Annotated in this window: 57 protein-coding genes and 2 tRNA genes (1 of these 59 only partly in view); 40 read left to right on the forward strand and 19 right to left on the reverse strand. The window is 52.9% G+C overall.

Features of this window, described 5'->3' with window-relative positions:
• A partial coding sequence (locus OEW58_02025) for a hypothetical protein (protein ID MDH5300124.1) occupies window positions 1-1439 on the forward strand: 1439 nt, incomplete at its 5' end.
• A 51-nt stretch (window positions 1440-1490) separates the two neighbouring features.
• Window positions 1491-1564 (forward strand) — tRNA-Gly (locus OEW58_02030).
• Window positions 1565-1747: 183 nt separating this feature from the next.
• Here the strand turns inward: OEW58_02030 and OEW58_02035 are convergent.
• On the reverse strand, window positions 1748-2125 hold the full coding sequence (locus OEW58_02035; protein ID MDH5300125.1) for a hypothetical protein: 378 nt from the start codon (window positions 2123-2125) through the stop codon (window positions 1748-1750).
• A gap of 68 nt (window positions 2126-2193) precedes the next feature.
• Here OEW58_02035 and mutY point away from each other — a divergent pair, with 68 nt between their 5' ends.
• The 8 genes from mutY to OEW58_02075 all read left to right on the forward strand — a co-directional run bounded on the left by mutY (window position 2194) and on the right by OEW58_02075 (window position 8649).
• Window positions 2194-3261: an A/G-specific adenine glycosylase gene (mutY, locus tag OEW58_02040; protein MDH5300126.1), complete on the forward strand. Its 1068-nt coding sequence runs from the start codon at window positions 2194-2196 to the stop codon at window positions 3259-3261.
• The gene (locus tag OEW58_02045) at window positions 3258-3533 is read left to right on the forward strand and encodes an oxidative damage protection protein (protein MDH5300127.1); all 276 of its coding nucleotides are present in this window, start codon (window positions 3258-3260) and stop codon (window positions 3531-3533) included. The genes mutY and OEW58_02045 overlap by 4 nt, the downstream gene beginning before the upstream one ends.
• Window positions 3534-3600: 67 nt before the next feature.
• Window positions 3601-3676, forward strand: a tRNA-Phe gene (locus OEW58_02050).
• 302 nt (window positions 3677-3978) lie between these two features.
• The gene (locus OEW58_02055; protein MDH5300128.1) at window positions 3979-4851 is read left to right on the forward strand and encodes a TIGR04255 family protein; all 873 of its coding nucleotides are present in this window, start codon (window positions 3979-3981) and stop codon (window positions 4849-4851) included.
• A gap of 12 nt (window positions 4852-4863) precedes the next feature.
• Window positions 4864-5517 carry a hypothetical protein gene (locus OEW58_02060; protein ID MDH5300129.1) on the forward strand — a complete coding sequence of 218 codons (654 nt, stop codon included), beginning with the start codon at window positions 4864-4866 and terminating at the stop codon, window positions 5515-5517.
• Between the two features lie 5 nt (window positions 5518-5522).
• Window positions 5523-6413: a hypothetical protein gene (locus tag OEW58_02065; GenBank protein MDH5300130.1), complete on the forward strand. Its 891-nt coding sequence runs from the start codon at window positions 5523-5525 to the stop codon at window positions 6411-6413.
• A 534-nt stretch (window positions 6414-6947) separates the two neighbouring features.
• Entirely contained in the window at window positions 6948-7472 is a 525-nt protein-coding gene (locus tag OEW58_02070; GenBank protein ID MDH5300131.1) for a hypothetical protein, read from the forward strand.
• Between the two features lie 337 nt (window positions 7473-7809).
• On the forward strand, window positions 7810-8649 hold the full coding sequence (locus tag OEW58_02075; GenBank protein ID MDH5300132.1) for a hypothetical protein: 840 nt from the start codon (window positions 7810-7812) through the stop codon (window positions 8647-8649).
• A 66-nt stretch (window positions 8650-8715) separates the two neighbouring features.
• On the opposite strand, the gene OEW58_02080 is transcribed toward OEW58_02075, so the two are convergent.
• The 6 genes from OEW58_02080 to OEW58_02105 all read right to left on the reverse strand — a co-directional run bounded on the left by OEW58_02080 (window position 8716) and on the right by OEW58_02105 (window position 15039).
• Complete coding sequence (locus OEW58_02080; GenBank protein ID MDH5300133.1) at window positions 8716-9198, reverse strand: tRNA (cytidine(34)-2'-O)-methyltransferase; 483 nt, start codon at window positions 9196-9198, stop codon at window positions 8716-8718.
• A 31-nt stretch (window positions 9199-9229) separates the two neighbouring features.
• Window positions 9230-10648 (reverse strand): nitrogen regulation protein NR(I), encoded by a 1419-nt coding sequence (ntrC, locus tag OEW58_02085; protein MDH5300134.1) that lies wholly within the window; start codon window positions 10646-10648, stop codon window positions 9230-9232.
• Between the two features lie 11 nt (window positions 10649-10659).
• The gene (glnL, locus tag OEW58_02090) at window positions 10660-11721 is read right to left on the reverse strand and encodes a nitrogen regulation protein NR(II) (protein MDH5300135.1); all 1062 of its coding nucleotides are present in this window, start codon (window positions 11719-11721) and stop codon (window positions 10660-10662) included.
• Window positions 11722-12002: 281 nt separating this feature from the next.
• Entirely contained in the window at window positions 12003-13406 is a 1404-nt protein-coding gene (glnA, locus tag OEW58_02095) for a glutamate--ammonia ligase (protein ID MDH5300136.1), read from the reverse strand.
• Between the two features lie 368 nt (window positions 13407-13774).
• Window positions 13775-14005 carry a sulfurtransferase TusA family protein gene (locus tag OEW58_02100; GenBank protein MDH5300137.1) on the reverse strand — a complete coding sequence of 77 codons (231 nt, stop codon included), beginning with the start codon at window positions 14003-14005 and terminating at the stop codon, window positions 13775-13777.
• Window positions 14002-15039, reverse strand: coding sequence for a tRNA (5-methylaminomethyl-2-thiouridylate)-methyltransferase (locus tag OEW58_02105; GenBank protein ID MDH5300138.1), 1038 nt, complete (start codon window positions 15037-15039; stop codon window positions 14002-14004). Before OEW58_02105 ends, OEW58_02100 begins: the two co-directional genes overlap by 4 nt.
• A gap of 116 nt (window positions 15040-15155) precedes the next feature.
• On the opposite strand from OEW58_02105, the gene OEW58_02110 reads away from it, so the two are divergent.
• Entirely contained in the window at window positions 15156-16871 is a 1716-nt protein-coding gene (locus OEW58_02110) for a serine protease (protein ID MDH5300139.1), read from the forward strand.
• Here the strand turns inward: OEW58_02110 and OEW58_02115 are convergent.
• Window positions 16868-17134 (reverse strand): hypothetical protein, encoded by a 267-nt coding sequence (locus tag OEW58_02115; protein MDH5300140.1) that lies wholly within the window; start codon window positions 17132-17134, stop codon window positions 16868-16870. The two genes, OEW58_02110 and OEW58_02115, sit on opposite strands and share 4 nt — an antisense overlap.
• Before the next feature lie 361 nt (window positions 17135-17495).
• Between OEW58_02115 and OEW58_02120 the strand changes: the two genes are divergently transcribed.
• A complete protein-coding gene (locus OEW58_02120; GenBank protein ID MDH5300141.1) occupies window positions 17496-17891 on the forward strand; it encodes a hypothetical protein in 396 nt (131 codons plus the stop codon).
• Here the strand turns inward: OEW58_02120 and OEW58_02125 are convergent.
• Complete coding sequence (locus OEW58_02125; protein ID MDH5300142.1) at window positions 17888-18457, reverse strand: hypothetical protein; 570 nt, start codon at window positions 18455-18457, stop codon at window positions 17888-17890. The genes OEW58_02120 and OEW58_02125 overlap by 4 nt on opposite strands.
• Window positions 18458-18658: 201 nt before the next feature.
• On the opposite strand from OEW58_02125, the gene glyQ reads away from it, so the two are divergent.
• The 7 genes from glyQ to OEW58_02160 all read left to right on the forward strand — a co-directional run bounded on the left by glyQ (window position 18659) and on the right by OEW58_02160 (window position 26691).
• Entirely contained in the window at window positions 18659-19573 is a 915-nt protein-coding gene (glyQ, locus tag OEW58_02130; GenBank protein MDH5300143.1) for a glycine--tRNA ligase subunit alpha, read from the forward strand.
• Entirely contained in the window at window positions 19573-21663 is a 2091-nt protein-coding gene (gene glyS, locus OEW58_02135) for a glycine--tRNA ligase subunit beta (GenBank protein ID MDH5300144.1), read from the forward strand. The genes glyQ and glyS overlap by 1 nt, the downstream gene beginning before the upstream one ends.
• A 114-nt stretch (window positions 21664-21777) precedes the next feature.
• Window positions 21778-23409, forward strand: a complete 1632-nt coding sequence (locus OEW58_02140; protein ID MDH5300145.1) for a hypothetical protein — start codon at window positions 21778-21780, stop codon at window positions 23407-23409.
• Window positions 23410-23470: 61 nt separating this feature from the next.
• A complete protein-coding gene (gmhB, locus tag OEW58_02145; GenBank protein ID MDH5300146.1) occupies window positions 23471-24022 on the forward strand; it encodes a D-glycero-beta-D-manno-heptose 1,7-bisphosphate 7-phosphatase in 552 nt (183 codons plus the stop codon).
• 2 nt (window positions 24023-24024) lie between these two features.
• Window positions 24025-24783: a 1-acyl-sn-glycerol-3-phosphate acyltransferase gene (locus OEW58_02150; GenBank protein ID MDH5300147.1), complete on the forward strand. Its 759-nt coding sequence runs from the start codon at window positions 24025-24027 to the stop codon at window positions 24781-24783.
• A 109-nt stretch (window positions 24784-24892) separates the two neighbouring features.
• Entirely contained in the window at window positions 24893-25897 is a 1005-nt protein-coding gene (locus tag OEW58_02155; protein MDH5300148.1) for a class 1 fructose-bisphosphatase, read from the forward strand.
• Between the two features lie 161 nt (window positions 25898-26058).
• On the forward strand, window positions 26059-26691 hold the full coding sequence (locus tag OEW58_02160) for a hypothetical protein (GenBank protein MDH5300149.1): 633 nt from the start codon (window positions 26059-26061) through the stop codon (window positions 26689-26691).
• Window positions 26692-26706: 15 nt separating this feature from the next.
• Here the strand turns inward: OEW58_02160 and OEW58_02165 are convergent, their stop codons facing one another.
• From OEW58_02165 to OEW58_02180, 4 genes are all read right to left on the reverse strand, one after another.
• Window positions 26707-27336, reverse strand: a complete 630-nt coding sequence (locus tag OEW58_02165) for a hypothetical protein (protein MDH5300150.1) — start codon at window positions 27334-27336, stop codon at window positions 26707-26709.
• Window positions 27337-27869: 533 nt separating this feature from the next.
• Window positions 27870-29513, reverse strand: a complete 1644-nt coding sequence (groL, locus tag OEW58_02170; protein ID MDH5300151.1) for a chaperonin GroEL — start codon at window positions 29511-29513, stop codon at window positions 27870-27872.
• A 33-nt stretch (window positions 29514-29546) separates the two neighbouring features.
• Window positions 29547-29834, reverse strand: a complete 288-nt coding sequence (groES, locus tag OEW58_02175; GenBank protein MDH5300152.1) for a co-chaperone GroES — start codon at window positions 29832-29834, stop codon at window positions 29547-29549.
• Between the two features lie 165 nt (window positions 29835-29999).
• The gene (locus tag OEW58_02180) at window positions 30000-30449 is read right to left on the reverse strand and encodes an FxsA family protein (GenBank protein ID MDH5300153.1); all 450 of its coding nucleotides are present in this window, start codon (window positions 30447-30449) and stop codon (window positions 30000-30002) included.
• Window positions 30450-30559: 110 nt separating this feature from the next.
• On the opposite strand from OEW58_02180, the gene OEW58_02185 reads away from it, so the two are divergent.
• The 11 genes from OEW58_02185 (at window position 30560) to purH (ending at window position 41378) form a co-directional block, all read left to right on the forward strand.
• Window positions 30560-30892: a divalent-cation tolerance protein CutA gene (locus OEW58_02185; GenBank protein MDH5300154.1), complete on the forward strand. Its 333-nt coding sequence runs from the start codon at window positions 30560-30562 to the stop codon at window positions 30890-30892.
• Entirely contained in the window at window positions 30889-33117 is a 2229-nt protein-coding gene (locus tag OEW58_02190; protein ID MDH5300155.1) for a protein-disulfide reductase DsbD, read from the forward strand. Before OEW58_02185 ends, OEW58_02190 begins: the two co-directional genes overlap by 4 nt.
• Window positions 33118-33130: 13 nt before the next feature.
• Window positions 33131-33679 carry a TlpA family protein disulfide reductase gene (locus OEW58_02195; protein MDH5300156.1) on the forward strand — a complete coding sequence of 183 codons (549 nt, stop codon included), beginning with the start codon at window positions 33131-33133 and terminating at the stop codon, window positions 33677-33679.
• A 150-nt stretch (window positions 33680-33829) separates the two neighbouring features.
• Window positions 33830-34267, forward strand: a complete 438-nt coding sequence (gene aroQ, locus OEW58_02200) for a type II 3-dehydroquinate dehydratase (protein ID MDH5300157.1) — start codon at window positions 33830-33832, stop codon at window positions 34265-34267.
• 20 nt (window positions 34268-34287) lie between these two features.
• Window positions 34288-34740 (forward strand): acetyl-CoA carboxylase biotin carboxyl carrier protein, encoded by a 453-nt coding sequence (accB, locus tag OEW58_02205; protein ID MDH5300158.1) that lies wholly within the window; start codon window positions 34288-34290, stop codon window positions 34738-34740.
• A 35-nt stretch (window positions 34741-34775) separates the two neighbouring features.
• Window positions 34776-36125 carry an acetyl-CoA carboxylase biotin carboxylase subunit gene (gene accC / locus OEW58_02210; protein MDH5300159.1) on the forward strand — a complete coding sequence of 450 codons (1350 nt, stop codon included), beginning with the start codon at window positions 34776-34778 and terminating at the stop codon, window positions 36123-36125.
• An 87-nt stretch (window positions 36126-36212) separates the two neighbouring features.
• Window positions 36213-37094 (forward strand): 50S ribosomal protein L11 methyltransferase, encoded by an 882-nt coding sequence (gene prmA, locus OEW58_02215; protein MDH5300160.1) that lies wholly within the window; start codon window positions 36213-36215, stop codon window positions 37092-37094.
• A gap of 29 nt (window positions 37095-37123) precedes the next feature.
• On the forward strand, window positions 37124-38365 hold the full coding sequence (locus OEW58_02220; protein ID MDH5300161.1) for a DUF3426 domain-containing protein: 1242 nt from the start codon (window positions 37124-37126) through the stop codon (window positions 38363-38365).
• Window positions 38366-38505: 140 nt separating this feature from the next.
• Window positions 38506-39492 carry a tRNA dihydrouridine synthase DusB gene (gene dusB / locus OEW58_02225; protein ID MDH5300162.1) on the forward strand — a complete coding sequence of 329 codons (987 nt, stop codon included), beginning with the start codon at window positions 38506-38508 and terminating at the stop codon, window positions 39490-39492.
• Between the two features lie 2 nt (window positions 39493-39494).
• Entirely contained in the window at window positions 39495-39782 is a 288-nt protein-coding gene (gene fis, locus OEW58_02230; GenBank protein ID MDH5300163.1) for a DNA-binding transcriptional regulator Fis, read from the forward strand.
• A gap of 39 nt (window positions 39783-39821) precedes the next feature.
• Window positions 39822-41378 (forward strand): bifunctional phosphoribosylaminoimidazolecarboxamide formyltransferase/IMP cyclohydrolase, encoded by a 1557-nt coding sequence (gene purH / locus OEW58_02235; GenBank protein ID MDH5300164.1) that lies wholly within the window; start codon window positions 39822-39824, stop codon window positions 41376-41378.
• A gap of 53 nt (window positions 41379-41431) precedes the next feature.
• Here the strand turns inward: purH and OEW58_02240 are convergent, their stop codons facing one another.
• Window positions 41432-41878, reverse strand: coding sequence for a HEAT repeat domain-containing protein (locus OEW58_02240; protein MDH5300165.1), 447 nt, complete (start codon window positions 41876-41878; stop codon window positions 41432-41434).
• Window positions 41879-42091: 213 nt separating this feature from the next.
• Between OEW58_02240 and OEW58_02245 the strand changes: the two genes are divergently transcribed.
• The 3 genes from OEW58_02245 to OEW58_02255 all read left to right on the forward strand — a co-directional run bounded on the left by OEW58_02245 (window position 42092) and on the right by OEW58_02255 (window position 45444).
• Entirely contained in the window at window positions 42092-43282 is a 1191-nt protein-coding gene (locus tag OEW58_02245; protein ID MDH5300166.1) for a GGDEF domain-containing protein, read from the forward strand.
• Window positions 43283-43316: 34 nt separating this feature from the next.
• Window positions 43317-43880 carry an elongation factor P-like protein YeiP gene (yeiP, locus tag OEW58_02250; protein ID MDH5300167.1) on the forward strand — a complete coding sequence of 188 codons (564 nt, stop codon included), beginning with the start codon at window positions 43317-43319 and terminating at the stop codon, window positions 43878-43880.
• Between the two features lie 145 nt (window positions 43881-44025).
• Entirely contained in the window at window positions 44026-45444 is a 1419-nt protein-coding gene (locus OEW58_02255; GenBank protein ID MDH5300168.1) for an NAD(P)/FAD-dependent oxidoreductase, read from the forward strand.
• Between the two features lie 23 nt (window positions 45445-45467).
• On the opposite strand, the gene OEW58_02260 is transcribed toward OEW58_02255, so the two are convergent.
• From OEW58_02260 to OEW58_02280, 5 genes are all read right to left on the reverse strand, one after another.
• On the reverse strand, window positions 45468-46118 hold the full coding sequence (locus tag OEW58_02260; GenBank protein MDH5300169.1) for a cytochrome c1: 651 nt from the start codon (window positions 46116-46118) through the stop codon (window positions 45468-45470).
• Window positions 46115-47350, reverse strand: coding sequence for a cytochrome b N-terminal domain-containing protein (locus OEW58_02265; GenBank protein MDH5300170.1), 1236 nt, complete (start codon window positions 47348-47350; stop codon window positions 46115-46117). The genes OEW58_02260 and OEW58_02265 overlap by 4 nt, the downstream gene beginning before the upstream one ends.
• 12 nt (window positions 47351-47362) lie before the next feature.
• A complete protein-coding gene (gene petA, locus OEW58_02270) occupies window positions 47363-47896 on the reverse strand; it encodes a ubiquinol-cytochrome c reductase iron-sulfur subunit (GenBank protein MDH5300171.1) in 534 nt (177 codons plus the stop codon).
• Window positions 47897-47920: 24 nt separating this feature from the next.
• Entirely contained in the window at window positions 47921-48220 is a 300-nt protein-coding gene (locus OEW58_02275) for a cytochrome c (GenBank protein MDH5300172.1), read from the reverse strand.
• Between the two features lie 106 nt (window positions 48221-48326).
• A complete protein-coding gene (locus OEW58_02280; protein MDH5300173.1) occupies window positions 48327-48500 on the reverse strand; it encodes a hypothetical protein in 174 nt (57 codons plus the stop codon).
• Between the two features lie 225 nt (window positions 48501-48725).
• On the opposite strand from OEW58_02280, the gene OEW58_02285 reads away from it, so the two are divergent.
• The 7 genes from OEW58_02285 to OEW58_02315 form a co-directional block, all read left to right on the forward strand.
• On the forward strand, window positions 48726-50198 hold the full coding sequence (locus OEW58_02285; protein ID MDH5300174.1) for an SPOR domain-containing protein: 1473 nt from the start codon (window positions 48726-48728) through the stop codon (window positions 50196-50198).
• Between the two features lie 49 nt (window positions 50199-50247).
• Window positions 50248-51042, forward strand: coding sequence for a MotA/TolQ/ExbB proton channel family protein (locus OEW58_02290; protein ID MDH5300175.1), 795 nt, complete (start codon window positions 50248-50250; stop codon window positions 51040-51042).
• 6 nt (window positions 51043-51048) lie between these two features.
• Entirely contained in the window at window positions 51049-51765 is a 717-nt protein-coding gene (locus OEW58_02295) for an OmpA family protein (GenBank protein ID MDH5300176.1), read from the forward strand.
• On the forward strand, window positions 51762-52880 hold the full coding sequence (locus tag OEW58_02300) for a hypothetical protein (GenBank protein ID MDH5300177.1): 1119 nt from the start codon (window positions 51762-51764) through the stop codon (window positions 52878-52880). Before OEW58_02295 ends, OEW58_02300 begins: the two co-directional genes overlap by 4 nt.
• A gap of 50 nt (window positions 52881-52930) precedes the next feature.
• A complete protein-coding gene (locus OEW58_02305; GenBank protein ID MDH5300178.1) occupies window positions 52931-53488 on the forward strand; it encodes a tetratricopeptide repeat protein in 558 nt (185 codons plus the stop codon).
• A gap of 47 nt (window positions 53489-53535) precedes the next feature.
• On the forward strand, window positions 53536-55665 hold the full coding sequence (locus OEW58_02310) for a hypothetical protein (protein MDH5300179.1): 2130 nt from the start codon (window positions 53536-53538) through the stop codon (window positions 55663-55665).
• A 483-nt stretch (window positions 55666-56148) separates the two neighbouring features.
• Window positions 56149-56535, forward strand: the beginning of a protein-coding gene (locus OEW58_02315; protein ID MDH5300180.1) for an outer membrane beta-barrel protein. The gene runs 735 nt beyond the window's last position; 387 of the gene's 1122 nt are visible here — the first part of the coding sequence; its start codon is at window positions 56149-56151; its stop codon lies beyond the right edge, outside the window.

Raw genomic sequence — 56535 nt, forward strand, 5'->3', positions numbered from 1 at the left:
CCAGTGATGGCTGGGACTGGGTAAAGGTTTCTAACAGTTTGCCGGAGGATACCGACATTGTTGACGCAGCGGCGTTTAGCCACATCGGCAAAATGTGGTTAAAAGCAAAAACCAGCGTGTGGAACAGTTATGACGGCATCAGTTGGCAATTGGTAACCGCCAATGGTGTGGGCAGTGGCTGGAAGGGTTTTGTGCTGTTCGGCGGCCGCGTTTGGGCCTGGGAGAAAAATCTGTATTTCAGTGACACTGGCAGTGTCTGGACTGCGCAATCACTGCCCAGTGGTGTCGCGGATGTGACCGCCGTGGGTGTGCATGCTAATCGCATGTGGTTGCTCAGTGGTCGCAATGTTTACGTCAGTGCCGATGGCAAGACGTTCAGTTTGGTGAATAGTCAGGTACCGTTTGCGGCACGGTCGCTGGCGGCGTTGCAAAGTTTCAAAGGCCGTTTGTGGATGATTGGTGGTGGTTACACCAATGACATCTGGTCCAGTGCTGATGGCAGTGTCTGGCGGCCGGAGCACGGCATGAACAGTTATGCTGGTACGGTCGGTGAACGCGGCGTCCTGCAGGTGGCAGAGCACGGCGGAACGCTGTTCGCGAATCTGGGCAGCGACATCTGGCGGATGAATGCGGATTTAAGCTGGCAATATCTGGGGCGCACGCCCAGCGTGGCCAAAGGTTCGGTGGATTTGCTGGGCTTTGACAATCGATTGTGGCAGTCCAAAATCACCACGTTTATTGACAGCAACGGTCTGGAGCAGGTGGCGACTTTGGTGTTCAGTTCGGTCGATGGTCAGTTCTGGACCGAGCGGGCAAAGATGCTGGGCACCTACCACTTTCTGTTGGCAAAAGATGGGGAACTGCAGTTGCGCTCGGCCGATTTGGCGGCGACGTACTGGACCTCGCCGGACGGTACAAACTGGAGCGAAACAGCGCCTTACGATGTGACCGAAACACCGCCGGATTTGCTGGCCTCGCATATCACCATCGGTGGCAGCACGCTGTACGCTTTGGGCAAAACGGCAGCGGGGCAGGTGGATACCTTGCTGCAATCTGCTGACGGTCGGACTTGGACGCCACTGTTGGTCGACCAGCAGTTTTTACCGGCGGATTACCGGGTGCTGACGGGTATGTTCTGGGTGGCGAACCGGTTGTGGTTGTTGGGGATTCGGAGCGGTGGCGAGAGTTTCTCGCTGAGTACTGAAACCCTGACTGGCTGGACGATGCAGCGCTCTCCCGTGTCGTTGCCGGTGGTGGGATCGGCGATGATCGACTTCAATGGTCAGGCGTGGCTACTGGGCGGAAGTTCATTGCAGATCAGCCCGACGGCGGGGGTGTTTTTCCGTACTGCCAATGTTGCGCCCTGGCGGACAGAAGTGCAGCCCGGTGTCTCTCCGGTGTGGCGTCGCGGCCAGCCAGCCTATTTCCGCTTTGAGTGAAAATAGCTTGGCAAATCTTGCTGTACCGGGTTAAAAAGATTGGCGAGGTTTGCGGGCGTAGTTCAATGGTAGAACTGTAGCTTCCCAAGCTACTAGCGTGGGTTCGATTCCCATCGCCCGCTCCAGTTTTCCAGTGCCGGTTTTTCTAGGGGTTGATGACCCCGGTCTGAAACAGAAACAGACCGATACTCACCAGTGCCGACAGCAAAAAAATTCCCAGCAGTGTCAGGCCCATAAATAATTTCATGTCAGCTATCTCCGGTAACTATGTTTAGTGGCCGCATTATAGGCGAATATTGCGGCGCGACCTATTTTTCCGACAGCTCCAGCGAGCAGTCACACTTGGGGCAAAAGCTCCACTTGGGCAACTTGTCGGTGGCTTCCAGTTCAATCACCACGGATTCGTGGCAGCGCGGGCAACGGCTGTCGACGTTTCCCTTGGCGTCTGTTTGCTTGTAGCGCAGAAAAAACAGCACCGGGCCGGCGATCAGAAACGCTGGCACCAGGAAAAAGTGGGCAATGGGGATGAACAGCGTCACGCCCGCAGCAATCAGGCAGGCAACCAGGGCGATGGCAGCACGACCCAGGCGGTCAGCGGGGTTGTAGCTGGTATAATGCAACACGCCGTCGCTGGCGGCACCCTTGTCGTCCTTGACGTTAATGATTTTCTGTTCCTGGCTGGCCATGGGATTATTTTTTTCTCTTAGTGGCAACAAGTTAAAAGACTAACACGACTCAACAACCCATAAAACCGATGACCATCTCCCCCGTTGCCGAACGCCTGCTGCGTTGGTTTGACCAACATGGCCGCCACGACCTGCCCTGGCAGCAAAATCAAACCCCCTATCGGGTTTGGGTTTCCGAAATCATGCTGCAGCAAACCCAGGTGAGTACGGTGATACCGTATTACGAAAAATTCATGGTGCGCTTTCCTGATGTGCAGGCGTTGGCTATGGCCACACAGGACGAGGTGCTGCAGCATTGGGCCGGGCTGGGTTATTACGCCCGAGGTCGCAATCTGCACAAGGCCGCGCAAGTCATTGTGGCCGAACATGATGGCGAGTTTCCGCAGGATATCGAACGGGTACAGCAGCTGCCCGGCATTGGCCGCTCCACTGCCGGCGCCATTTTGTCGCTGTCCAGTCAGCAGCGTCACCCGATTCTGGATGGCAACGTCAAGCGCGTACTGACCCGTCATCAGGCCATTGACGGCTGGCCGGGGCAAACTGCCATTGAGCAACAGTTGTGGCAATTGGCGGAACAATTTACACCGCAGAACCGCGTAAACGATTACACCCAGGCGATCATGGACCTGGGCGCGACCCTGTGTACACGCAGCAAGCCGGCCTGTCTGCTGTGTCCGGTGCAAAGCGATTGCGAAGGTTTCAAACAGGGCAAGCCCACTGCCTTTCCTGTCAGCAAGCCGAAAAAAACCACGCCGGTGAAAACCACCACCATGCTGCTGATTCTCAATGACGCCAACGAAATCCTGCTGGAAAAGCGTCCGCCTGCCGGCATCTGGGGCGGACTGTGGAGTTTGCCTGAATGTGACGGCGACGCCGCCCAATGGGTCGAACAGCAGCTGGGTCTGAACGTGATTGAGGAGGAATGCTGGCCACCGTTTCGCCACACTTTCAGTCATTATCACCTGGATATCACCCCGCAAATCCTGCGCCTGACCAATACCCACACGGCACGTGTGATGGAAGGGCGGGAGACAAACTGGTATAAAGCGGGTCACGCAAACAACATAGGCTGTGCCGCGCCGGTAACAAAACTGCTGGCCAGCCTGCGACAGCATTTGGAAGGAGCTACATCATGACCCGCATGGTTCACTGTGTGAAACTGAACAAAGAGGCCGAAGGTCTGGCCCGTCCCACCTATCCTGGCGATTTGGGCAAGCGCATTTTTGACAATGTCTCCAAGGAAGCCTGGGGTACATGGATCAAGCAGCAGACCATACTGATCAACGAATATCGCCTGAGCCCCATCGAGCCCAAAGCCCGCAAGTTTCTCGAAGAGGAAATGGAAAAGTTCTTCTTCGGTGGCGACATGACCCAGCCTGAAGGCTTTGTTCCCCCCGAAGCTGGCTAAATAACAGGCACTTAGCCAAAATCCGCTTGACGTCGAGGGCCTCAGCGGGTTTAATACGCGCACCTTGGCCCAAGTAGCTCAGTCGGTAGAGCAGGGGATTGAAAATCCCCGTGTCGGTGGTTCGATTCCGCCCTTGGGCACCACCAATTCCCTGAGTAAAATCAGAAACTTAGAAGCCTGAGCTTTTTAGCTCGGGCTTTTTCGTTTTTGGCCATGGAAGCATTGTGGAAGCAAGAAATTTTTTATTCACATGTTGCTCGCTCCGTATTATTTAAGTTTGGTTTATTAGTACTATTTAGCTATTAGATAGTTGTAACTGAAGTCTAATGAACTAATAGGTAAAACAAATTGTCAAAAAGTGTGTAAAAAAAAGTGTAAAAATTACTATAATGTTGTATAAAGCTGCCGATATTCGGTATGTGGGCAAGCAAATATAGGGGTGGTTATGAATGCTAAGTACATTCTTGAAAAGGCTCCGTTAGTACACGCCATAATACATCTGCGCTTCTCTAAGCTTCCTCAAATAAAGGAAGATCAAGTTGATTTTATGCATCGAGCTCTAATGGAGCTTGGTTTCCCCGATTATATTCCTAGTAGAGTTTTTTCACTTGAGCTTGATCCTTCAGTGGATATAAAGGAGTCCATGAATGTAGCTACTGGAAGAAGGATGGAGACGCGACATATTTTTCGTGCACCAGGACAAACCCAGTTAGTAAGAGTTACCGAGACAGATTTGATTTTAAAGGCGACGAAATATGGTGGTTTTGAAGATTTTCGGGATACCTTTGAGCGAGTATTAGAAATACTAGAAGGTGCTGTAGATAGTTTTACGAAAACCGCTCTTAAATGGGTAGGGCTCAGGTATGTGGATTTGGTTGTTCCTTCACCGAATTCTAGTGGGCTTGCTGAATACGTTAAACCCCATGTTTTGCCCAATGTTTTGACTGGGCATAACATGATTTATACCGGCGGCGTGTCTTTTTCATCAGCTGAAACTGGAGCGAATCAATCGCTAAAACTTGTTTTTGAAGAAGTTGCTACCGAAGGGAGAGTAACGAAGGTAATTCCAGATAACTTAATAGAGACTGATCCCAATGCGGTAATGTTAATACAAGGTTATCCATGGTGGGCCAATTTAACTGCAAAGACATATGGGATTATGGATATAGATCACCAATATGCCTTTGCCGATAGTCCAGGATACGCTAGAGACACCGTGATTAAGCAAATAAATGCCTTGCATGATGTAACAAGTGATGTATTTTGGGGTAGTTTGACGGAAAAAGCAGAGAATGAGTGGGGCAAAAGGAAAGTTTAAAGGGAGAGTGTTATGAGTTGGAATACGGCTTCTACGAAAAACAAGGTGCGTCTAACTGCAGCCGCAATGCTTGTTTCTACTTTTTGCCCTTCACAGGCAAGTGCTCATTCTTCTACATTTGAATATAATCAGAGATCTACGGGGGCGAGAGTCGTCGATAATAGGGTTAGTGGTGATTATCAAATGGCTGTTGGCGAGTCTTGGAGCACCCATAATAGAGGTGTTTTTTACAGCAACGCAGATAAGTTGCAAGTTACGCTCCTAGGTATAGATTCGATTATTTCCGATGCAAAGATGGCGCTAGGTTTGTCAGTCAAAGATTTGTCTGAGGTGTTTCAGGTTTCAAGGCAAACGCTCTATAACCACTCTAAGAATGCAAATGCGAATATTTCTCCTAAACAGCTGGAAAGATATGAAGAAATTCGATCTATATTGGCGCCGTTGCGTAAAGCACTTAAAGTAGCGCCTGGAGCCAGTTCGAAGAGATTGAGCGTCGAAGGCATTACATTGTTTAGTTTACTTATCCAAGATAAATTGGATGTAGAGCTTATCGTTGAAGTAGCGGGCAAAGTTTCTGATGAGTTGGTGCGTCGCTCAAATAGGTTGTCGAGTGCTAGTATTTCAGAATCTGAGCGCTTGAAAAATATTTCTAAGTTTTCAGGCTAATTCGTGTGAATGATACAGCGGCTGACCTTATCGAAAATGGCTGGAGGCAAGGAGCTTTTTTAACAGTAAAGAAAAAGAACCTGAGTGACGAACAGAGAAATCGTATTGTTAATACAAGGATAAATGAGAAAGATCGTCGTCCTGAAGGAAAAAATAGACTTAAAGAAGGTGAGGTTCTTGTTGCGGTATCCCAAGATTGTGACATTGCCGCATCTGTATCTCATGAGCCATATGTTGAATTTTTGGTATTCTCACTTGAGGATAAACCTCATGACAAGAATTTCTTTACTAAAAGCTCGCGCTATTTAAATCTGGAAATTAGTTGCAAAATTTTCAAAGCTAGCATATGGAAAGGCGTATACATAGATAAATCTATATTAGCTGAACTCAAGCCATGTGGTTTTCTTCCGACAGAAGAAACTGTAACAGTCGCTGTTTGGCGCGCGAATCGATATATTAGATCAGCACTTCCAGACTCCTTTAATAAAAAGTTCTTTCCTGTATTAGAAAAAGCTGAAAATGTAAGCTTTTTTTATACTCATAGCGTGTCTATTCGTGGGATATATGTGATTCTCGATAGCTATGAAGAAAGGGAAGAGTATGAAGTTGGTATCATTGCTCTACTTCGACATGATATTTCTCCAGACGAGTATCAGGAAGTTTTAAATTTTTTTGATGAATTTCTGAATGAAATAGACAGCATTGAAGGTTTCACAGAGGCTCACAATAATGATGTAGCTTTCGATACTGGGCGCAATTTTAAGGTTGAGATTGAGAGTCCGGTATATAGGGAAACTGAAATAAGTGTTGGTGAACTATCAATGTATAAAAAGGTTCATTTGGATTATATATCTCTAAAAGGAGGTATATTGGATTTGGGTGAGCCACATAGGTGAATTTCTTGCTTGCGCGTTTGCAACTTATTGAGCGTATAGTTATTGACAGAACTCCAAGTTAGCAAAGCCTCTTTTCCCATCCATAATTGAATTACTCATAGGCTGTGGTAGCCAGGTAATATCTTCAAAATCCCCGGGGGTGCCCCGGGGATTATCAAAACCATCCCCCGGAACCGGGCCGGAACCATCTGCCAAAGCCCCGGGGACACCCCCAGGAAAAATGCCCTCAGGGCAGGGGATTCCCGGAACGGTTCCGGCCCCGCACTGCACCCCAAAAACAATATCTCCCAGCGGGTCGCCATACAGTCCGGGTTTGTCGCTCCATTCTTTAAGTCGCGTAATTGGCAAGCCTGCTCGACTGATCTGGGGGCCGCAATAGTCGTCCCAATTTTCGGAGTCAGCGGCGGTGTAGGCTGCTGCGAGCTTGCCTTCTGGGATGCTATTCTTGATGCTGCGCGTATGCTTGGGGTCAGAGTAAGCTTACTCTGACCCCTTCAGTGGGACCCTTTTCCGAGGCATTTCAGGAAGAACACCATGTCCATAAAGGTACGATTTTGCGAATTCAGCTTTAAATGCCCCAAACTGTGGCAAAACCTGGACGAGACCGACGATCCCGCTGTTCGCTATTGCAATAGCTGCCAGCAACAGGTCTATTTGTGCGTGGGGCGCGAAGAACTGCGTGACGCGCTGAATAAAGGCTACTGCGTCGCCCTGCCGGATGAAGACAACTATGTGCTGGGCGAACTCGCCAGCGTCGATTTTGATAATATCGACAACGGCAAACCACTATCCGATGACAGGAGGCGGGCATTGCGCGAACTGGTTGAGGCCGATAAGCAATACCGCGCCTCCAGCAAACCGCAACACTGCCCCCGTTGCAATCACAGCCCGGTGGCCAGGATTATCTACGGCTACCCTGATATTACCGCCTTCTCCCAAGACGAAATCGAGCGTGGCGAAATTACCTTTGGCGGCTGCGAACTATTCGATGACCAACCCCATTGGCGTTGCACTTCCTGCGGTTGCGATATCTATTTCAAAAAACGCAGCAAGACGTAGAGAAAACATTACCTGCCAAAATCGTAGCGTGAGCAATGATGATGAAAAACGCTTTCGCGTATTGGCAAAAATGAGCCTGTTTGTTGTGCGAAACCTGCAAAAAACACCACTTTTCCAATTACCTACGAAATTTCTGGCACACAAACCGCATGGCCTATTGTGGCCGGGAAAAAGCTCGGACGTGCTTTTGGGCCGCTCGACGTACAAATTTTAATTTCGACGGCGGTCACTCCTGGTAGATCTGCGCAAAGCGCAGTTTGAAAACGAATGCGACGCGGCCCGCCGGTCGGCTGGGTATGAATTGGATGGCGTGCATTTATTTTTTTGGTAGAGGCAAATGAATACTCAATTGATTTCACCCAATCGAACCGTGACGGTATTGCTGTTGTGCGTGTTTTCTCTGGCGTTGGTTGCCTGTGGAAATAAATCGGTAGCGCCCGAAGCGCCGGCTGAGGAAGCTGCTGCGGCACCGGTGGTGGAGGAAGCGCCACCCGAAGTCGCAGAACCGCTGCCGGTACTGGAAGATGTGCTGCCGGTGGTCGAAGAGCCGCCACCCCCACCGCCTCCCCAGGTGGTGGCCGAGCCGCGCAAAAAGCCGGTGGTCAAGAAGCGTGTCGTACAAAAAACACCGCCAGTCGATCCCAACGTGCTGGTGGATCAGATGGTGGCGATGATGCGCAATGCCGAGCTGCGTTTCGATGCACCGACGACGTTGCAATTGACAGACACTGGCAGCGTCGAGTTGAACGTTAGTTTGGCCAGGTCCGTCGACAATATGCGTCGGGAGCTGGCGAGTTCGGCAGGTGCGAAAAAAGTGTTGGATAGCATGAGCATTGCGCTGGAAACGACGCTTCAGGCCGACGGTTTTCAGGTAACGCCGCTGGCAGATCAGTCACAGCCACTGGAGCAATCTTCGCGCTATGACTGGCGCTGGGAAATCAAGCCCTCGACGGCGGGTGGATACAACGTACGTGCACAGCTAAACGCGGTGTTTACCATGGGCAATCACAGTGTGAGTCGCGATATTCGCAGTTTTGATCGCACCGTGTCGGTTGAGGCGCCTGCGCCCCCTCCGCCACCTGAGCCCGGATTCTTGGAGAAATATGGATTGTGGTTGCTGGCACTGTTGCTGGTCATCATTGTTGGCGCAGCGGTAACGATGAGCCGCAAAAAATAAGTTGAGTTAATACCGACCCCTCGAACCCGCCAGTGGCTGACTTCGGTCAGCTGCCGGTGGGTTTTTTTATGCCGGTCGAATTGTGTCAACGGCACCGGCGAAATCCAGTTGACGCCATGCCTCGTAGGCAATGATGGCGGTGGCGTTGGACAGGTTCAGGCTGCGGCTTTCGGCCACCATCGGAATGCGGATGACTTGTTCCGGCGGCAGTGCCAGGCGCAGTTTGGCAGGTAGGCCACGGGTTTCCGGTCCAAACAACAAAATATCACCCGCTTGATAGCGAACCTGCGCATAGTTCTGCCGGCCGTGAGTGGAGCAGGCAAAAATGCGCGCGTTGGGAAGTCGGGCCAGCAGGCCGGCATAATCCTGGTGGACGATGACATTTGCCCAGTCTTTGTAGTCCAGACCGGCGCGGCGCAATGATTTTTCCTCCAGCTTGAAGCCCAGCGGTTCAATCAGGTGCAGGGTGAAACCCATGTTGGCCACCAGGCGCATGATGTTGCCGGTGTTGGGTGGAATTTCGGGCTGGTACAGAGCGATGTGCAGCATGAGGTTCTCGGGCACGACAAAGCGCCCAAGTTTACTCGTCTGTCAGCATGGATTCCATGTCCAGCTCTTTGATCTTGCGCGTCAGGGTGTTGCGTCCCAGGCCGAGCAGGCGTGCGGCGTCCTGACGGCGACCACCGGTGTGCTTCAGTGCGACGTCAATCATGATGCGCTCAAAATCGCTGCCGGCGGTTTGCATCAGGTCGATGGCGCCCAGTCGCAGTTGCGAGGTCGCCCATTGGCGCAGATCCGCGCGCCAGTCGCCTTCGGCGGAGGGCGGAGCCGTGTCGTGGCGCAGTTCGGGGGGCAGGTCGTCCAGGTGGATTTCCGGGCCGGGGGCCATGACCGTTAGCCAGCGACAGATGTTTTCCAGTTGGCGGACGTTGCCCGGCCAGGGCAGGTTGACCAGAAACTGCTCGGTATCGGGGCGAAGTTGTTTGGTTTCGACTTCCAGTTCCTGCGCAGCGCGGCTCAGGCAGTGACGCATCAGTAGGCCGATGTCTTCGCGGCGTTCGCGCAAGGGCGGCAGGTGGACGCGGATGACGTTCAGGCGGTGGAACAGGTCCTCGCGAAAATCGCCGCGTTTGACCAGTGATTCCAGGTCCTGGTGGGTGGCGGCGATGATTCGCACGTTGACCCGCACTGGTTCCAGGCCGCCGACGCGGTAGAACTCGCCGCTGGCTAGTACGCGCAGCAAACGGGTTTGCAGTTCGGCGGGCATGTCGCCAATTTCGTCCAAAAACAGCGTGCCGCCGTCGGCTTGTTCAAACCGGCCCTTGCGTTGGCTTTGTGCGCCGGTGAAGGCACCTTTTTCATGGCCAAACAGTTCGGATTCGAGCAGATCCTTGGGGATGGCTGCGGTGTTGATGGCGATGAACGGATGGTTGCTGCGCGGGCTGTGGCGATGCAGTGCGTGGGCGACCAATTCCTTGCCGGTGCCGGATTCGCCGTTGATCATCACGCTGATGTTGGAACGCGACAGTCGGCCAATGGCGCGAAATACTTCCTGCATGGAGGGCGCTTCGCCGATGATTTCCGGTACATTGGTCAGGGGAGCGCTGGTGCTGGTGGTGGCACTGTGGCGGCGGTGTTCGACCGCGCGCTGCACCAGATCCACCGCATCGTCGACGTCGAACGGTTTGGGTAGATATTCAAACGCGCCGCCCTGATAGGCCTGTACCGCACTGTCCAGGTCGGAGTGGGCGGTCATGATGATGACCGGCAGCTCGGGGAACTGCTTGCCAATGTCGGCCAGCAGGCTAAGACCGTCCTGACCGGGCATGCGAATGTCGGAAATGATGGCGTCGGGCTGCTCGCGCTTCAGGCGTTGAATGATACCTTCGGCGCTGTCGAAGGTGCGCGTCTGAACATCTGCCTGTTGCAGCGCTTTTTCCAGCACCCAGCGGATGGAGCGGTCGTCGTCGATAATCCAGACAGTTTGTTTCGCGGACATGCGCTGAAGCCTCAGGGTTGTTGTTCGTTAATGGGCAGCAAAATGGAAAACACGGTGTGGCCTGGTTCGCTGCGGCATTCCACCAGTCCGCCGTGCTGACCAATGATGGTTTGTGCTATGGACAGGCCCAGGCCGGTGCCATTGGGTTTGCTGGTGACCATGGGGTAGAAAATCTGGTCCAGCAGTTCTGTGGGAATGCCGGGGCCGTTGTCGATAATGTCGACCCGCAGTACCAGGCGGTGACAGGTGTGACCGATGGTGAACTGACTCAGGGCGCGGCTGCGCAGGGTGATGCGGCCCTGGTCGGCCAGTGCCTCCTTGGCATTGCGGACGATGTTGAGGACCACCTGGATCAGTTGATTGCGGTCGGCGCGGATGTCGGGAATGCTGGGGTCGTAGTCGCGGACAAAGGTCAGGCTGGGCGGGCTGCCGGCGCTGACCAGTTGGCGGACGTGCTCCAGCACTTCGTGAATGTTGAGCGGTTCGCGACTGACGATTTTGTTGGGGCCGAGCAGTTCATCGACCAGTTTTTGCAGCCGGTCGGCTTCGCCGATGATGATCTGGGTGTATTCCCGCAGCGCAGCATCGGGCAGTTGTCGTTCCAGCAGTTGCGCTGCGCCGCGCAGACCTCCCAGCGGATTTTTAACTTCGTGGGCCAGGCCGCGTACCAGTAGTTTCATGGCGTGCTGCTGGGCGATGAGGCTTTCCTCGCGGGCGATGCGCAGCGCACGGTCGACGTTGCGCATTTCCAGCAGCAGGCGGGTACCGCTCTGGGTGATGATGGGGTGAAAACTGCAGTCGACTTTGCGTGTCCGTTCGACCGGTGAATAGCTGATCTCCAGTTCGCGGCGGATCAGGCTTTGGCCTTCGGTGCTGGCTTGCTGGATGAGCTTGAAAACATGGGGGCTGGTGGCAAAAATCATTTTGGCGGATATGCCCAGCAGCTGGCGGCGGCTGTGGCCAAGCAGGCTTTCCGCAGCACTGTTCAGATAGGCCACTTTGCCTTGTTCGTCCAGCTCAATCACTGCGGTCAGCAGGTTGTCCAGGATGCGTCGATCACCGTCTATGGGCATGTTGTTCATCGTTGTTTTGTTCACCTTGCTGTCAGAGCAAATATCGCTCCAATCCCAAATAAATTCTTTTGTTGCGAGTAAATTTCAATATAAACAAATGGTTGTGCGTGTTGCGGTGTTGCTGTCTGGGTGGCTGCGGGTGGCGGCGCAAATGCACCAAGGGAGACGAACTAATTTATGCACCATATTGGTGCGTTTGCAAGTGGCCGATGCTCGTTGGTGGGGCAGAAAAGAAAAAACGCCCCGAAGGGCGTTTTTTCATGGTGCAGACTTGGCGAAGATTACACGCTGTAGTACAGATCAAACTCAACAGGGTGAACGGTCATGTTTACGCGGTTCATCTGCTCGGTCTTGATGCCGATGTAAGCGTCGATCATGTCGTCAGTGAACACGCCACCACGAGTCAGGAACTCGCGATCTTTGTCCAGAGAAGTCAGCGCTTCCTGCAGAGAGCTGCACACGTGTGGAACTTCTTTCAGTTCTTCTGGTGGCAGATCGTACAGATTCTTGTCCATGGCATCGCCAGGGTGGATCTTGTTCTGGATACCGTCCAGACCAGCCATCATCAGTGCAGCGAACGCCATGTAGGGGTTAGCTGCGGGGTCTGGGAAGCGTGCTTCGATACGACGGCCTTTGGGGCTGGTGACGTAAGGAATACGGATAGAAGCAGAACGGTTGCGGGCAGAGTAAGCCAGCAGTACGGGTGCTTCGAAGTGTGGTACCAGACGCTTGTAAGAGTTGGTAGACGGATTGGTGATCGCGTTCAGTGCCTTGGCATGTTTGATAACGCCACCGATGTAGTACAGAGCCAGTTCAGACAGGCCGCCGTACTGGTCACCAGCAAACAGGTTCTTGCCATCTTTGGCCAGAGACATGTGAACGTGCATACCAGAACCGTTGTCGCCAACGATGGGCTTGGGCATGAACGTTACGGTTTTGCCGTAGATGTGGGCAACGTTGTGTGTGCAGTACTTCTGGATCTGAACCCAGTCAGCGCGCTCAGTCAGGGTAGAGAACTTGGTACCGATTTCACACTGGTTGGCAGTGGCCACTTCGTGGTGGTGAATTTCAACAGGCACGCCCATTTCTTCGATGGCCAGAACCATGGCAGAACGCAGGTCAGAAGATGAGTCAACGGGTGGTACTGGGAAGTAGCCGCCTTTAACGCCAGGACGGTGACCCATGTTGCCGCCGTCGTACTCGGTGCCAGAGTTCCATGCAGCTTCGGAAGAGTCGATTTTCACGAAGCAGCCGCTCATGTCAGCGCCCCAACGGATGTCGTCGAAGATGAAGAATTCGGGCTCTGGACCGAAGAATGCGGTGTCAGCGATACCCGTGGATTTCAGGTAGGCTTCAGCGCGCTTGGCCAAAGAACGTGGGCAACGCTCATAGCCTTGACCGGTGGCAGGCTCGATAACGTCACAACGGATGTTCAGGGTCACTTCTTCAGCGAATGGGTCCAGAACGGCAGTGTCAGAGAAAGGCATCATGATCATGTCGGATGCTTCGATACCTTTCCAGCCGGCGATGGAGGAACCGTCGAACATCTTGCCATCAACGAACGTGTCTTCGTCGACAGTGTGAGCAGGAACAGTGACGTGCTGTTCTTTGCCGTGGAAATCAGTAAAACGGAAATCGACGAATTTAACGCCGTGTTCCTTAATCATGTCGATCGCTTTTGACATTTCGTTTCTCCGAGTATGGATTGCCAGATTCATATTGGGGTTCCAGCCACTGGAACCTTCAATTCAGTTATTGCCGCTGCCCGAGGCATGAACCATGCCACGCGTTGGCTTACTAATAAAGTCAGTGAGTTAGCGAATCGATCTTGCGAGCGTTGCGCGATACTTCTCTCTGAATGCACCATTTAAGTGCAATAGTTCTTTTTGTGCACCATTATTGTGCGCAACTGGCCTTGCCAGTGGGCACGGGTGCTGCGGGAGGCGATGTTTGGCCTGCCCGGTTTAATCAGCGAGGAAGACTAGCGCCAAAAGCCATGCGACTTCAACAGAAATTTGTGAGTGCAGCTTGCTGATGGTGTAGCCGGCGTCTTCTAGTGATCGTTCACCTGGATGCGAACGATAATGTCGCCGTTTTCTTCACGGATTCCCAGCACATGATGACCGTTGATGCGGCACCAGGCGGGAATGTCGGCCTTGACGCCGGGGTCGGTACAAAAAACTTCCAGTATGTCACCCGGGGCCAGTTGTTTGACCTTGTTCTGGGTACGAATCACCGGCATGGGGCAGAGCAGGCGACGCGCGTCCAGGTTGTGTTCGCTCATATGTACCAGCTCTCCATCAAGGCATCGTCAATGGGTTTGACTTGGGCAACACGGGTGACGCCGTTTTTGTCGGTGATTTCCACGCCGACCGTTTCGGCATTTTTTTCCTTGGAGAAACGTGCCGCAACACTGGCGGCAATTTCCAGATCCGCATCGGTGGGCACGCCGTCCACTAGCACCAGTGGGCCGGGGCACTGGGTGCGAATGTGCGGGAACAGTTTGCGGTAGCCTTCCAGGAAGCGGTTTTCACCGTCTTCGCGACCAACGATCAATTTGAAGTGCGCGGCGGGGCGGATATGGCGACCGACTTTGAGCAGCATCACGTCGTCCATCTCGTAATCGCGGCTGTGACGTGCCTGCCAAAGGTCGACCAGACGGTCAGAGTAATTTTTGTCAGTCAGGAAACAGCAGCCGCCGGCGGGTTGGGCATAGTCGGTAAAGCCGTACTGCTTGGCCAGTGCCATTTGCGGTTTGCGGCCACGGCCGTTAAAGCCCAGCATTTTCTCGCGGCTGATCCAGCCTTCGCGCTCGGGCAGGGTGGCGGGCAGGTTTTGCGCACTCAGCGGACGCACCAACAGGTCAAACGCGCCGGATTCGCGGGCGACCACCGGCATGGTGTCGCGGCGCTGGGACATGGGGCGCTGGCCGACCACTTCGCCGGTGATGATGAAGTCGAAATTGTTTTCTTTCATCCACTCCAGTGCCTTGCGCACCATGAAGCCTTTGCAGTCCAGGCAGGGGTTCATGTTGGCACCGTAGCCGTGCTTGGGGTTGATCAGCACGTCTTTGTACTCTTCCACCACGTCGATGATGTGCAGCTTGATGCCCAACTGCTCGGCTACCCACAGGGCGTTGTTGCGCTTCTGTTTGTTCTTGTCTTTGTTGCGAATGGCGTGGGTGTGGCCTTCGACGCAAAAGCCGGTAAAAAAGTTAATGCCCTCGACGTGTATGCCCTGTTCCAACATGACTTTGACCGCCAGCATGGAATCCAGGCCGCCGGAAACCAGGGCGACCGCTTTGCGTTGTGTACTCATGAAACTCAATCCGCGTGGTGAAAAAAGGACGCGATTATAGCAAAAAATGCACGCTACAGGCGGTCGGGGACTGCGATGCCGGTCACAGGCGTCGTGGCAGGTGCTTGGCCTGGTGCATGCGACGTGCTAGCGTGGATCAAGGTGAGTTGTGGGGAATAGCGATTGAAATGAGGCGGTTGGGGTGGTTTTTGTGGTGCGGACTGGCCTGCGCATTGTCGTGGCCGGCGGTGGCGTATTCGCCTCATCAGGTCATTGGTGGGACGGTAGTCGATAGCGCGCACCCGTGGATGGTGGCTGTGCTGGACAACCGCTGGCAGAACAGTGGCCGGGGCGGGGCCATCTGTGGCGGGACCTTGATTGCGCCGCAATGGGTGGTGACCGCCGCCCACTGCGTTGATGATAATCCCAGCATCGAAGATTTGAGCGTCGCCCTGGGGCAATCGGTTTTGAGTGACTTTGTACCTCGTACCGCCGTGGCGGCGATTTTTGTTCACCCCGGTTACGACAAAGTTCAGATTATCAATGATATCGCGCTGATCAAACTGGCTAAACCAACGCCATTAACGTCGCTGACCTTGGCCAGTGGCCAGCAGTTGACTGCGCTACAAAGTCAGGACCCGCTGACGGTAATGGGCTGGGGGGCAACGAGTACCACAACGACCTCGCCGCAATACTCCAACACGCTGCTGTCGGCTCAGGTGCCCTATGCGGATGACTACACCTGTGGTGGCGCATACGGCGCTGACTACATGGCTGCAACGCAGTTGTGTGCCGGCGGACCGGCGCCGGGAATGGCGGATTCATGCTCGGGCGACAGCGGTGGGCCGTTGTTGCTGAATTATCCGCAGACACCGGTGTTGGCCGGCCTGGTGAGTTATGGGAGCGGGTGTTCGTCGGGTTTTCCAGGCGTTTACACCCGGGTGAGTGCCTACGCGGATTGGATTAACAGTTACGTTCAGGGAGTACGTGGCGTACAGGCTAATCACTCAATGGTTGATTTTTCCTACCAGGGGGTGGGCGAAAATGGCCTGCAAACGATCACCATCGTTAACCACAGCAATGGCCTGCGCAGTCTCGTCAACTCCAACGCTGTCAACAACAATTCGAACTACGTGACTCTGCAGTCCATCGGCTGCGATGCACTAGCCTCCGGGGGCAGTTGCACGGTCAGGTTGAACCTGTACGTGTCGCCCAGTAGTAATCTGGAACAAACCATCGGTGTTGATTATCAGTTGCTGTTTGATAACGGTGAAACGATAAATTTGCACGTTGGGGCGCATTTGCTGGCGTACAACATGGAGTTTAGCAATACGCTCGGGCTGAGTGATCCCGTCTACACCGGCAGTAACGCGTCACGTGTCGGGGCTGGCTGGCAGCGGGTATATGACGACCAGGTAAAGCAATACGTGCTTTCCAGTGGCACGGTATTCGACAACGAGGAATCGGTGCTGATGACGCGGTTTGCAGGTACGGGATATCTTAGTTTTGACTGGAAAACATCGTCGGAACTGAGCTATGACGGTTTACTGTTAAAGGTGAACGGGCAGATCGTTGCTAGTCTGAGTGGTGAGGCCGACATTTGGGATCGACGCACAGTCGGATTGACTGCCAGTAGCAACCGGGTGGAATGGGTCTATCACAAGAACGGGGGAAATCAGGCCGGGTTTGACAAAGGCTGGTTGAAAAACGTGACCTGGAAGCCTGGCCCGGTGACCAGCGAGCCCAACGCTAAGGGTGGCCGATCGGCGCTGGATGCAGGGATGGTGATAGGGCTCCTGGTGCTGGCAGCCGCCCGCTTACGCCGACGCCAGGAACCCCATCAAACTCGTTAGTGCATGGCTCTGGCCAGCAACTCGTAGGCTGGCTGACGGCGCTCGTGCCAGCAAACCATTTTGCGCACACTGGGATGGGTTTGGTCGCGGCTGGAGTGCAAACAAATGTGGAATCCCAGTTCTATTTCCCGCTCGGCGCCAAACAGTTGCGGGTATTCGGCCTGTAACATCTGGTAGTGTTCGTGGCTGATGTCCAGCACATTGGCGGGTTCGCCGTGGACCTTTTCGAAATGAAAGAACGCTCTGAGTATGTGTTCCAACATGGCTTTGCCCCTCATCTTTCGGCATAAAAAAGCGGTCTGTTTTGCCGTCTGTCCACGCCTTGCAGCAGGGTGGATTTGTCGTACTCGCTTACTGTGGATTTAGCATATATTGGGCCGTTTTTTTTTATAACCACAATATGTAGTTGTTATCGGTGTTGAACAGGGATTCTTTAGTCGCCGCTGATGACGGGTCGAAAGTATTGTTTCTTGGCGTTTCAATACCTTACGCGTTGCTGAAAATGAGGGGTTGTGCAAGTGCTTATTTTTTTCTCATATCCCCTTGTTAATATCGGTTTTATTGCCGTGGGTGGTTATATAAGCTCCTGCGCCTGCTGTGGTCAGACGATAGACAAAAACAATAATGATCTCCCATCAAATCTTTCCCGAAGTCGAACTGGTGTCGGTTCGCCTTGAAGACAGTGTTGAATTTGCTGACGTAAAGCGTTCGTTGGCGGTATTGGCGCGCAGTGACGAATATCGGCAGGGCTATGCCGTCATTGTGGATTTGCGCGACGCAAAACTGGGGTTTCACCCCCGAGACATGAAAAAACTGGTGTCGTGGAACCGCAGGCTGGGTCTGGCGGTGGGCAGTTGGGTGTTTTTGGTGCATACCCCACTGGAAACGGCGCTGGCTAAAACGTATCAGGCCAACGCCCGTGCGCTGCACACGGTGGAAGTGTTTTATACTGTGCGGGCAATATCGCAGTTTCTGGGGCGAAACGTCAGTGCCTACATTGCCGGCGGCGAGCTGGTCTAGTGACGCTGGCCAGAACCTTTCACCGGTGTGGCCGAGGTGGTTTTACCCAGGCTGTCCAGCGCCTGGCGGCTGCCGGTATCCAGCCATAATTCCAGTGCGGCCAGCGGGTTGAGATTGGGCTGGTTTTGTCCCAGTTTGCGCACTGCCTGCAGCACATCCATCATCGGCACGAATTCTTCGCACAGCACCTGATACATGTCCGCCAGTTGCGCGTGATGTTCTTCTGACAATACCCCGTAGGCGCTGCGTCCCAGATTGACGTAATAGCTGACTTTCACCCGGCGGCGTTCGGCAATTTGCGGGAACAGGCCAGAGAACAGCAGACAGTGATCACCCACTTCGCGCAGGTTTTCCTTGCGTCGTTCGCCGTGGGCGAGAAAACTTTCCAGATAATCGGTGGCGAGAATGCGTGATCCCATTTCCGGGCGCTGCAAAAAACGCATCAGCAGGAACACCAGATAGCTTTCACTTTCCTGATGCAGATGCTGTTCGCATAAGGCTTCGGCTTCATGCACCAGCGAATGCCAGCCAGCGGTGGCGGTGGGTTCGACGACGATACTGCGCATAAGTAATCTTTCCCTTTGATCCTAAAAACAAAATCGACCGGGATCGAGGTGGCCTTTAGCGTGGTACCCAACAAAAAAACGTATTTTGCTGACCAATTCCACTGCCAAGCGCATCACACTCGGCCACAAGGCGCTGATTCACGGACACAATCAAGGTATACTGTCGCCCATTTTTCTTCTGGGACACGCAAAGTTTCTTCCATGACCAGTAAAACATTCGACCTGTCGACCTTTCAGGGCCTGATCTTTGCCCTGCAGGACTATTGGGCCCAACAGGGCTGCGTTATCACTCAACCGTTTGATATGGAAGTGGGTGCCGGTACGTTCCATCCCGCGACCTTTCTGCGTGCCATTGGCCCCGAGCCCTGGAGTGCTGCCTACGTGCAGCCTTCGCGTCGTCCCACTGACGGTCGTTATGGCGAAAACCCCAACCGTCTGCAGCACTATTACCAGTTCCAGGTGGTGATCAAACCGTCACCGAAAAATATTCAGGAGCTGTACCTGGGGTCATTGAAACACCTGGGCTTTGATCCGCTGGAGCACGACATTCGCTTCGTCGAAGACGACTGGGAAAGCCCTACCCTGGGTGCCTGGGGTCTGGGCTGGGAAGTGTGGCTCAACGGCATGGAAGTGACGCAGTTTACTTACTTCCAGCAGGTGGGCGGTCTGGACTGCAAACCCGTGACTGGCGAGATCACCTACGGTCTGGAACGTCTGGCCATGTACCTGCAGGGCGTGCAGAGCGTTTACGATCTGGTTTGGGCCAAAGGCCCGCTGGGCACTGTCACCTACGGCGACGTGTTCCACCAGAACGAAGTGGAAATGTCCACTTACAACTTTGAGCATGCCGACGTGCCGTCGCTGTTTTCCTGGTTTGACACCTGCGAAGCGCAGAGCCAGAAGCTGATCGAAGCCGGTCTGCCGCTGCCTGCTTACGAAATGGTGTTGAAAGCCTCGCACACCTTTAACCTGCTGGATGCGCGCCGCGCTATCTCGGTCACCGAGCGCGCCCGCTTCATCGGCCGCGTTCGTGCCCTGGCCCGCGCCGTGGCCCAGGCGTATTACGACAACCGTGAAAAACTCGGTTTCCCCATGGTGCAAGGAGGTCAGAAATAATGGCTGATGTACGCGACTTCCTGGTTGAGCTGGGAACAGAAGAGCTGCCGCCCAAGGCGTTGGAAAAACTGTCCGATGCCTTTGCCGACGGCATCGTCGAAGGGCTGAAAAAAGCCGAACTGAAACATGGCGAAGTAATTACTTACGCCGCGCCAAGACGTTTGGCGGTAATGATCAAAGGTCTGCAAAGCAAGCAGGCGGACAAAGTTTCCGAACGTCGTGGTCCGGCGGTGCAGTCGGCCTACAAGGAAGACGGCTGCCCCACGCCAGCGACCGAAGGTTTTGCCCGTTCCTGCGGCACCACCGTCGAGGCGCTGGAAGTGCTGAAAACCGACAAGGGCGAATGGCTGGTGTTCAAACAGTCCGTCCAGGGGCAGGCGACTGCCGCGTTGTTGCCGGCGATGGTCGAAGAATCGCTGCACAAACTGCCCATCCCCAAGCGCATGCGCTGGGGCAGTGTTGATCATCAGTTCGTGCGTCCGGCGCATTGGCTGGTGATGTTGCTGGGCAAGGATGTGATCGAGTGCGAGATCCTCGGCTGCAAGGCCGGGCGCGAGACCTTGGGTCATCGCTTCCATCACCCGGCGGCGCTGACCGTGGCCGAGCCGGCAGCGTACGAAACCCTGCTGGAAACCGAAGGCCATGTATTGGCCTCGTTTGAACGTCGTCAGGCGGCGATCAAGGCGCAGGTAGAGGAAGTGGCGTTGAAGGCTGGCGGTACTGCTGTCATTGATCCGGCGCTGCTGGACGAGGTGACTGGTCTGGTGGAATGGCCGCATGCGCTGATGGGCAACTTTGAACAAGCCTTCCTGCAGATTCCGGCCGAGGCGCTGGTGTCGGCGATGAAGGGCCACCAGAAATATTTCCATCTGCTGGACAAGTCCGGCAAGCTGCTGCCCCATTTCATCACCGTCGCCAACATCGACAGCAAAAACATCACCTCGGTGCAAAAGGGCAACGAGCGCGTCATTCGTCCGCGTCTGTCCGACGCCGGTTTCTTCTGGAACCAAGACCGCAAAAAGCCGCTGGCAGCACGCCGCGAGCAGCTCAAATCGGTAGTATTCCAGAAAGACCTGGGCACCGTGTTTGAAAAAACCGAACGTATTGCCGCACTGTCAGGCTTCATCGCCGGGCAGGCCGGTGGCAACAAGGCCGAAGCCATCCGTGCCGGTGAATTGGCCAAGTGCGACCTGATGAGCGAAATGGTCGGCGAGTTCCCCGAACTGCAGGGCATTATGGGGCAGTACTACGCCCGTCACGATGGCGAGGCAGAGGCCGTGGCCGCCGCGATGAACGAACAATACATGCCGCGTTTTGCAGGCGATGAGCTGCCTCGTGGTGTGGCCGGTCAGGCGGTGGCGATTGCCGACAAGATCGATACCCTGGTGGGTATTTTCGGTATTGGTCAGCCGCCCACCGGCTCCAAGGACCCGTTTGCGCTGCGTCGTGCGGCGATTGGCGTGCTGCGCATTATCATCGAGCGCGGTCTGAGCCAACTGGATCTGCAGGCGTTGGTCAACGAGGGTGTGGCTCGCTACAAGGCGGCGGGCAAATCGTTTGATGCCGGACTGGGCAAGCAGGTGTTCGACTTTATGCTGGAGCGTCTACGCGTTTATTACAGCGACATCAACATTGGCGGCGATGTCTACGAGGCGGTATTGGCCACCCAGCCAACCCGTCCCTACGATTTTGACCAGCGGGTGCGCGCGGTTAACGCCTTCCGTCAGTTGCCACAGGCCGAAGCGCTGGCTGCGGCCAACAAGCGCGCCAGCAACATTCTGCGCCAGGCGGCGGAAAAGGGCATCACCGTGCCCGCCAGCGTGGACACGGCATTGCTGCAGGATGCCGCCGAACAGGCATTGTTCAAGGGCATCGTCAATGTCAGTGAGGCGGTGAAGCCCGCCATGGCGGCGTTTGATTACACCAGCGCGCTGCAACAGATGGCGGTGCTGCGTGAACCGGTCGACGCCTTCTTTGATCAGGTCATGGTCATGGCGGATGACAGCAAAGTGCGGGACAATCGTTTGGCGTTGCTGGGCAAACTGACATCACTGTTCACCGGTTGTGCGGACATCGCGCGGTTGCAGTAAGTCATTGTAGGCCGGGAGCTTTTCCCGGCCAAAATCCCTAATAAAATCCTGCCACTGGCCGCTAAACCTGTGTGAAACCGAATACTTGCGCGGGCATTTGGATTTTGTAGAAAAATGAAGCTATTCAACAGGATGCTGCTTGCTTTTGGGCTGCTGGCGATGACCGCTGTCCAGGCGGACAACTTTGCCTACGTGGCCAGCGGTACCAACACCAAACAGCCCAAGCCGGAGCTGTCGATCGTCAATACCACCACTGGCAAACTGGTGGGTACGTTGGTGATGCCAAATGAGGCCGGTGCAGTGGCGACCTTGCCCAACAGCAAGGGCAATCGGGTGTATGTGGTAGCCTCCAGTCAGAACGGTAGCACCTACATCCACACCATCGACGCCAATCTGAACGAAGTCACCGATACAACCATCTTCAGTGTTTACAACCCCAATGACGGTTCGGGCATCCGCATCGATACCGCCGCGCTGTCGCCGGATGATCGCTGGCTGTTTCTGGCGACCAATCCCAATACGTCTACCACCGCTGGTGCTTCGTTGTATCTGGTCGATTTGAAAAATCACGGCGATCGTTTTCCGGTTTTCACCATTGGTGGTGGCAGTACCGCCCAGGCGATGGCGGTGAGTCCGGATGGTCATTTTGTGGCTATTGTGCGTTCCAATTACTGGGAAGGCGGGCCTATTGTGCCTAGCGAGCAGAACAAGGCGCAGTTTGTGTCGGTGGTGACCTTGCTGGATTTGCAACGCGTTACCGCCATCATTGATGCGGCCAAGGCACGGGAGCCAGCCGAACTGGAGTCCGGGGTTGCCGAAGACAAAACCACCCTGGCGTTTATCAAGGCGAATGCGATTGCCGGTGATACGGTGTTTACGATTCCAGCACCGATGGATTTGACCCGGGAAAATGCGTCGGCGGGGCTGGTGTTCTCACCGGATCCCACCGATCCTGATAACAAGCCCTTGCGGTTATTTGTGGCTAATTCCTGGGCTGATACGGTGAGTATGCTGCAAATCGGCGCTGCGGATTCACAGGCCTGGCTGGCAGATAATCCCTCCTACGATCCCAACATTCAGGCGCTGTATAACGAGTTTCCCAGTCAATATACGTTACAGCAGGCAGCGGCTCCCATCCCGTTTCCCAAGGACAGCGCGCCCTATGGCCTGGCGATGACACCGGATAATAAAACCCTGTACGTCACCTTGTCGCGGCGCTGGGACATGGAATGGAATACCAGCACCATTCCGTTTGACGGTGACATCATGCTCGCTGATGTGACTGACACTCTCACTCCGGGTGCGCCGAAAAAGCTGGCAGGCGTGTATCTCTGGGCGCCGAAATACACCAGTTTTCATCCGCGGGCGATCAGCGTACTGGATGCCGGGTTAGGCAACGGCGCGGTAAATTTGGTGTTCATCAAACAGGTGGTGGGCAGTACCACGGACGACAAAAGTCAGGAAGACGGGTATTACGTGAGCACTGTTTTGGCCCGGTATGACGAATTGCGCGGCCAGACCTCGTATGCCGAGGTGACCCCTAATGTGAAGGTGAATTCCAGCCAAAAGGCGCCCATTTTTTTTAATGGCGACTTTGTTGGTGAAGACTGCGAGAGCTGCCCCAAAGGCCCTGAGGATGACCGGCGTCGTCGGCTGAATCCACCCACGGCAGTTGATCCATGGTGGCTGTTGCTGGTCGGCGCAACGCTGTGGGCAACACGTCGTATCTATCGGATCAGACACTGATATTTGGCGACCAGCCACATCTCACGTATCATAGCCACGTTTTTTCAACAGATACGTAGTTATGAAACTGATCATTCTCGACCGAGACGGCGTCATCAACGAAGACTCCGATCATTTCATCAAAACCCCCGATGAGTGGATTCCTCTGCCTGGCAGTCTGGCGGCCATTGCCCGCCTGAACCGTGCTGGCTACACCGTGGCGGTAGCCACCAACCAGAGCGGCATTGCCCGTGGTTTGTTTACGGTGGAAACGCTTCAGGCCATGCACGCGAAATTCCGTGCCTTGCTGGCGGCGGAAGGGGGCAAGGTGGATGCGATTTATTACTGTGACCATGGTCCCGCTGAGGATTGCAATTGTCGCAAACCGTTGCCGGGCATGTATCTGCAAGCAGCGGCAGATTTTGACGCGGACTTGCGCGACGTGCCGGTGATTGGTGACTCATTCCGCGATCTGGAAGCAGCGCTGGCGGTCAATGCCCGTCCCATTGCGGTCAAGACCGGCAAGGGTGAGCGCACGCTGGAATCGCACGCGGCGGTGCTCAAAGAAAAAAATATTCCCGTGTATGACAATCTGGCGTCCGCGGTGGATGCCTTGCTCGCAGGAGAAGTCTAAACATGTTGTGGATTCGCTCGGCCATTTATTTCGGCTTCATGGTGTTGTCAGCCATCGTGTTTGGCGTGCTCGCAGTGTTTGCCCGGGTGATGCCGTTTAACAAGCGCGCCGGCTTCATCGGCCTGTTCGCCCGCTCCAATATCTGGTTTTTGCAGTTGGTCTGCGGGCTGAAGTTCGAGGTCGAAGGCCGGGAGAACATCCCCAAGCAAGGCTTCATCTGCATGGCCAAGCACCAGTCCACTTGGGAAACCTACGCCTTTCAGCAGATTTTGCCGCCGATCACCTGGATTTTGAAGCGCGAGCTGTTGCGCGTGCCGTTTTTCGGCTGGGGTCTGGCGTCGCTGGAGCCCATCGCCATTGAGCGTGGCAGCGGCAAGAAGGCCATTATGCAAATCATCAAGGAAGGCACCGATCGGCTGCAAAAAGGCCGCATGGTGCTGATTTTCCCTGAGGGTACCCGCATTGCGCCGGGCAAGCGCGGTGAATACAAAATTGGCGGCGGTATGCTGGCGGCCAAGTCCGGTTTTCCGGTGTTGCCCATCGCCCACAATGCCGGTGAATACTGGGCGCGGCACAGTTTTGTGAAAAAGCCCGGTGTGATCAAGATGGTTATCGGTAAGCCTATTGAAACCCAAGGCAAAAAAGCCGACGAAATCATGCGTGAAGTGGAAAGCTTCATCGAGGGTGAAATGGCGCGCATCACCACTCTCCGCGAACATCAGCATGGCGATCGTCCGCTGCAGACGGCTCCTCAAGCCTGAGTGGGCCGACAAACTGGCTGAAAATGCTGCAGAACCGTATAATGACGCCACTTTTGCGCCGCTTTGGATCGGCGCTCCGAATTTTTAGTACTCCACATAGGAAAGTTCAATGGATAACACCAACACCTTGAAGCAGTTCCTGACCAATGCCATGCGCAATGGTGAGAAGAACATCGATGCGGACCTGATTGGTCTGATCGAAAATGTGATGTCAGCCTGCCGCCAGATCCACGCTGCCGTTAACCATGGCGCACTGTACGGCGTATTGGGCAGTGCCGAGAGCGAGAACGTTCAGGGCGAAACCCAGAAGAAGCTGGACGTGATGTCCAACGACATGTTCATCAAGAGCACCCAGTGGGGCGGTCAGCTGGCGGGTATGGCGTCTGAAGAAGAAGACGATGTCTACAGCATCCCTTCCCAGTACCCACGCGGCAAGTACCTGATGTACTTCGATCCACTCGACGGTTCTTCCAACATCGACGTGAACATCACCGTGGGTTCAATTTTCTCCATCACCAAGTGCCCAGAAGGCGTCACCAACCCCAAACTGGCTGACTACCTGATCCCGGGCAGCAAGCAGGTGTGTGCCGGTTTCGTTCTGTACGGCCCATCCACCATGCTGGTGCTGACCACCGGTAACGGCGTTAACGGTTTCACGCTGGACCCAGCCACTGGCGAATTCCTGCTGACCCACGCCAAGATGACTATCCCTGCGGATACTGCCGAGTTTGCCATCAACATGGCCAACCAGCGTTTCTGGGAAGAACCCGTACAGCGTTACGTTGACGAGTGCATCAAGGGTAAATCCGGCAGCCGTGACAAAAACTTCAACATGCGTTGGGTGGCTTCCATGGTGGGCGACGTGTTCCGCATCCTGACTCGCGGCGGTATCTTCCTCTACCCATTCGACACCAAAGACAAGGCCAAGCCAGGCAAGCTGCGTCTGATGTATGAGGCCAATCCCATGGCGTTCATCGTTGAGCAGGCCGGTGGCGTGTGTTCTACCGGTCGTGAGCGTACTCTGGATATCAATCCAAAGGAAATTCACCAGCGCGTGCCGGTTATCCTGGGCTCCAAAAACGAAGTTGAGCGCGTGGTTTCCTACCACAAGTAATTCGTTTTACGATTCCGCGAAAAACCCGGCCAAGCGCCGGGTTTTTTGCTTTGTACGTATGCCGCGTTCGTTGAGTTTTATTTGCTTGCGCCGCTAACAAACAGAGTGATTCTGGGGCGGTGCAGGCAGTGGATCGACTACAGATATGGGTAAAATTTTTAATGATTGGTGTGCTGGCGTACTTCGCCACCTCGCTGATTTTGTTTGCCAATGAAGCCCGCCAATTCAGACAGGCCATCGATAATCTGGTGGTACAAATCGGTGAGGCAGGCAAAACCCTGGACGTGCCACAAATTCTTGAACGCGTGGACACGGTTGCGCAGCAGATCGAACAGACCCGCGAAATGGTGCCGGAGATACTCGCCGAGGTAGAAAAGACCCGTGATGCCATTCCGCCGGTGCTCAAGCAAATTGAACTGACGCGCCGCGCGATCCCGTCGATTCTGGATGAAAGCGCAAAAATCCGCGAAGAAATTCCGCCAATTCTGCACGAGGTGGCGCAGGCCCGTGAGCTGGTGCCGCAGGTACTGCAGGAATCCGCCGCTATCCGCGCAGATGTGCCGACCATTTTGGATAAAAGCGAGCAGCTGATTTCCAAGGCGCAGCAAGTGTCGTCCGACATGGGGACAGGCGTGGTGAAAGGAACAGTCAAAGGCGTGGTCACCGCCCCAATCACCATCATTGAAACCGGACTGGAAACACTGGGTTCGGGGATTGATGCAGTCAGTTCCCAGACCAGTAAAATTCTGGACATAAAGTCCAGCGAGCCATCAAAGCCATCTGCCGTGGAATAATTCGTTAGCGTTGCTTTAGTTCAGTGCCGCCAAATACTGTTGGCTTTGTTGTTCGAACGAAAATTTTGCATAGTCCCGCATGGCTTTCGCTTTATTCGCCAACAGCTCAGGATGGGTAGCCAGGTCATGCAGTTGCTGTGGCAACTGTTGCTTGTCCAATGCAAATGCGCTGTGCTGAAAATCTTCAAAGGCCATGAAGGCGGGTTCAACTAGCATCGGAATGTGATAGGCGAATGCAAGATTAAATGCGCCAGATATGCCGGACTGAAGATAGCGCGGGTTGTCGCCCAGGCAGGGCATAATCAAGTCGCATTGCTGAATGTACTGATGAAATTCAGTGTCGGAGACAAACTGGCGAAACACAATGAAGTTGTCGCGCAATTCACCTAGGCGAGCCTCGAAATCTTCACCGTCGCCATGAGCGTGACGACTGTTGCCCAGCAAAATAAATTTAATGTGTTTATCTGGCAAAGAGGAAAGCATGGCCAGCAGTTCCAGGTAGGCGCGGCGTTTGTATTCAAGTTGGCCGGGAATGCATATCCAGAATTCATTGGCTGGTTTGTGCAATTTTTGTTGTGGGTAGTTTGGGAAAAAAATGGGATAAAACGATTGCAGCTTGATGTCGTCAATGGGGTTGTTTTGCACGAGATAATCATTGAGTGCGAAAACGCGCCGAGCTTTTTTTGCCAGGGCGTGCCAGGTGCTTTTTTTAGTTTGTTAACTTCGTGACTGATTGCGCAAATGTGTAGATTTTTGCACAGCAGCATGAAAATTTGCACCATGCGGCCAGCAAAGGTGTTAACGATCACGCGCTGAATGTTGTGTTGCTTCAGGTATTTTTTCAAGCGCAGCACGGCAATAAATTGCGCAGCCCAGGATGAAGCATCGTGCAGGCGGTAAGTGTGCAATGGAATGCCGAGCTCGGCTTCGCGCTGCAGGTGACAGTCGGGAGCGACGAAGTGAATTTGATAATCAGCGTTGTGGAGAATTTTTGCTTGTGCGTACAGACATTCAAAATGGCCGTTACTAAATTCGATCGGGGCGATATTTTTCATTGGATCAGTATGGAGTCATTATTGAAAGTTACCCTAACAAAAAAGCGTAGCTGTTGGCAAAAATAAAAAGGCCCTGATCATCAATCAGGGCCTTCTGTTAGGCGAGAGAAGCCTGGGGGCAGATTACATCATGCCTCCCATGCCACCCATACCGCCCATGCCACCCATGTCAGGTGCGCCGCCGTCTTTCTTTGGCAGCTCCGCAATCATGGCTTCGGTAGTGATCAACAGACCAGCTACGGACGCAGCATTTTGCAGTGCAGTACGAGTTACTTTGGTTGGATCCAAAATACCCATTTCGAACATGTCGCCGTAAGTGTCAGTGGCAGCATTGAAACCGAAGTTGCCCTTGCCTTCAGCAACTTTGTTCAGAACCACAGAAGGTTCGCCGCCGGCATTGGCTACGATTTGACGCAATGGTTCGGTCATGGCGCGGCGCGCGATGCTGATACCAACGTCTTGATCGTGGTTGTCGCCTTTGAGCTTGCCCAGGGTGGCTTCTGCGCGAACCAGAGCAACGCCACCACCAGCAACCACGCCTTCTTCTACTGCAGCGCGAGTGGCGTGCAGAGCGTCGTCAACGCGGTCTTTCTTTTCTTTCATTTCAACTTCAGTGGCAGCGCCGATCTTGATAACGGCAACACCGCCGGCCAGTTTGGCCACGCGCTCTTGCAGTTTTTCTTTGTCGTAGTCAGAAGTGGTCTCAGCCATTTGCGCACGGATTTGTGTAACGCGGGCTTCGATTTCTTTTGCCTGACCTGCGCCATCAATGATGGTGGTGTTTTCTTTGCTGACCACGATGCGCTTGGCAGAACCCAGGTCGTGCAGGGTTACGCTGTCCAGGCTCAGGCCAACTTCTTCAGAAATTACCTGACCGCCAGTTAGAACAGCGATGTCTTGCAGCATGGCTTTGCGACGGTCGCCAAAGCCTGGGGCTTTAACGGCGCAAATTTTCACGATGCCGCGGATGTTGTTCACAACCAGAGTCGCCAGGGCTTCGCCTTCAACGTCTTCAGCGATGATCAGCAGTGGCTTGCCCGATTTGGCAACGCCTTCCAGAGCTGGCAACAGTTCGCGAATGTTGGAGATTTTCTTGTCAACCAACAACAGGAAAGGAGCTTCCAGTTCGGCAGACATGTTCTGCTGGTTGTTGACGAAGTAAGGAGACAGGTAGCCACGGTCAAACTGCATACCTTCAACCACGTCCAGTTCGTTGTCGAAACCAGAACCTTCTTCAACGGTGATAACGCCTTCTTTACCCACTTTGGACATGGCTTCAGCGATGATGTCGCCGATGGCTTTGTCGGAGTTGGCTGAAATGGTGCCTACTTGAGCGATGGCTTTGTCATCGGTGCAAGGAGAAGACATGGACTTCAGTTGCTCAACAGCAGCAGTCACGGCCTTGTCGATGCCGCGCTTCAGGTCCATGGGGTTCATGCCGGCAGCAACGGCTTTCATGCCTTCGTTAACTATGGATTGAGCCAGTACGGTTGCGGTTGTGGTACCGTCGCCAGCGATGTCGGAAGTTTGTGAAGATACTTCCTTGACCATTTGTGCGCCCATGTTTTCGAACTTGTCTTCCAGTTCGATTTCTTTGGCAACAGAAACACCGTCTTTAGTGATGGTGGGTGCGCCGAAAGATTTTTCCAGCACCACGTTGCGGCCTTTAGGGCCCAGGGTCACTCTTACCGCGTTAGCCAGGATGTTTACACCTCTGGCCATGCGCTGGCGAGCATCTTCACCAAAACGTACGTCTTTAGCAGCCATTATTTATTTTCCTTTTTAATCTGTAGTTTGTGGTTATTCGATTACAGCGACGACGTCGTCTTCGCGCATAACCAGCAGTTCTTCGCCATTGATTTTTACTTCGGTGCCGGCGTATTTGCCAAACATCACCTTGTCGCCAACTTTGACGTCCATGGGGCGTACGTCGCCGCTTTCCAGAATGCGGCCTTTACCTGCGGCGATGACTTTGCCTTGTGAGGGTTTTTCAGCAGCAGAGCCTGGCAGAACGATGCCACCGGGAGAGGTGCGCTCTTCTTCAACACGGCGAACCACGATGCGATCGTGTAGAGGACGAATGTTCATAGATATCAATCTCCTGAATTGAATGGTTATTTCATTGAAAACTGGCGGCCTTGCAATTAGCACTCGGGCTTGTTGAGTGCTAATGATAGGGGCGAAATCGTCGCAGTCAAGGCCAATGCTCCGCAGATATGGGGATGCTGGCCGGGTTTTTCAAGGACCAGCAGGTTAATCTTCGCGACGATATTCGCCTTCGAGGGTGTTGGATTTGTGGGGTGAGGTAGGTCCCTGGTGGTTGCGATAGTGGACGTGGCTGGTACGGATCACGTTGGCGTGACGCAGCATGCCCATTACCAGGCGGCGGCGAAAGACGGGTAGCAGTAGCAAAAAACCGAGAGTGTCGGTGAAAAAACCGGGAATGATCAGCAATACACCGGCGATGACCAGGATGACGCCTTCGACCATTTCCAGGGCGGGGATTTCGCCGCGTTGCAGGGTGGTCTGCACTCTGGCCAAGGTGGACAGGCCCTGCTGGCGCAGCAAAAACGTGCCCGGCACGGCGGTGAGGATCACCAGGCCGATGGTAGACCATGCGCCGATTGCGCTACCTACTTGAATGAACAGGTAAATTTCAATAATGGGAACGGCGATAAGCAGCAACAGCAGTATACGGAGCATGATTTTCTCGAGGCTTGGTTGACGCACAAGCACCCACTATAAGGAAAAAGTTGGTTCACCGAAACCTTGAGGGGTAGAATCGTGCGTTTTTCATCGCCCGGGAGGGGGACATGAACGAACCGAGGGAGTTTTGTCTGGTGCTCAGTACCTGCCCGGACGAGGCCACGGCCAAGCGCCTGGCGGGGAGTTTGTTGGCAAAAAGACTGGCGGCATGTGTCAATATAGTGCCTGGGCTGCGCTCAATGTACCTGTGGAAGGGTGAGCTGCGGGACGATGCAGAAGTGCTGATGCTGATCAAAACGCGCGTGGACCACTATGATCGACTGGAAGCAGAGCTGCGTGCCGAACATCCCTATGAACTTCCCGAAATCGTGGCTGTCCCATTTGAGCATGGTTTAACGGGCTATTTTTCCTGGATTAATGACGTCGTAAAAAATAAATGAAAAGAATAATTTTGCTGTTTTCCCTGTTACTGTCGGCTTTTTCTGTCGTTGCTGCCCAGCAACCGCTCAAGCCTGAAGATGCGTTTAAGTTGCGAGCATATGCCAAGGACGCGCACACGATCACGGCAGAGTGGACCATCGCCGAAGGCTATTACCTCTATAAAGAAAAATTCAAATTTTCCACCCAGACTCCAGGCTATGAACTGGATGTTGCGGCGGCAGTATTTCCCAAGGGCAAGATCAAGCAGGACGAATACTTCGGCCAGGTCGAGTCGTTCCGCAACAAGATCAGCATCGATATTCCGTTGAGTCGGGCAGTGGATGCGCCAGAAGAGCTGGTGCTGGATACGGTGTCGCAAGGCTGTGCGGATTTGGGTTTATGTTATCCACCGCAGAAAGTTTCTGTCAGCTTGTTTATGCCGCCGCTGGAAGACGGCAGTTTTTCGGCATCGCCCGCGCAATCCGGGGCTGCGGGTAATTCGCTGTTGGGCAAACTTGGGCAATCACTGGGATTGGGTAAGGCCGCTGGCGGTAACGGCAGTTTTCTGGAGCCAGCCCAGGCATTTGCGCTGAGTACCGAAGTGACCAACGGTAATGTTATTACGGTCTCCTGGGATATTGCCGACGGCTATTACCTCTACAAAGACCGCATGGCATTTTCGCTGATGTCGGCGGATGGTGTGTCCTTGGCTGCGCCGGTGTTTTCCAGTGGCGCGAAGCTCAAACACGACGAATATTTTGGCGAAATGTCGGTGTACTACCATCAGGCGGTGGTGACACTGCCGTTGGAGCGCAGCAATTTTGATCCCACCGATGTGCAGCTAAAAGTGAGTTACCAAGGCTGTGCCGAAGCGGGCTTTTGTTATCCGCCACAAACAGACACGTTGGGTTTGAGTCTGCCTAAGGGCAGCGCCAGCGCCTCGGGTATTGCCGCAGGTGCGGTGAGTGAATCTGACAGCATTGCGGCCAGTCTGGCGGGCGATAGTCTGGGCTGGATTATTCTGAGTTTTTTCGGCTTTGGCCTGCTGTTGGCGTTTACCCCGTGTGTGTTTCCGATGGTGCCGATTTTGTCGAGCATCATCGTTGGCCAGGGTGAGAGTCTGACCACCCGCAAGGCATTTACCATGTCGCTGGTGTATGTGCTGGCGATGGCGGCGACCTATACGGTGGCCGGGGTATTTGCCGGAATGGTGGGCGAGAATTTACAGGCCGCGTTCCAAAATCCGTGGGTGTTGTCGGTATTTGCGCTGATTTTCGTCGCGCTGTCGCTGTCGATGTTTGGATTTTACGAGCTGCAATTGCCGACATCCTGGCAAACCAAGCTGACCAGTATGAGCAACAGCCAAAAAGGCGGAACGCTGATCGGTGTTGGCATCATGGGCTTTTTGTCGGCGCTGATAGTCGGGCCTTGTGTTGCTGCGCCGCTGGCCGGCGCGTTGATCTACATCGGCCAGACCGGTGATGCGGTGTTGGGCGGTACGGCGCTGTTTGCGATGAGCCTGGGCATGGGCGCGCCGCTGTTGGTGATTGGCACATCGGCGGGCAAGCTGTTGCCCCGCGCCGGTGTTTGGATGGAAAAGGTCAAGGCCGTGTTTGGTCTGATTCTGATCGGTGTGGCGATCTGGATGTTGGAGCGCATACTGTCAGTGCAGATCAGCATGCTGTTGTGGGCGGCGCTGGCGATCGGTTCGGGTATTTACTTCGGTGCGATCCGTCGCGCAGCGGTGGGCAAAATCAGCAAAACCATCGGTTGGTTGTTGCTGGTCTATGGCGTGGCGCTGGCGGGAGCCGCGGTAAAAGGCGGCAACAATGTGCTTAATCCGCTGGAACCTTTTTTGTCAGCATCTGACGATCGTCCTCTGGTATTCAAGCGAATTAAGTCGCTGCAGGATCTGCGCGATGAGATTACCCAGGCTAATCGTGACGGCCGGCCTGTGATGCTGGATTTTTACGCGGATTGGTGTGTGTCCTGTATTGAAATGGAACACAAAACTTTTGCCAAAGCGCCGGTACAGGCGGCATTGCAACCGGGCGTGATGTTGCAGGCCGATGTGACTGCCAATGACGATATCGACAAGGAGTTGATGAAAGAATTCGGCATTATCGGCCCACCGGCGATTTTGTTCTTCGATCGCCAGGGCAACGAGCTGCGCGAGCTGCGCGTGGTGGGCTTCAAGCAGCCGGACGAGTTTCAGGCGATTGTTAACCAGGCATTCGCACCCTAAAAAAGGCAAGTAAATGACAATGAAGTGGCTTAAAACGGCACTGATCGTGGCGTCCATGGGGCTGGCGTTTTGGCTGGGCATGGCTATTACCCAGCGCAGCGTACCGGTGGATGCCGAGGCAGAGGCTAGGGCGAATGCAATGATCCATGAATTGCGCCCGGGGTTTTTGTTGCCTGATCTGCATGGCCAGTTGTTTGATGCCAGGCAGTGGGACGGTAAAGTGCTGGTGGTAAATTTTTGGGCTACCTGGTGTCCGCCGTGCCGTCGCGAAATGCCGGATTTTGTCGAGTTGCAGCACGCGTATGCCAGTCAGGGCGTGCAATTTGTTGGGATCGCACTGGATGAGCCCGGTGCAGTGCAGCAGTTTGTGCAGGAAATGAATGTGAACTACCCCTTGCTGTTGGGAGGGGTGAAGGCCACGCAGGTATCCGAAGCCTACGGCAACAGCGACGGTGTGCTACCCTATACGGCAATTGTTGATCGACAGGGGCGTATTGCCTATATTCATCGCGGCTTTTTTCCTGGCGACCAAGCAAAGAAGGTCATCCTCTCCCTGCTGTAAACTTCAGCGAAGTGCGCCGAACGGGTGGCAACTTTCGGGAATTATCTGGACAAACCCCGCAGCGATGTTGCAGAATTCCTCAAAATTCATGCGCGTTGACTCTTCGCGAGGGGCCGCGCGCGTTTAATAACACGGTTGAATTCACTCAGCATGGCTAAAATACTGATCCTAAACGGTCCCAATCTCAATTTGTTGGGAACACGGGAGCCAAAGCACTATGGCAAGCAGGGTCTGGATCAGATCAATGGCGCGCTAAAGCAGCTGGCAACCGATGCTGGCCATGAGTTCGATACGCTGCAAAGCAATGCAGAACACGAACTGATCGATCGGATTCATCGTGCCCGAGGAGAGATCGATTTTATTATTTTCAATCCCGCCGCGTTCACCCACACCAGTGTGGCGTTGCGCGATGCGCTGTCGGCGGTGGAGATACCGTTTATTGAAGTGCACTTGTCCAATGTGCACGCCAGAGAGGCGTTTCGACGTCATTCGTATTTTTCTGATATTGCAGTCGGTGTGATTAGTGGTTTGGGTCCGGTCGGTTACGAACTGGCACTGCAGGCCGCGATTAAGCACCTAAAAAACTAACCGAGGAAATGTTGACTACGATGGACATTCGTAAGATTAAAAAACTGATCGAACTGCTGGAAGAATCCGGTGTAGCGGAAATCGAGATTCACGAAGGTGAAGAGTCTGTGCGCATCAGTCGCAACGGGGCCAACAGCGGGATGATGGTTCCGATGGCGGCTCCTCAAATGATGGCTGCGCCACAGCCAGCTGCTGCACCGGCTGCGGCTGCTCCTGCGGCAGCGCCAGCTGCGCCATCGGGTCACGCGGTTAAATCACCGATGGTGGGTACGTTCTACCGTGCACCATCGCCCGGCGCGAAATCGTTTGTTGAAGTAGGTCAATCGGTTTCTGTGGGCGACACCTTGTGCATTATCGAAGCGATGAAGATTCTGAACCAAATCGAGTCAGATAAAGCTGGCGTGGTTAAGGCTGCGTTGGTGGAGAACGGTGATCCGGTCGAATACGGCCAGCCCATGTTCATCATCGAATAAGTGTCAACGGCAACAACAAACATTGAGTTGTAAGCATGATTAATAAAATTGTCATCGCCAATCGCGGCGAGATCGCCCTGCGCGTGCTGCGTGCCTGCCGTGAGATGGGCATTAAAACGGTTGCCGTGCATTCGGAGGCCGACCGCGAACTCAAGCACGTTCGTCTGGCTGACGAAAGCGTCTGTATCGGTCCTGCACCGTCTTCTGAAAGTTACCTGAATGTACCTGCGCTGATCAGCGCGGCGGAAGTAACAGATGCAGAAGCCATTCATCCTGGTTACGGATTCTTGTCAGAAAATGCTGACTTTGCCGAGCGTGTGGAAAGCAGTGGCTTTATTTTCATCGGTCCGCGTCCAGAGACCATTCGCCTGATGGGCGACAAAGTGTCTGCCATCAACGCGATGAAAAAATCAGGTGTACCCTGTGTGCCGGGTTCGGGTGGTCCGCTGGGAGATGATCCCGACGAAAATATCCGCATCGCTCGTGACATCGGTTATCCGGTCATTATCAAGGCCGCCGGTGGCGGTGGTGGTCGCGGTATGCGCGTGGTGCGTTCCGAGGCTGCATTGCTGAATGCGATTTCGTTGACCAAAACCGAAGCGCGTACCGCTTTCGGTAACGACATGGTGTACATGGAGAAATTCCTGGAAAATCCACGTCACGTGGAAATTCAGGTATTGGCCGACACACACGGCAATGCGATTCATTTGGGTGAGCGCGATTGCTCCATGCAGCGTCGTCACCAAAAAGTGGTTGAAGAAGCGCCAGCGCCCGGCATTACCGCTGAAGTGCGCGCCAGAATTGGTGAGCGCTGCGCGGAAGCCTGCCGCAAGATCGGTTATCGTGGTGCGGGTACGTTTGAATTCCTCTACGAAAATGGCGAGTTCTATTTCATCGAAATGAACACTCGTCTGCAGGTAGAGCATCCAGTGACCGAGCTGATCACGGGCGTGGATCTGGTGAAAGAGCAAATTCGCATCGCCTCTGGCGAAAAGCTCAGCTACACCCAGGATCAAATCAAGCCGCGTGGTCATGCAATCGAATGTCGGATTAATGCCGAAGATGCGCGTACTTTTATGCCATCGCCTGGTCGCATTACCCAGTATCACGCGCCGGGTGGTCCTGGTATCCGCGTTGATTCGCACATTTACAATGGCTACATGGTGCCGCCGTATTACGATTCCATGATCGGCAAGCTGATTGCCTATGGTGACACGCGCGAAATCGCGGTAGCGCGCATGCGCACGGCGTTGAGTGAAATCGTGATTGAAGGCATCAAGACCAATATCGCGCTGCATGAAGACATTATGCGCGACTTGGGTTTTCAGGCCGGTGGAACCAATATCCACTACCTGGAAAAGAAGCTGGAAATTAATAATCACTAACGTCATTTGCCACTTTGCGGCGCGAGAGCCCCTGCGCTTTCGCGTCGCGATGTTTCAATGGTCAAGTCAGCAGGGGTAGTTTGCCACATGGCGTGGAAACAACTGCAATTCCATACAAGCACCGATAAGGCCGGACGCCTGTCCGATTTGCTGACCAAGTACGGTGCGTCTGCGGTAACGTTTGTCGATGATGGTAATGAACCAGTGCTTGAGCCTGGTCCCGGCGAAGTGCCGCTTTGGGATCAGACTTGTGTGGTTGGTTTGTTTGAAGATGACGTTGATCTGGACGATGTCCTGCAAAAATTATCTGCCAAACTGGCGCCTGCACCACTCCCTGTTTACGAAATTTCTGATTTGCCGGACCAGGATTGGGAACGCGCATGGTTGGCAGATTTTAAGCCCATGCAGTTTGGTCAACGTCTGTGGATTGTGCCGACCGCTTACGATGCCCAGGATGAAAATGCGGTGAATATTCGCTTGGATCCGGGCTTGGCGTTTGGTACCGGTACCCATCCGACCACAGCGTTGTGTTTGACCTGGCTGGACGGTCACGATGTTCAGGGCAGGTCAGTGCTGGATTTCGGGTGTGGCTCAGGTATTCTTGCCATTGCTGCCGCCAAATTAGGCGCAAAAAAGGTCAGCGGTGTGGATATTGATCCGCAGGCGGTGACGGCGACGCGTGATAATGCCAGACTCAATGACGTAACTGCGATTGAAGTGTCGCTCAGCAGTGATTATCGCGGTGGGCTGGTCGATATCTTGCTTGCAAATATTCTGGCAAATCCATTGAAAATGCTGGCGGCGGAATTTGCGCAGCGCGTCAAACCTGGCGGTGATTTGGTGATGTCAGGCATACTGGCGGAACAAGCGGCTGAAGTGGCTGCTGCCTATGTCCCCTGGTTTGACATGGATGCGCCGCAACAGCAAGACGACTGGGTGTTGCTGCATGGCAGGCGCCGCACAGAATAATGACAACGTAGACGGGTAATCAAAAAAGCATGTTCACCAAGTGCAGTCATTGCAAGACCACATTCCGCATTCATCCCGAGCAGTTAAAACTGGCGGCGGGCAAGGTTCGTTGTGGCAATTGCCGTGAAGTTTTCAATGCGCTGGATAACTTGGTGGAAGACGTACCTCCGCAAGCTGCGTCACGTCCGGCAGATGTATCGCCGCCGGAAACCGCAGATGAATTAATGGGCGCGCTGGATGACATCGCAGCCAATACTGAATCTGATGATCTGCTCAACCTGCTAGATGATCCTGCACTGAGTGCGGCAGGTGAAGATGTTTTGGCGCAGAACAGCAATATTTTGTCCCGTCCCAATGAAATGCTTGATCAGTTTGATCTGGGTCAGGACGGCGATGCAGATAACTTGCTCGGTGAATTGGAACAATTTGGCGAAGAGCTGGATCAGTCACCAGCCAGAGTTGCGGAAGATCGATCCGCCGCCAGTGATGCCAACTTGTTTGATGAGCTGGAGCAGTTTCAGGAAGAACGTCGCCCCGACGATTTTGATCTGGATTCGCAAAAGAACAAAAAGGCGGATGATGTTTTTGATATCGGGGGTGACCTGGATACCAAGGACGATATCGTGTCACGCTTTGATCTGGCTGAAGAGCCGGTGGCGCAAGATCGATCGTTCGCTGAGGAGCCGGTCGCCAAGGTCGAGCCTGCAGAGAAAAAATCAGCGAAGGCCGAGGCGCGCAAAAAAGCTGCCCGGCAGAAATTTGTTAGTCAGGAGCTCGAAGGCGGTTCTGTCGTCAGCAAATCTGTGTGGAGCGCGGTAATCGTGCTGCTGATTGTATTGCTGCTGGGGCAGGTGCTGTACTTCAAGCGTGCCGATCTGATCAAGTATCCGGCATTAGCACCAGCGCTGGAAGCCATGTGCGGTGTGTTGGTGGCGCATGTGCCGTGTGACTTGCCCTTGCCGAAAAAACTGGATGCGATCGTGATGGAAGAGCGCGAGGTGCGTTCTCACCCCAATACCCCACGGGCGTTATTGATCAGTGCCAAAATTGTTAACAAAGCCGACTTTGAGCAATCCTACCCGTTGTTGGAGCTGACCTTTTCAGACTTGAATCAGAAGCTTATTGCGCGCCGGACTTTCCAGCCCAAGGATTATCTGGGTAAAGAGGTCGAGCCAAATGAGCGTATGCCAATCAACGTGCCGGTGCGGGTTTTACTGGAAATTGTTGATCCTGGCGCAGATGCAGTAAATTTCGAATTTAATTATCGTTGATAACTTCTTAATTTATAAGCAGTCTATAAAAAAGACAGTTCTCCCTTTAGAATATTTTTTAATCATCCGCAAGGCTTTTCCGGCGACGAATTTGCCGGTATTATGAGCACCCTTTTTCGGACCCTACTCGGTTTCCCTCTATGCGTATTGGCCCGTACACCCTTTCCGGTCGCCTGATTCTGGCGCCGATGGCAGGCGTGACGGATCGCCCTTTCCGGCAGATGTGCAAGCGTCTGGGAGCGGCGATGGCGGTGTCAGAGATGGTGACCTCGGATGAGCGCCTGTGGGACACCCAAAAGAGTCGCCTGCGACGCGACCACGCGGGAGAGGTTGAGCCAATTTCGGTACAGATACTGGGTACCGATCCGGAAAAGATGGCGCAGGCAGCGCGGTTGAATGTGGCCAATGGTGCTCAGATCATCGACATCAACATGGGCTGCCCGGCAAAAAAGGTTTGTAGCGTTGCGGCGGGTTCGGCCCTGATGCGCGACGAGCCCCTGGTGGGGCGAATTCTTTCTTCGGTAGTGTCCGCAGTGGACGTACCGGTAACTCTTAAAATCCGTACGGGCTGGAGTCCGAGCGAGCGCAATGCGGTTAGGATTGCGCGGATTGCCCAGGAGGCAGGCATTGCCGCCCTGGCTGTCCATGGTCGGACTCGCGCGTGCGGCTATAAGGGGGAAGCGGAATACGACACGATTGCGGCCGTGAAGGCGCAAGTGTCGATTCCAATCATCGCCAATGGCGATATAGGTCATCCTGAGAAAGCCCAGCAGGTGCTGGCTTTGACCGGAGCAGATGCGTTGATGATTGGTCGTGCGGCGCAGGGAAGGCCATGGATATTCAGGGAGATCAATCATTTCCTGCAGACAGGTGAGTTATTGCCTGAGCCGGACGTGCATGAAGTGGGTTCTTTGTTACTGGAACACGTGGAGAACTTGCATGCTTTCTATGGAGAGTACATGGGAGTTCGGATTGCACGTAAGCATATTGCTTGGTTTAGCGCGGCTCAGCCCAATGCGGCAGAGTTTCGCAGTCAGGTGGTACGCGAAGAGTCAGCGCAAAAACAGTTGGAATTGATCAGGCAGTTTTTCATGCGCAAAGAATTGAACAAAGGTGTAGCAGCATGACAATGTTATTTGGGGGCAGTGCCGTGGAAACAGCGGAAAATATCAGAGCGTCAGAGTCAACCGGCAGAATCCGTCACAGTGTTACGGATGTGTTGGAAGCGTATTTTGCAGATCTGAATGGCTATCAGGGCGCCGAAGGCGTTTACCAGATGGTGTTGCGTGAAGTCGAACGCCCCATGCTGGAAGTGGTATTGAAGCATACGCGTGGCAATCAAACCAAAGCTGCCGAGCTGTTGGGAATCAACCGCGGCACACTGCGCAAGAAACTGCGTGAGCACGGCCTGGATTAATCCAGGCCTTTTTTTCTAAGCAAACAAACAGAGAGCAACATGGCTGTGATCAAACGAGCGCTGATCAGTGTGTCCGACAAGCAGGGCGTACTGGCGTTTTCCCGCTCCCTGCAGGCGATGGGCGTGGAGATTCTTTCCACTGGCGGAACCGCCAAGCTACTGGCCGCCGAAGGCGTGCCGGTCACTGAAGTTTCCGATTACACCGGTTTTCCCGAAATGATGGATGGTCGCGTCAAAACCCTGCACCCCAAGGTGCATGGTGGCATTTTGGGTCGTCGCGGCACGGATGACGCGGTGATGCAGGCCAACGGTATCAACGCCATCGATCTGGTGGTGGTGAACCTCTATCCTTTCGAGCAGACCGTTGCGCGTGCCGATTGCGATTTGCCCATGGCAATTGAGAACATCGATATCGGTGGTCCAACCATGGTTCGCGCGGCAGCAAAGAACCACAAAGACGTGGCTATCGTGGTTAATCCCGCCGATTACGACGCGGTGGTTGCCGAGATGAAAGCCAATGGCGGCGCCCTGAGCATGGCGACCCGCTTTGATCTGGCAGTGAAGGCGTTTGAGCATACGGCTCACTACGACGGCGCCATTGCCAATTATCTGGGGCGTTTGGTGGGCGAGCAGGAGCAAACCTTCCCGCGCACTTTCAATCGCCAGTTCGTCAAGGCGCAGGAAATGCGCTACGGCGAAAATCCGCATCAGGCGGCGGCGTTCTACGTCGAAGCCAATCAGGCGGAGCCATCAGTTTCAACTGCCAAGCAACTGCAAGGCAAGGAACTATCGTTTAACAACATCGCCGACACCGATGCGGCGCTGGAATGCGTCAAACAGTTCGACGGCGCGCCAGCGTGCGTGATTGTCAAACACGCCAACCCCTGTGGTGTGGCGGTGGCTGGCAGCCTGTTGGAAGCCTACGACAAAGCCTACAAAACCGATCCCGAATCGGCGTTTGGCGGCATTATCGCTTTCAACCAGACATTGGATGCGGCCACGGCCAAAGCCATTGTTGAGCGCCAGTTTGTCGAGGTGATCATCGCCCCTGACGTGAGTGAAGAAGCCAAGCAAGTGGTGGCTGCCAAGCAGAACGTGCGTCTGCTGGCCTGCGGCCAGTGGGCCAAGGCCGCTGGGCGTTTGGATTTCAAACGTGTCACTGGCGGTTTGTTGGTGCAGGATGCCGATCTGGCCTTGTACAACGAGCTGAAGGTGGTCAGTAAGCGCCAGCCGACCGAACAGGAAATGGCAGACCTGCTGTTTGCCTGGAAAGTAGCGAAGTTCGTCAAATCCAACGCCATTGTCTACGCTAAGGGCGACATGACCATCGGCGTCGGCGCTGGCCAGATGAGTCGCGTAAACTCCGCCCGTATTGCCGGCATCAAGGCCGAACATGCAGGATTGGAAGTGCCGGGCTCGGCGATGGCTTCCGATGCGTTCTTCCCGTTTCGCGACGGCATCGACGCGGCGGCCAAGGCCGGCATCAAGGCGGTGATTCAGCCAGGTGGCTCCATGCGTGACCAGGAGGTCGTCGACGCGGCCAACGAACACGGTATTGCCATGGTGTTTACCGGTATGCGTCACTTCCGCCATTAACACTGGCGATTGCCTTCAGCGTTAACAAAAAAGCCCGGTAATGCCGGGCTTTTTTAATGATGGGTCAGGGAGCGAATCTGTTCGGGAAACTCTCGTCGCGCCCGGCCTTCGTTGATTTGCAGCAGGGCCGTTAGGGCCATTTGCGAAGTGATCTGTTCTTCGTGGGAGGCCAGCTTGGAAAGCAGCGACCAGACGGTCTCATCGCCCATATACCCCAAAATTCGTATGCCTTCATGGCGAGTGTTGTCGCTGCTGTGGATCAGCATTCCCGCCGCATAGCGGTGAACCTCTACCCGATAGGCCAACACGGCCAGGCCTATGCGCTCTTCCGGGGTGGCGCTGGCAAAAGCCTGATTCCATATCTCAATGAAGTACTTGGCGTGGCTTTTCTTAAGCGCAGGAATGGGGTTGGGAAGGGTGGTTTTTGCCTTCTCGATCAACGGGCGCCAAGTGGCCTCGCATTCAGTCTGAACTTTTTGTGGGCGAAACAGATCCAGCATAAGTAGTTATCGATTAGGGGGTTGTTGGTGTTTTTGCGACAACATACGGTGGCCGCACATTGATTAACGGCAGTTTTACCCACATGTTTAGTGGGCGCACAGAAAAGCTGTGGTTGGTGTTAAGTTTGAGCCAATACGGCCCAGGCAAGATGTTCAGAGCAAGGACGTTACATTACTCAGTGACCCTCTGAGAGAACGCAAGGCGGTGGAGGCATGATGGACTACCAAACTTTGCTGGCAGTGTTAATTGGCGTGTACTGTCTTCAGGCGATGGCGCTGATTATCACCTGGTACCAAAGTCGGAATGAGGACGGTACTCGCGAGTGGGCTGCGGGCGGGGTTTGCATGGCCGCAGGGGCGCTGGTGGTGTTGATTGCCAGCACGATTGCTCACGGCGAAGAAATCGGCCAGCGAATGGTGCCAGTGACCAGTGCCGGCATTGCGCTGATTGCAACCGGCTGGCTGTTTCTGTGGGCGGGGATACGCCGATTTGTTAATCACCTGGATTTTTCTTCACATTATCTGGGTCTATTTTTTGTCTTGTTCTATATCTTATTGTTACAACAGCAGTTTTTTACCCTGCCCCTCGGTTGGATTGTGTTCTGTCTGGCGACAGTGGTGGCGATTGCCAGTAGCCTGATTTTGGCTGAACTCATGGTGAGCCGCGAGCGTGCAAGTTTGATCAGCCAGTTTATGATGCTGTGCTTTGGTTTGACGGCACTGCTGTGGGGCGGTCGGGCCGCGTTGGCGTTGCTGGACATGGCGCGGCCACTGGGGACCTTGTTTGATGGCTTGCTGATGTATCAGGCGGTGTTGGTGACGGTGGCGGTGACCTTGGGGATGATCCTGATGACCACCGAGCGGGTACAAAAGCATCTGCGTGAACAGGCCTCCATTGATTCCCTGACAGGTTTGTACAATCGTCGCGCATTTCATGATGTAAGTCGGGCAGTGATTGCTGCCGCCGAACGCGATAAACAGCCGGTGGCCTTGGCGCTGCTGGATCTGGATCACTTCAAATCCATCAATGATACTTTTGGTCACGGCGTGGGTGACAAGGTGCTGATGCGCTTTGCCAATTTGGCCGAGCTGACTTTTCGTGACCAGGACATCCTGGCTCGCTTCGGCGGCGAGGAATTTGTGGTATTGTTGTCCGGTGCGGACGCCGATCAGGCAATGCGCGCATTGCAGCGCCTCCGCCAACGTCTGGAAACTGAGTGCATCGAATACCAAGGGGTTTGTGTGCCCAGTACCGTGAGCATAGGCGTGAGTTGTCGGCGTCGCGGAAAAATTGATTTGCATGCCATGCTGGAAGAAGCGGACAAGGCGTTGTACGACGCCAAGCGCGCCGGTCGTAACCAGGTCATTATGTATCACCTGGGGGATGCGGTGCCGGCAATATAGCGGCATGTGCCAAATGTAGCGAAGTAAGGTTGATATGAAAGCGAACGAAATAAAAAAAGGCATGGTGATACAGGTGGATGGCCAGAATATTCTGGTGCGCTCAGTGATGGTGCAGTCACCATCATCTCGCAGTGGCAATACCTTGTACAAAACCGTTGGCCAAAACGTGGTGACACGCGCCAAGTTCGAGCGCAGTTTCAAAGGTGACGAACTGGTTGATGCGGTGGACTTTCAGCGTCGTGCGATTCAGTTGCTGTTCCGTGATGCGGACGGCTGCACGTTTATGGACGTGGAAACCTACGAACAATTCGTGGTGCCAGAAAGTTTGATCGAAGACGAACTGGCTTTTATCACCGATGGCTTGGAAGGTCTGTACGCGTTGATCGCAGACGAACGCGTGCTGGGCGTAGCCCTGCCAGCGACCGTGGTGCTGGAAGTGGTTGAGTGCTCGCCCGGCATTAAAGGTGCGTCGGCTTCTGCGCGCACCAAACCGGCTACACTGAGCACCGGTTTGGTGGTTCAGGTGCCTGAATATCTTGAGTCGGGCGAAATGGTGAAGGTAAATACCGAAACGCGCGAGTTTGTTTCGCGCGCTTAAGGAGCGTGCAGACAGGGCCATGTAGTGGTTGGCGTTGGTTTGCTTCAGCGACAGGTTAAGATAAAAAGCCAAGCACAGTAATGGTGCTTGGCTTTTTTGTTGGGGACAAATCGCTATACTGGCAGAGGGATACTGGTGGATGCACATGCAAAAAAATCATTCTGAGGTAATTGTTATCGGCTCTGGTCCAGGCGGTTATCGCGCAGCGGTACTGCTCGCGCTGCAAGGAAAAAATGTTGCTATTGTTGAACGTCAGCAATGGGGAGGATGCTGCCTGAATCGCGGTTGCGTACCTAAAAAAGCATGGCACCACACCGCCAAATTGATTCAGGCCAGCAAAAGATTTGCTGAGCGTGGATTGCACGGGACAATGCAAGTGAATTTTCTGCAGGCGTGGCAGCATCAGCAGCGAGTTGTAAAACAGGTGCGCGACAGCTATGAAAATTATTTACAGCGCCTGGGAGTGAAGCGCTACGTTGGTCATGGCCGCTTGCTGGATGCACACACGGTACAGGTCGAGCATGATACTGATCCGCAGCTGTTGAGTGCCGATTTTATTATTCTGGCAACGGGATCGACGGCGAATTATCCCGAGCCATATTCGCTGCAGCAAAACAAGGTTATCGGAACTGATGAATTATTTGACCAGCCACCACCCGGTGGTGAGCGGGTAGCGATAATCGGCAGCGGTGTCGTCGCCACCGAGTTCGCATTTATTCTTCAGCAATTGGGTAAGAACGTGTTTTGGTACGCGCGTCGTTCGCCATTGTCCAATACGGAATTTAGTCAACAGGCCAAACGGTTATTGCACGAGGCATTGCAAAAATCCGCTGTGACTGAAACCAATTTGCAATTGCCAGTAAATCTGAAAATAAATCCCAATGACGTGACCTTGCAGTTTGCTGACGCCAGTGAACAAGCGGTGGATTGGGTGCTGGTTGCGACTGGGCGTACACCGGCAACATCTCAGCTAGGATTGGAAAAAACAGCAGTGCAAGTGGATGGGGCGGGGTTTGTTGTGCGCAATGATTTTTTGCAAACTGCGCAGGAAAATATTTATGCCATTGGCGACTGTACCTCGCCCATTATGACGGCCAATCAAGCGCTGGCCGATGCCACGGTGGTTACAAGTAATATCCTGTACGGCAATCATAGGCAGCAATCTCCGCAATGGGTGCCGCAATTGATTTATTCGGCGCTGGAGTTGGCCAAGGTCGGTATGAATGAAGATCAGGCTGAAGACGCAGGCTACGAGCCTGCAGTGGGATTCTCCTCGTTTGACAGCTCACCTCGGGCTTTGGGACAAGATGATGCCGAAGGGTTTGTGCGCATGTTGGCGGATATGGATAGTGGAGAATTTCTTGGTGCAGAAATTGTTGGTTCAGAGGCGGGCGAGTTGATACACAAACTGCTCAATGCAGAACTCCAGGAAACTATTTTGCGAGACCTGGCGGCTTCGCCCGTTAATCATCCTTCACGCTCGGAAGAAATTACTAACGCGGTGGAAACCATGGCAGCCAAATGGGGATTGGCCGAGAAAATTCTGGCACCCGTCGATAAGTGACGGGTGCCAAACTCATTTGATGATTAATGAATGTTGCGCCAGACTTTGCGTTTTAGCAGGTACAGCATGAATGATAGCAATAACAAGTACGCCATCACGTAATAGCCCATTTGGCGACGCTGATCAGCATGCGGGTCAGCAGCCCATTCCAAGAATCGTGCGACTTGCTGGGCTTTATGTTCAATTTGCTTGCGTTCTTCTGGTTCGGTATAGACTGTGTAATTGAGCACATCGGGCATGCGCAATCCAGGGAAAGCGTGATTGTCGATATGTCCTGGCTCTTTGGCATGATAGCTGGTGAGCAAGGAATAAATGTAGTCAGCCCCGCCCTTGCGAGCTTTGGCCATCAGCGATAAATCCGGTGGGATCATGCCGAAATGATGTTCTTGGGCAGCGGGAGCCATACTGGCTTTGATCGTATCGCTCATTTTTCTGTCACCCCGCAAGGCATCCACTTGCTCCTGGCTATAACCGATTTGCAGTAAATTGCTGTACTTGATGTATTTCAGGTCATGGCACAGTGTACATACCTGCATGGCGATATGAGCCCCCTGACGAACTGTATCAGGGGACTGGTCTAGCTCAATTTTTTTTAACGCTACGCTTTCATTGGCGATGGCATTTCCACTACAGACGAGCAAAGAAACGAGCAAAATGATAGAGCGGCGGTTCATTGCTTTTTGCTCCTCTGGGCGCGTTGTTTTTCTTCTTCGGCGATCAAATCCAGTACCGGTTGTGGCAGACCTCTGCGCATTAGCCACCGTTCCTCGGTTTTGGATAAGAATGGCAGCAAACAAAACAGCGCAAAATAAACAAAGGTTGCGACTTGGCCAATGGCAATCAAGTTTCCTTCTGGAGGCATAATGCCGACGTAGCTGAGTACCAGTATGTCAATGCAGAAAATATAAAACAAAGCGCGATAGGCAGGACGATAGCGAGCACCGCCTGGTATTTTTGAACGATCAAGATATGGCATGGCGGCGAAGATGACGACGGATAATCCCATAGCGACAACTCCACCTAGCAAGTCAGGAATGGCGCGCAAAATGGCGTAGAACGGCAGGAAATACCATTCGGGTACGATGTGCGCGGGGGTTTGCATCGGATTCGCAGGAATGTAATTGTCTGCTTCGATGAATGTGTTTGGGCTGAAGAAAACAAAGTAACAATACACCAACAAAAACAGCGCTAAGCCATACAAGTCTTTGATGGTGTAGTAGGGATGAAATGGAATATTATCCTTGGCAGCTAAATTGATTCCTGATGGATTGCTGCTCCGCACCATGTGCAGTGCCACCATGTGGATGACAACGGCAGCGACGATGATAAATGGAAACAGGTAATGCAGTGCAAAAAATCTGGTTAAGGTCGCATCACCCACCGAGAAATCACCGCGTAGCCAGATAACTATCTGGTCGCCGATGATGGGGGTTGCTCCAAATAAATTGGTGATGACTTGCGCGCCCCAATAAGACATTTGTCCCCACGGTAACAGGTAACCCATGAACGCCGTGGCCATCAACAGTAGCAGCAATCCTTGACCTGTCCACCACATCAGCTCTCTGGGGGCGCGATACGAGCCGTAGTACAAAGTACGCGCCATGTGGATGTAGATGACGATGAAAAAGAATGATGCGCCGGTGGAATGCATGTAGCGAATCAGCCAGCCATAATTCACATCACGCATGATGTGTTCAACTGACTGGAAGGCTGTTGCTGCGTCGGCTTTGTAGTGCATCGCGAGAAAAATGCCGGTGATCAATTGTATGACCAGTACAAAAGCAGCCAGAGAGCCGAAATTCCACCAATAGCTGAGATTGCGAGGAACGGGATACTCGGTTAATTCATGTTTGATAAAAAATGTGAGCGGAAAGCGCTGATCTATCCACTGAATCAGTTTGTTCATCTGGGCACCTCCCTATGCCTTATCTTTGCCGATGAGAATTCGACTTTCATTGACGAAAAAATAAGGCGGTTTTGTCAGATTGGCGGGTGCTGGTCCTGATAAAATACGGCCGCTGTTATCGTATACACTGCCATGACAGGGACACATCCAGCCTTCCTCACGTCGACCTGGAACGCAGCCAAGATGGGTGCAAATGCCGACGACGACCAGCCACTGCGGAACGGCGACACGCGTAGCATCATCTTGCGGGTCTTTACCTCCCTGTGATTGACGAACTTCGTCAATTTGCTTGTCGGTTCGATGCAGAACAAACACGGGCTTACCTTGCCATTCAACAGTACGAACTTCCCCGGGGCGAATACCGCGTAAATCCACTTCGGTGGTGGCTTTGGAAAGCACATCGGTACTTGGATTCATGCTGGCGATAAATGGCCAGCTCGCTGCAGCCAAACCGCAGCCGGCTACCACCGTGGTGGCAGTTTCCAAAAAATGACGCCGGTCATGATCGTCAGGTGCGTCATTTTTCTCTGAGATATCATGGGCCATGAGTGATTCTCCGGACGGATAGATCTATGGACGTTTTAGTTGGCTGAAATAACTGGCCACTTGCTCAATGTCTGCATCGGTAAGGCTGGCAGCCATGGCATTCATGGTGGGATTGTTGCGGTGGTTAGAGCGATAGTCTTTGATGGCCTTAATTAAATATTGTTTTTTTTGCCCTGCCAGATTTGGTATTTCATCAGAGATGCTGATGCCTTGTTCGCCATGACAGCCGGCACATAGCACTACTGTTTCTGGTGCGACATTGTTTTCAGCAATAGCTCCCGAACTTAGCAGTAACAAAACCGGCGTGATCCAATACTTCATCATGTGTTTCCTCTCCCGGTAACGTGGTGGTGAAAGCAGAGTCCATTACAGTGTAGTTGTCGTTGCTGCTAGGTTCGAGTTTTTACAACGTAACTAGAGATATCGACATCTATGGGTGTTTGCTGGCTCCTAACTTTTGTGTAAAGCGTTTGACACCCTCCCAGCCAGCGAGCACCGCAATCAACAACCCTATACCAAGTATGGGAGTCTTAATCACACTGACAATGCCGCCAAAAACAACGCCAAGAACAGGGATGATGATTTCAAAAGCACGCTTGGACATAAATTTCCTCGATTATTCAGATACTGCTTGGGACTCATGTATCGGTAAATCCAGCCAAAGATAAAATTTTCTGCAGTAAACAATTGTTAATTTCCCAGCGCTTGCCCAGATTGATGGATGAGATAGGTGTGTGCGTGCAGTTTTTTTGTTTGCGGGGCAGCGGCTTAAGTATTGCTACCAACAGGTCGAGATACTGGAAAATTACCGGTATTTAATGAGTTGCCCATGGTTCGTATTCTCCTGCTGCTGATGTTGCCGATCTCTGCCCTGGCATGGGACAGCATCGAGCAGTTGCCCATACCGGAAAGTCGGGCGATGGTGCCCCAGGAGCGTGGCACCTTCAATCAAGCGGTGACCGCAATGATGAGTGGCGACGATGCCACCGCACGCCAGTTGCTGGCGCCGATGGCGGCTTCCGGGATTACCGATGCGCAATTGTCGCTGGCTACCTTGTTATCGCGCTCGCAGGTAGAGGACGATCAAAAGGAATCGGTTAAATGGTTCTATTTTTCCGCAAACGCTGGTGTGTGGCGTTCTCAGTTGGAAATGGCCAAAGCGTATCGGACAGGACGATATGTCGCCCAGGACAGATTAAAAGCCTACAAATGGTTGGTGCGTGCTTTGCCCTTGGGGGGCATTGATGTTCTGCAGCAAATGGACGGGCTGGGCAAAGAGCTGTACGCAACCGCAACGGCAGAGTTGGATAATGGCAAGACGGCGCGGGCAGTGGAAATACTGACGCCATTGGCAGAATCAGGAATGTTGCCAGCGCAAGAAAAACTGGCAGAACTTTATGCCCAACCTCCCACCACTCAGGATAGGCGGCAAAAAATGCGGCTGTGGCTGGATAAGGCTGCCGCTCAAGGTTCACAGTCGGCGCAATATGCACTGGCGAACATGATTCTGACGATGCCAAGCACCGATGTTACAGAAAAAAATTACGCTATTTCGTTACTGGAAAAATCCGCCGCGCCCGGCAAGGCTGAAGCCCAATACCAGTTGGGGCGAATGTACATGACTGGCGATGGAGTGGCGAAAAACACCGAGAAAGGACTGTATTACTACCGAATTGCGGCTGAACAAGGTCATCGTGAGGCCCAGTACGCGTTAGGTGTGCGCTACACCTTGGGCGAGGGCGTTGCCAACGACGATTTCGAAGCCCACCGCTGGTTTAAGCAGGCTGCCAATGAAGGTCATGCCAAGGCGCAGTACAACCTTGCACTTAGCTATAAGCATGGGCTGGGAACGGCAGTACAGCCAGAAAAGGCGGACTACTGGTTTAAGAAAGCCGCAGCAGAAGGTCTGACGCGCGGTAACGATAGCAAGAAGGCAAAAAATTCAGATTTGACCAAGTTGCCGGCCGATGCCGGTAAAGGCACAAAAAAAAACTGGGTAGAGCAGGTGAACGGCGCTAAGTGGTTTGCTGCATTGCCCAAACAAGGTTTCACCATTCAGGTGGTGACAGGCAATGAAGCGGAAGCAATAAGGGCATTCATTCAAAACAATAAGTTGGCTGAAAATAAATATTTTCACTACGTCCAGCATAGTGGCACCAATAGCCGTCATGTGGTGCAGTGGGGTTATTTCAGTAGCTACGAAGAAGCCAAAAAAGCGGCAATACAAATTTCCAAAGGTTATACCCAATTTAAGCCTTGGATCAGATCGGTCGACAGTGTCAAAAAGAGTCTGCATAGCTAGGCAGAGGGAGAGATAGCTCGTGTTTATATCGTGGGACACCTTATTTGGAATGTTGGCAGGGTTCGGCCTGTTTGCCTTTGCCATTGTTTCATCGACAGACAACGCAATGATTTTCTGGAGCGTGGCCAGCCTGGCGATGGTTATCGGTGGTACGTTTGCCTCGATCATTATTTCCTATCACTCGCGTTATGTGTTCAAAACATTTAAGGCGCTATTCGCGATGATGGTGCCCATGCAGGTTTCGCCAACAACATTGCTTGGTGATGTTAGGTTGCTGCTGGAGTGGAGTCAGGAAGTCAGACAAAACGGCACAGCGGTGTTGGATGACAAACTGGAAAATGCAAGCAACAAGATGGATGGCTTCACCAAATATGGTTTGCTATTGCTGACGACGGGCTACAAGGGCGATGAGCTGCGTGAATTACTGGAAGAATTCAAAGAAACCATCTTTGAACGTGCACAAGTTCAGGTAGGCGTGCTGAAAACCATGGCGGCCTATGCGCCGGCATTTGGCATGATTGGTACGCTGGTTGGTTTGATCATTATGCTGGACAACTTGAAAGGGGATGTCAGCGGCTTGGGACAGGGGTTGGCACTGGCATTGATTACGACGTTATACGGTGTATTGGCAGCTAATCTGGTGTTTAAACCGGCGGCATTAAAAACCGACCAGAAAAACAATACTGCAAGATTTAGAAATACATTAATGATCGAGGGTTTTGTGATGCTAAGTACCAAGACCGAGCCACTTAAGATGCAAGATAAATTGAATAGCTTTCTCGATCCCGAGTTGCATTTTGACATGCTCACTCCTGATGCCGGTAAAAAAGGGAAAAAGAAATAGCATCCTATGTCGATTAAAAAACTGGGGCGTAGGCGCCGTGAACGCATGGAAAACAAGGATGAGGGTGAAGACTGGTTGCTTACCTATAGCGATACGGTCACGCTGATTATGACCTTCTTTGTGCTGATGCTGTCTGTGTCTACCATCGATCAGGCAAAGTTCGATGCGGTTACCGAGGCGGTGAAAGAGCATGGTCTTTCCGGGAATGGCAAATATGTATCACCTTTTGAGGTTTTAAAAGAAAAAATGGATCAGGTGACGACCAACTATCATCTGCAAAAAGACATGACGGTGGTACGAGAACCTAAGGGTTTGACTATCGAGTTGTCATCTTCAGCGCTGTATGAAGTAGGTAGTGCTGATATACAAGAAGAAGCCAAAAATGCCTTGAATGCTGTTGCTGAGGCCATCAAGAATTTTGAGTATCCACGCTATCGGATAGAAGTGGAAGGTCATACCGATGACGTGGCGATAAGTACACAGCGGTATCCATCCAATTGGGAATTGTCGGTACATCGTGCGACTAATGTGGTTCGTTATTTGACGCAGGAGGGCGTTCCACAAAGCAAGATGAAGGCTACAGGATATGCCGACACCAGACCTAAAGTGCCAAATTTGGACGACAACGGTGAACCAATTGCAGAAAATCGGGCAATTAACCGAAGAATAGTTATACATGTGGAGCGTGACGACAACCCAGTCACCAAAGGGGATAAGAAGTGAGTACGCAAACAACATATCACCAACGACCGAATATGGTGCTGATGCTGATGATTGGTTTCGTTCTGCAAATGACCGTTTTTGGTGAGGTGCTGGCTGCTGAGACCGAAATCAAGCAGATCCGCTACGGTGCACACAAGTCGGAAAATATGGCCTATGCCGATGAGTTAATGAAATTTAGTGAAATGCTGAATTCTGAGCAAATACTGTCGATGGCCGAATTGAATAAGATGGATTTCGCGGTTCGCTCGGTGGCGTTTTATCGCATTGGTGATCGACAGAATAAGTTGTTTGATCGTCATTTTTACGAAACGATCGAGCAGAAGATGATTAACAAATTCACAGGTTTGAATCGTTTCTCCATACATGAATGTTTTGAATGTAAGACGACGCGGGTGTTGCTCAAGGAAAAGCAATTTTCAGTGCTTCGCCAATTGGATTCTAACGAGAGTCTAAAAGAGCTGGGTGAAAAAATAGGAGTAGATCACTTTATTCTGTGGGATGCCTACATGCACAAAGACAGCCCTATGCTCAATATTCGTGTTGTGAGTGCGGCGAGTGGACAGGTTCGCTGGAGTCGGCAATATCAGGGTGAGCAGCAATTGCAAGAACTCAATTGGGAGTTTTATACCTCGGTTTGGGGTGTTGAGGCGGTACGTCAAGCCAAAACAACGGCGAACTATGATTCTGTGGTTACGCCCATCATCGCGGTGGGTTTTCGTCGATTGGCAGAGTCGACGATTTCCAAGCGCTTATTCTACGGATATGGAGCTGAAGCTTTTTTTAACACCGAGGGACGCGCCGAAATTGATATATATGGTTTTGATGTTAACGGCCGCGTAGCGATTGAGTTGGATCCATCCCTGGGGATGGAAGATAAAACCTACGGTAACTGGTTGGCTTATTTTTCAGTGGGACAGGCATTTTTGTTGAATACGCCGACCCTGGTGATGCGTTCAGGTATCGAAATGCGGATCAATAAAAAGAGTTTTATCGATTTGGGAACGGTGACAATAAAAGAGAAAGAATTTGAAGTGCGTGCCAATAGTAAATATGTCAGCAAGGCAACCATTGGCGGCACAAATTATGATCTAACCATTGGCTACCGATTTCAATGAGGATAGCAATGATGAACAGAAAAAAATGGATAATTGGGCTGGCACTTCTGATGATATTGTCCGCATGCGGTACAACCGAAGAGCGACTGGATGCTGCTGAAAGTCAGGTAGCGGAATCATCGTCAGAAGAAGATTTGCCCGTGACACCCGAAGGAACGGCATTGACCAAGCAGCCAGGTATGATCAAGATTGAGCGGCACACACCAGGTTACACCATCAGTATGATGCTGGATGCCACTGACGACAATGTATATTTTGTGATGGACTTGCCACCTGAGGAGCTGCAAAAGAATCAGGAGCCAGAGAATTCAAAGCAAACACCACAAAATAAGGCGTCCCAGTCGGTGCAAGACAATGGTTCTGGTGGTGCCAACAAACATGTCCTTTATGCCCAGACCTATTTTTTTGAAAAAAAATATGATCGCGCCATGAACGAAATAGATCGTTCGCTGGAAAAAGATCCAAACAATGCGGTGGCATATTCATTGAAAGGGTCGATCCACTATAAGCGTGGTGAAAAATCTAAAGCAGTACAGGCGTGGGAAAAGTCCCTGGAAATTGATCCAAACCAGGATAACGTCAAAAAAATGCTAAATAATCTGAAATAGTTGGGTACGACACAATGGCGTATTCGGTGAAGATAAGACTGGGTTCAATGCGGTGGCTGTTGCTGGGAATGATCGGCATGGTGTGGATGCCTGTGGCACAGCCGGAGGAAGAAACCCAGCGTGTTGCCGTAAGCCAGGTTGAGCAATCGCGATTTGACCGGGATCTTGAAGCCCGTTTAAGTCGAGACATTAAGGCATATTTGGATCACGATTTCTTTATCGTTCAAGCAAAATCTCTGCTGGAAAAATTAAACGCCTATGAAACCAGTAAGCAAAAAATAACCGTTCCGGTAGAACCATCGGCGCAGCAAGCCAAAGCGCAGCAGCAACAGGATGCAGCACGACAGGAGTTGCTGAATCAAATGGAGTTGGAAACAGAAGACGGCATTAATGCGCAAAATGCAGAGCAAGCCGAAGATGTGAGCGATCTTGCCTTGCCAGGCTTGCCAGTTTCAGAACAAACATTTGCACAGCAAACCAATGCGCAACAGAAACAACGTCAGGCTCAGAAACAGCCAATGATGTCGGCGCCGGTTCCACAAATGACCCCTGCATTTGAAACGCGTGAAGAAACCAAAAAAGAGTTGAAGGACTCGCGCATTGATATCAAACAATTGTCCGTCAAAGTGGTGTTGGATAATCATGTAACACCCGAGCAGGAAACGTTTATTCGCAATCTGGTAATTGAAAAAGCCAATGTGAATTTTATCCGTGGCGATGAGTTACGGCTGGTCAGAACAAATTTTCCGGGTGCGACGGTGCTTGATCCCAAGCCTGTTGAAGAAAAGGCAGAAGATAAAGAAGAAAAATCAGTTGAGCCGGAAAAACCGCTGCCAACGGAGGCGGAGAAAGATGCACAACAGCGCGCACTGGCGTGGCTGGAACAATATTGGCCATATCTCGCAGCAATCTTAGCGCTGGTGTTGTTGTGGTTGATGTTGCGGCGCAACAATAAAGCTCAGACTAATGCCCCATCGGCTCAAACCACACCGGTGAGTGATTCCAAAGATAAGCTGGATGCATTTATCGAAAAATTGAGCTTTGCTCAGGATAATGTGGCCGACCAGAAATTGCGTGCACTACGCGAAGAGCTGGTGAGTATGACGGTGACTGAGCGAAACCTGTTTACCGGGCAAATGGTGGATTGGTTGAATGCCGGCGGTCAGGAGGATGTGGCGCGTGTCGCGGCGGTAGTGAATCTCGTCGGTCCCGGCTTAATGGTAGGTTTGCTCAAGGGACAGATCGACGGCGAGAAATTAATGGGCCTGTTGGCCATGGCTGAGGAGTTGGCGCGGGATAATTCGCCATCTGAGTTGATGGAAAAAGTTGAACAGGCCTATCAAACCCTGGCACGTCGGCGCTTGCAGGAAAATATTACTGAGGAACATAAAATTCGGCCGTTCGATTTCCTTGAGCGCTTGAATGATGATCAAATTCTGTATTTGTTAAATGACGAGCGTATGCCTGTGCGTGCGTTGGTTTATTCGCAATTGCCAGCGGAGCGTGCAGCTGGATTGCTCAAGCGCATTGGTGGTGATGATCGTGCCGCCTTGGCCATGGAAATCAGTCGTTTTTCGCATTTGCCGGCAGCATCGTTCCGCGATATCGCAAATCGTTTGGCGCGCAAGGCAGTGGATGTGCCCAGCTTTGCCAATATTGCGGTGGATGGCGTGGATGTGCTTATCGGCATGCTGGATCATCTCGATAGTTCTGAGGAAACAGCATTGTTGCTCAACGTCCGTCAGACCAATCCCGATTTGTACTATCGCATCAAGCAGGTGTACATCAGCTTTAATGATCTGGTGAGCTTGCCTACATTGGCGCTGAAGAATTTGATTCGCGAAGTCAGTCGCGAGGATTTGGCGATGGCTTTGCACGATGTTGACGATACTTTCCGTGATACGATTCTGGCTTCTATGCTTGAGCGGCCGCGTGCCATGCTGGTTGCTGCGATCCGGGACTTGAAGGATGTGAATCCGCTGGCAGTGAATGAAGCCAAGCGCAAGGTAGCGCGCCGCGCCCGCTCCATGCTCAAAGCCGGTGAATTTAAATTGCCGTCGCCAGAAGCCAAAACCGCACAATCGACGCCTAAGCCCAAAGCGGCAACGGCTGAGGCTCCGTCAGGCAAGCCCGCGCCGCCTGCACCTCCTCCCCCGCAAGCGCCACCATCCAAATAACCGCAAAGAGAGCTATTGGCTCTCTTTGTTTTTGGGCGAATAAAATCTTTTGATATCACGCAGATAAAAGCGCTTTGCTAAAAAGCGGGCAATAGTGGCAAATGCGTCACAAAATATACTCTGCCGAAAGCGTAGGATAACCCATTGTATTTATAGAAAAAAAATTTCTCCGTAGATCAAATATTAATTTTGTCACACATATTAAGCTTTGTATTACAAAAGTTGTTGAAAAAACGGTCGATGCAGTATTAAGGCCCGCTTTCTGCAGATGTAACTGTTGGACTGAACAAGGATTTGGCAATTTTGTCTGTCTGAATGTTGCACATTAACGGCGCTGAACCCAGGACGGTGACTCGTACTCTGTGATTGTTAATTGGACTGTCTATGTCAAAAGCTAGCAAACCTGTGATCCATAGGTTGCGGTGCTGCGTTTTAGTGGCATTGCTGGCTTTGCCGTTGCTCAGTTGGGCGGAGGACCGGGTGATGTCAGTCTATACGATGGGAGCTGTGACCATCCTGCCAAGTGTAGGCCTGGAATACCGGCATGACGATAATATTTTTTCCGCCAACCAGGGTCAGAAGGCATCTGATGTAGGTGTAGCAAATTCGAGCATTGCCGCCAAAATCAGCAATGATATTAGCGAGGGCGCGCTGTTGTACTCGGTAGAGAAAGGCACTTATCAAAGCAGCCCCGAGGATGACTATCTGGATCAGCGAGCAGGACTTGGTTTTCATCATGCGTTTCGGCGATGGGCCATCATTGATCTCGCGTTAGGGCAAGATCAGTTGCACGAAGCGCGTGGGCAAGGTTACAGCCAGGGTAAAGCTGATTTACTGCCAGCGCCGGATTTATATGTCACAGATACGGCG

The sequence above is a fragment of the Gammaproteobacteria bacterium genome, assembly GCA_029884425.1.
Lineage (GTDB): Bacteria > Pseudomonadota > Gammaproteobacteria > S012-40 > S012-40 > JAOUHV01.

What these genes read in the sequence shown, in the direction of transcription:
- OEW58_02035 (MDH5300125.1), bottom strand. Translation starts at nt 2,125, where the DNA reads ATGGCCAGCCAGGAACAGAAAATCATTAACGTCAAGGACGACAAGGGT.
- mutY (MDH5300126.1), top strand. Translation starts at nt 2,194, where the DNA reads ATGACCATCTCCCCCGTTGCCGAACGCCTGCTGCGTTGGTTTGACCAA.
- OEW58_02045 (MDH5300127.1), top strand. Translation starts at nt 3,258, where the DNA reads ATGACCCGCATGGTTCACTGTGTGAAACTGAACAAAGAGGCCGAAGGT.
- OEW58_02055 (MDH5300128.1), top strand. Translation starts at nt 3,979, where the DNA reads ATGAATGCTAAGTACATTCTTGAAAAGGCTCCGTTAGTACACGCCATA.
- OEW58_02060 (MDH5300129.1), top strand. Translation starts at nt 4,864, where the DNA reads ATGAGTTGGAATACGGCTTCTACGAAAAACAAGGTGCGTCTAACTGCA.
- OEW58_02070 (MDH5300131.1), top strand. Translation starts at nt 6,948, where the DNA reads ATGTCCATAAAGGTACGATTTTGCGAATTCAGCTTTAAATGCCCCAAA.
- OEW58_02075 (MDH5300132.1), top strand. Translation starts at nt 7,810, where the DNA reads ATGAATACTCAATTGATTTCACCCAATCGAACCGTGACGGTATTGCTG.
- OEW58_02080 (MDH5300133.1), bottom strand. Translation starts at nt 9,198, where the DNA reads ATGCTGCACATCGCTCTGTACCAGCCCGAAATTCCACCCAACACCGGC.
- ntrC (MDH5300134.1), bottom strand. Translation starts at nt 10,648, where the DNA reads ATGTCCGCGAAACAAACTGTCTGGATTATCGACGACGACCGCTCCATC.
- glnL (MDH5300135.1), bottom strand. Translation starts at nt 11,721, where the DNA reads ATGCCCATAGACGGTGATCGACGCATCCTGGACAACCTGCTGACCGCA.
- glnA (MDH5300136.1), bottom strand. Translation starts at nt 13,406, where the DNA reads ATGTCAAAAGCGATCGACATGATTAAGGAACACGGCGTTAAATTCGTC.
- OEW58_02100 (MDH5300137.1), bottom strand. Translation starts at nt 14,005, where the DNA reads ATGAGCGAACACAACCTGGACGCGCGTCGCCTGCTCTGCCCCATGCCG.
- OEW58_02105 (MDH5300138.1), bottom strand. Translation starts at nt 15,039, where the DNA reads ATGAGTACACAACGCAAAGCGGTCGCCCTGGTTTCCGGCGGCCTGGAT.
- OEW58_02110 (MDH5300139.1), top strand. Translation starts at nt 15,156, where the DNA reads ATGCGACGTGCTAGCGTGGATCAAGGTGAGTTGTGGGGAATAGCGATT.
- OEW58_02115 (MDH5300140.1), bottom strand. Translation starts at nt 17,134, where the DNA reads ATGTTGGAACACATACTCAGAGCGTTCTTTCATTTCGAAAAGGTCCAC.
- OEW58_02120 (MDH5300141.1), top strand. Translation starts at nt 17,496, where the DNA reads ATGATCTCCCATCAAATCTTTCCCGAAGTCGAACTGGTGTCGGTTCGC.
- OEW58_02125 (MDH5300142.1), bottom strand. Translation starts at nt 18,457, where the DNA reads ATGCGCAGTATCGTCGTCGAACCCACCGCCACCGCTGGCTGGCATTCG.
- glyQ (MDH5300143.1), top strand. Translation starts at nt 18,659, where the DNA reads ATGACCAGTAAAACATTCGACCTGTCGACCTTTCAGGGCCTGATCTTT.
- glyS (MDH5300144.1), top strand. Translation starts at nt 19,573, where the DNA reads ATGGCTGATGTACGCGACTTCCTGGTTGAGCTGGGAACAGAAGAGCTG.
- OEW58_02140 (MDH5300145.1), top strand. Translation starts at nt 21,778, where the DNA reads ATGAAGCTATTCAACAGGATGCTGCTTGCTTTTGGGCTGCTGGCGATG.
- gmhB (MDH5300146.1), top strand. Translation starts at nt 23,471, where the DNA reads ATGAAACTGATCATTCTCGACCGAGACGGCGTCATCAACGAAGACTCC.
- OEW58_02150 (MDH5300147.1), top strand. Translation starts at nt 24,025, where the DNA reads ATGTTGTGGATTCGCTCGGCCATTTATTTCGGCTTCATGGTGTTGTCA.
- OEW58_02155 (MDH5300148.1), top strand. Translation starts at nt 24,893, where the DNA reads ATGGATAACACCAACACCTTGAAGCAGTTCCTGACCAATGCCATGCGC.
- OEW58_02160 (MDH5300149.1), top strand. Translation starts at nt 26,059, where the DNA reads ATGATTGGTGTGCTGGCGTACTTCGCCACCTCGCTGATTTTGTTTGCC.
- groL (MDH5300151.1), bottom strand. Translation starts at nt 29,513, where the DNA reads ATGGCTGCTAAAGACGTACGTTTTGGTGAAGATGCTCGCCAGCGCATG.
- groES (MDH5300152.1), bottom strand. Translation starts at nt 29,834, where the DNA reads ATGAACATTCGTCCTCTACACGATCGCATCGTGGTTCGCCGTGTTGAA.
- OEW58_02180 (MDH5300153.1), bottom strand. Translation starts at nt 30,449, where the DNA reads ATGCTCCGTATACTGCTGTTGCTGCTTATCGCCGTTCCCATTATTGAA.
- OEW58_02185 (MDH5300154.1), top strand. Translation starts at nt 30,560, where the DNA reads ATGAACGAACCGAGGGAGTTTTGTCTGGTGCTCAGTACCTGCCCGGAC.
- OEW58_02190 (MDH5300155.1), top strand. Translation starts at nt 30,889, where the DNA reads ATGAAAAGAATAATTTTGCTGTTTTCCCTGTTACTGTCGGCTTTTTCT.
- OEW58_02195 (MDH5300156.1), top strand. Translation starts at nt 33,131, where the DNA reads ATGACAATGAAGTGGCTTAAAACGGCACTGATCGTGGCGTCCATGGGG.
- aroQ (MDH5300157.1), top strand. Translation starts at nt 33,830, where the DNA reads ATGGCTAAAATACTGATCCTAAACGGTCCCAATCTCAATTTGTTGGGA.
- accB (MDH5300158.1), top strand. Translation starts at nt 34,288, where the DNA reads ATGGACATTCGTAAGATTAAAAAACTGATCGAACTGCTGGAAGAATCC.
- accC (MDH5300159.1), top strand. Translation starts at nt 34,776, where the DNA reads ATGATTAATAAAATTGTCATCGCCAATCGCGGCGAGATCGCCCTGCGC.
- prmA (MDH5300160.1), top strand. Translation starts at nt 36,213, where the DNA reads ATGGCGTGGAAACAACTGCAATTCCATACAAGCACCGATAAGGCCGGA.
- OEW58_02220 (MDH5300161.1), top strand. Translation starts at nt 37,124, where the DNA reads ATGTTCACCAAGTGCAGTCATTGCAAGACCACATTCCGCATTCATCCC.
- dusB (MDH5300162.1), top strand. Translation starts at nt 38,506, where the DNA reads ATGCGTATTGGCCCGTACACCCTTTCCGGTCGCCTGATTCTGGCGCCG.
- fis (MDH5300163.1), top strand. Translation starts at nt 39,495, where the DNA reads ATGTTATTTGGGGGCAGTGCCGTGGAAACAGCGGAAAATATCAGAGCG.
- purH (MDH5300164.1), top strand. Translation starts at nt 39,822, where the DNA reads ATGGCTGTGATCAAACGAGCGCTGATCAGTGTGTCCGACAAGCAGGGC.
- OEW58_02240 (MDH5300165.1), bottom strand. Translation starts at nt 41,878, where the DNA reads ATGCTGGATCTGTTTCGCCCACAAAAAGTTCAGACTGAATGCGAGGCC.
- OEW58_02245 (MDH5300166.1), top strand. Translation starts at nt 42,092, where the DNA reads ATGATGGACTACCAAACTTTGCTGGCAGTGTTAATTGGCGTGTACTGT.
- yeiP (MDH5300167.1), top strand. Translation starts at nt 43,317, where the DNA reads ATGAAAGCGAACGAAATAAAAAAAGGCATGGTGATACAGGTGGATGGC.
- OEW58_02255 (MDH5300168.1), top strand. Translation starts at nt 44,026, where the DNA reads ATGCAAAAAAATCATTCTGAGGTAATTGTTATCGGCTCTGGTCCAGGC.
- OEW58_02260 (MDH5300169.1), bottom strand. Translation starts at nt 46,118, where the DNA reads ATGAACCGCCGCTCTATCATTTTGCTCGTTTCTTTGCTCGTCTGTAGT.
- OEW58_02265 (MDH5300170.1), bottom strand. Translation starts at nt 47,350, where the DNA reads ATGAACAAACTGATTCAGTGGATAGATCAGCGCTTTCCGCTCACATTT.
- petA (MDH5300171.1), bottom strand. Translation starts at nt 47,896, where the DNA reads ATGGCCCATGATATCTCAGAGAAAAATGACGCACCTGACGATCATGAC.
- OEW58_02275 (MDH5300172.1), bottom strand. Translation starts at nt 48,220, where the DNA reads ATGATGAAGTATTGGATCACGCCGGTTTTGTTACTGCTAAGTTCGGGA.
- OEW58_02280 (MDH5300173.1), bottom strand. Translation starts at nt 48,500, where the DNA reads ATGTCCAAGCGTGCTTTTGAAATCATCATCCCTGTTCTTGGCGTTGTT.
- OEW58_02285 (MDH5300174.1), top strand. Translation starts at nt 48,726, where the DNA reads ATGGTTCGTATTCTCCTGCTGCTGATGTTGCCGATCTCTGCCCTGGCA.
- OEW58_02290 (MDH5300175.1), top strand. Translation starts at nt 50,248, where the DNA reads ATGTTGGCAGGGTTCGGCCTGTTTGCCTTTGCCATTGTTTCATCGACA.
- OEW58_02295 (MDH5300176.1), top strand. Translation starts at nt 51,049, where the DNA reads ATGTCGATTAAAAAACTGGGGCGTAGGCGCCGTGAACGCATGGAAAAC.
- OEW58_02305 (MDH5300178.1), top strand. Translation starts at nt 52,931, where the DNA reads ATGATATTGTCCGCATGCGGTACAACCGAAGAGCGACTGGATGCTGCT.
- OEW58_02310 (MDH5300179.1), top strand. Translation starts at nt 53,536, where the DNA reads ATGCGGTGGCTGTTGCTGGGAATGATCGGCATGGTGTGGATGCCTGTG.